This window comes from Bacillus sp. 7894-2 (assembly GCF_002272225.1).
Taxonomy (GTDB): domain Bacteria; phylum Bacillota; class Bacilli; order Bacillales; family Cytobacillaceae; genus Cytobacillus.
Window position 1 is genome coordinate 57,672 of sequence record NZ_NPDG01000019.1, and the last position, 57,671, is coordinate 115,342.

Consider the following 57,671-nt stretch of genomic DNA (forward strand, 5'->3'; position numbering starts at 1 on the left):
GTTTGGTATTCCGGTACAGGCCTTTATGATGAATATTCCTCTGGCAGAAGCTATTAAATTAAGCCTTGTTTATATCCCTGGAGATGTATTGAAAGCAACTCTTGCTTCATTCCTTGTATACAGACTGCTTAAGCACCCGATTATCAATAAGCAATTTTCTAAATCTCTGGAGACACTTTAAAGTGTCTCCTTTTCCATAAGGAGAGGAACACCCTTGACGAATATTACAGCCAACATTAAAAAATTCGCTGAAGAATCTCCCGGCAAATCCGCAATCGTTACGACAGTCGGATCTTTAAATTATAAAGAATGGAACACTCTCCTATGCAAAACCGCCAATTGGCTAAAGTCTTTCTCGTTTGATAATAAGACAGCGGGATTTCTTCTGCCAAATGGGATCCCATTTTTGCAATTATTCACCGGGGCCGCCATGGCTGGATGGACAGCTGTTCCCTACGACTTAAAATGGAAGGCCGAGGAACTTAATGAGCGGATCGGGATATCGCCCCCTTCTATCGTTATCACGGTTAAGGAATATTATAATCAGATTGCCCAGATGCACCCTTACGTTATCATTTTGGAGGATGCACTGGAGTACATAAACCGTCAAAGCTCTTCATTTCACATCGATACAGAAGGAAATAATCCATTTTATATGGGATTCACTTCCGGTACGACCGGCAGTCCAAAGGCATTTATCCGCTCCCATACATCCTGGGCTGCCAGCTTCAAGGTTAATGAGCATGATTTTAAAATGAATGAAAAGGAACATGTCCTGATTCCAGGAGCACTCATTCACTCTCATTTTTTGTATGGCGCGGTTAGTACCCTTTGTACAGGCGGAACAGTTTACCTGCTTGATAAATTCCATGCAGCCATGACCCTCTTTTGTATGGAGGAGCAGCCAATCACTGCACTTTATACGGTTCCGACAATGGTGTCAGCTATATTAAAAGAAAAGAGAATCCTAGAGAAGCCGGTCAAAATTATTTCTTCAGGTGCAAAATGGGACGAAACATCAAAACAAGAAATCAGCAAAATGTTTCCTAAGCTTTCGATGATTGAGTTTTATGGAGCCAGTGAGTTAAGTTATATCACCTTTCATGGGAATGAGCAGAAGGCAGAATCAGTCGGTAGGCCTTGTCATGGTGTTGAAATCGAAATCAAAGGAACAAAGGGTGAAAAGCTAACTCCCTATGAAATCGGTAAAATTTATGTAAGGAGCGACCTTATTTTCGACGGGTACCTATTAAATGACGCCATACATACCATCCAGGATCAAGATGGATGGGCAACTGTTGATGATATGGGCTATGTTGATGAAGAAGGATATCTATATATCAGCGGGCGGGAGAAGAACATGATTTTATATGGTGCCATTAATATCTTCCCGGAAGAAATCGAAAAAGTGATTAGCCAGCATCCTGCTGTCGAGGAGGCTGTTGTAATTGGTCTGAAAGATCCATACTGGGGCGAAATTGCAGTGGCTGTCATCAAAGGCAATACAGATGCCCTTGTGTTAAAACGCCTATGCAAAAATCATCTGGCATCCTATAAAGTGCCGCGCAAATGGATCTTCATAGAAAAAATGCCTTACACAGCAGGCGGGAAAATCGCCAGAGCCCAACTGAAGGATTTTATCGAAAGAAAGGTGATCAGCCATTAAGAGAGCCGTGATTGTACAAGCAAAAAGAACGCCAATTGGAAAAGTAAATGGCATGCTGAAGGACTGCGAGCCTTATGAACTTGCTGCCCCGCTGCTGAAATATCTGGCAGGAGACCTGGAAGAAAAAATTGATGATGTCATTTTAGGCAATGTTGTGGGACCCGGCGGCAATATTGCCCGCTTGTCTGCATTGGAAGCAGGACTCCCTCTGTCCGTCCCGGGCTTGACCCTGGACAGGCAATGCAGTGCCGGTCTCGAGGCCATTCGGTTGGCATGCTTTCTAATCCAGGGCGGAGCTGGTACTTGTTATATAGCGGGAGGTACGGAAAGTGCCAGCACCTCCCCATTTTCCAAAAGGGCCCGCTTCTCCCCAGACAAAGTTGGTGACCCGGATATGGGTACTGCTGCGGAAAATGTTGCCGAAAAGCACGACATAACAAGAGAAGCTCAGGATGCCTATGCTAAATTAAGCTATGAACGGAGCTGGAGGGCTTTTGAAAATGGAATCCTGGCAGACGAGCTGCTTCCCTTTGGAAGCCTTTCACAGGATGAAGAGTTTTTCAAAAAGAGAAAAATGGATACTCTTTTAAAACGAGCCAAGCCAATATTTAAAAAGGATGGCACTGTAACAGCAGCCAACAGCTGCGGCATCCATGACGGGGCAGCTGCTGTTTTGGTGATGGAGGAAGAAACAGCAATTAAAAATGGATACAAACCCATTCTCCGTTTTGCCGATAGTGCCGTTGCTGGTGTACACCCAAACTATCCGGGATTTGCACCTGTTCCAGCCATTCAGGCAATCCTGGAAAGAAATTATTTAACCATTGACGATATTGATTTAATCGAAATTAATGAAGCTTTCGCTTCCAAAATTGCAGCATGCGCCCATGAGCTATCAATCCCCTATGAAAAACTGAATGTTAATGGAGGGGCTCTTACCATTGGCCACCCTTATGGAGCTTCAGGTGCTGTGATGATTTCAAAATTATTTTATGATGTCCAAAGAAGACCTTCTTCCAAATATGTATTAGCTGCCATTGGAAGTGGAGGCGGCGTTGGCGTTGCTATTTTGTTTGAGACAGTTTAATGGAAGTTTGAAGGATAGCCTGGAGAAGTATAATTCCAGGTTATTTTTCTGCTTGAAATTAGACAGAAACCGACCCAATAGCACAAAATTATCAACTGCTAGCAGATTGATAGTCGACAAATATCAACTGATATCACAATGTTATCCATGCATTTTCTCTTTTTTTGCAAAATATGCAGCTTATTCAGCTGCCTGAAGGATCACATAAGCGCCAAGAACCGCACCAATGAATTCCAGCCAGCCTCCTGCAGCCAGCAGAACTCTTTTTTGGATGCTCGTTTCATCTTCTATAAGAATTCCTATAGCGTCCAGAATGGCCGAGATGGAAATTAAAGAGTAGCCCAGCGTTTTGAGATTCCTAAGCATATTGTTTTCTTCATTTCCAACTCCCGAAGCTTCCAATGCGGCTCCCATGGATTGAATGGTACTGCCCAGCGAATTGAATCCCGATACAGAAACAGAGGGATTCTGAATTTCAATATTGTTTGCAGCCGAGTTAATGGAATTCCCGCCTGCCTGCGTAAAGCTCCCAATAATTCCATATAAATTAGCTGGTTCACTTCCTTCAGCCAAGCTTATCCTGCCAAACCCCTGCAGGCTATTGCCAACAGCCTGGACACCGTTACCGTCCCGTATTAATATTTTGTTCACATTGCTTTCGTCCGGCTTCATGGTTTCGCCAATCGCTGAAATAAATGTGCCCGTAACCAAGAAATAAGCTCCGATCGTTAATAAGTCATCGCCCTCCAGATACATGATTACCCCTCTCTAAATAACTTCTTCATTCTCCACAGAAGATTTTGAGCTCGGCTCATCGCTTTTATCACTGCTTCCAGAAGAAGTCTCCTGATTCTCCTCTTGAAGCTGGCCAATTAGTGATAATACAGAACCAACTGCCTGTATCCAGCTTCCTGCGGCAATAATATTATTTGCGCTATCTCCCGATTCTCCCCTCTCTTTTTCTCTGAGATTTATAGTTCTCCCAATTGCCTGCAGAGAATTGCCAATCGCCTGAAGCAGGTTGCCATATATATTAAATAGCTGACCTGCCGCAGTAGGATCTTCAAATTCGTCTCCAAGTGCGGTGGCTCCGCCAAGTGCCTGAATCCAGTTTCCTGCAATCACTAATTTATCTTCATATTTCTCCTCTAAATCCAAAGTTAATCCAGCAATGACGGTAATGTTTCCAATAGCCTGTATCTCATTGCCTGCCTTTTCGAGAGATGGTTCACCCTGTCCATCTGCTTCAAGGGCATTTCCTGTTGCCTGGAGGCTATTCCCCACAATATCAAAGCCATCAAACAGTTTTTCCATTTTTTTTGACTTTGCGGGTATGGTTGAGACAGCTGAAATGATCGTACCAATGGCAGCTAAAGCGGCTCCGACGACCTCTTTTAGTTGATTGTCCATAACATACTCCTTAGCTGACGTATGTTATATTATATTCAAATTTTTTTCATGGGTACGAAGTTAATGAAGAGTTAATGAAGAGTGGCGTTTTCGGTGTCCGGATACTGTAATCTTGATTTGTATCAAAACAGCAAACCATATTGTTTCAAGGGACTCCGCCGTGATTTAGGCATTTACTCCTTCATATGTCCCCTTCTTGCTCAATGTGAGCAACAATTATTATCTGTAATCCTTCCCATTGCCATGGTGCTATAATAGTTCCCATCAGACAGCAGCTTATCCATTTTTAATACCCCTTCAATTTCAAAGCCATACTGCTCGTATAACTTAATCGCTTTCTCATTTGTTTCAAGAACATATAAGGTTATCTTCTTAATATGATTAGCCTCAGCCCATTGAATAGACTGAGCTAAAAGGTTTTTTCCAATTGCAAAGCCCCAGAATTCATTTAGCACACATACTCCAAATTCTACTTTATGCCTGCTTCGTTTCAGTTCGCTGCCTTCACATCTGGAAAAGCCGGCAATTCTTCCATTTACCTCCGCTACCAAAAATATATTACGTTCACTAATGGAATCTTTATTAACTAATTCTCTGAAACCTGTTTCATCTATGTATCCTTCACCTGCTTCCCGATCCATGTTCTCCGTTTCTCCATCAATCTGCGCTCTTACTTCTGACAGTTTCTTAGCATCTTCCTCGACAGCAGATCTTATCGTATAACTCAAATTTTTAACTATGTATTGTTTCGGTTTTATAATCACATCAATCGCCTTCTCTAATGAAATAATTCAAAAAGAGCCATTTCTTCCCTAAAAAGAATGGCTCATTCAGTTAATTAATGCTCACCCTCTGTATAGATTTGAAAATTCACTCCGAATTTGTCGATTACGCTGCCATATGCAGGGCTGAAAAAAGTTTCCTGAAGAGGCATACTGACTTGGCCGCCCTGCTGTAGAGCTTCAAAAAATTTCTTCGATTTTTCAGGATCTGATGCTGAAAGGCAAATGGTCACTTGATTGCCCGTTTGATGATTCTGGCCCGGGAATGTATCGCTAAACATAAGTTCGTTCTCCCCAACCTTTAGAGTGGCATGCATAATGCGGTTCTTTGCTTCTTCAGGGAGTGGATATTCAGGGTTATCGGGACTTTCCCCAAATGTTTGCTTATACAAAACTTCTGCTTCGAGCGCTTCTCTGTAAAATTCAATCGCTTCATTCGCATTTCCGTCCATCACCAAATAAGGAATCACTCTTACTGTCATTTTCATCATCTCCCAAATATTTTCATTTTTCTTAACATTCGATGCAAGTTTATTATACAACCAGGAACAAACGTTCGCAACATTTTTTTAAAAAAACGGTCTATTTTTATCCCTTAGTCTATATTTTATAGAAATGGTGCAGGAACTTGTACCACATTCCATAGACAAAGGTGAGATGAGAATGTTTACGGTGTATTATCTTGATGGGAAAAATGTATTATTAAATCAGCTTCGCAAAAGTGTTCCAAATGAAGGTGAAGAGGTTAGAATCAAGGGACGCAAAGGCAAAGTAACCAGTGTAATGGCAGTAGAGGAAAATAAAATTCATGTACAGGTGGAACTCGAAAGTGTAAACAAAGCGAAGCTTGCAGCAGCAGATGATAAAAAGAAGAAAAAGAAAAGATAAAAGAAACCCGCAGCGAACTGCGGGTTTCTATTTTAATGCAGTGTTGCTCTAATCTCCTGCATTTTTTTCCGGACTAAAGGATAAAAATTATTCTTTGCGCTGTCAGTGGAATTTCCGCCAAAGAACTTTGTTCCGGGACAGGTTTTAACTGCATGGCCTTGGGTGTTATCAAGCACCCTCTCACCTGAGTTAATATCCCACCAATGGTGATAGGTAATGCTGTCAATGGATGGTGTCAGGCCATATTTCAGCATCAGGAGAGCTGTGACAGTCACGATCGTTTCTTTTTGTTCGGCAGTCATTTGATTGGAGTCAAAATCACCGAGATTTTCGATCGCTATCGCATCCGCTTCGATCTTGTGCATCGCTTCTTTATTCTGCAGGCCGAATGATCCTTCAGGGGCCACATCGAACGGCCTTCCCACTGCCACCTTTCCATCTGGGAAAGTGGTCAGCTGCTGGCTGATCATGCTCCATTTCATGCCGCTTACATGATACTCCTCCATCCCCTTCATTATCGCAAATTGATTTGTGCCATTGAACTGTTTGTATGATGGCTGATAAGTGTGATGCTGCTGAACTTTTGCCACTTTCCTCGTAAATTTCTGATTGAAAATCCAATCCCGAAATTCCTCTCTTGTCATGAGGACAAACTTTCCATCCATGGCTAATTTCTTTGGAATAATTTTTATTTTTTGCCCGGTATTTATAGCATTGGAGGATAGTCCATTTGCTGTCTTAAATATACGCACACTTGAATCAAATTTTTCCGCCAGCTTCCAGAGTGTATCTCCGGATGCCACTTTGTACATGATCGGGACACGCACCTTTTGCCCGACCAAAAGCCTGTCTGACTGCAGGCCGTTAAATAGTTTTAAGTCCCCTGCAGTTGATCCGTATTTTTTTGCAATCAATGTCAAGGTATCCCCCTGTTTTACATCATAAATATTGCGGGGATTGTTTTCGGCATGTGCAGCGCTCCAATTCAATTGCCAGAACACTGCGAGACTGAGGAAAAGAAATATACATTTTTTCATACTCAATGTCCTTTCCATTCGATTTTTATTATTTTTGTATAACTAAAGAAAATTATCCTCTCTTTTTGGCATGATAAAGAAATCTGCAGGGTATTTTCTATAGCAGAAAAAAAGAAATGTAAGGTGTGAATCAGCATGAAAAACCAATACTTCTCAGAAATCTGTGTACCGATTCAAACTCCATATGGGTTTAGACCAGCAGAAAAAGAACAATTTGATTTTACCTTCGACCGTAAAGACCGCTTCATTGATTACCAGATAGAAATTAAAGGGCAGGATTATGATATCAGCCTGGATGACAATGGCCAGTGGTATTTTTTCACTTCATTTGTATGTGATTCACTTGATGAGCTTAAGCTTTCCAGACAGATTTTCAGGCCGCCCTATTTAAAAAATGAGGAATTGCGTTTAGTGGATTTAATGGAGAGTGCAGATATCCGGCCACTTTATGAAGGTCATGATAAAGCGTACGGACATGCACTTGCTCTTACTGATAACCTGGCATCTGTCCCCGCATACCGGCAAGCCAAGCTTGCTAATTATGATGGCTCTGATGACCCCACAATAATAAAAAGGATCCATTACATTCAAAATGAATACAAAGGAGAGATCACCCGGTTTATTTCCGGTTTTGAAACCCGCTCTTTTGCAACCTATACAGAAAATGAATACTACGCAAGGGAAATTCACCTGCCGAATAATGCAAGAACTTATTTGAAGCTGTTTGTTTACTTTTCCAGATATGGCACTCTTCCGTCACAGCAGATGATGCCGCGCTTCCTGGCAAATCTGTGGGCGTCTGCACAGAGCTTGAATACGGCAGCCAATCCTTCACTTTATAAAGAAGAAAATATTGAATCATAATAGGGCAGCTGCTCTCAACCGCAGCCGCCCTTCAACTTAACCTGATGTCCCCATTTCTTTTATAGAGACGTTAATACTGAATGTAACCGGTATCTCGCTAAACGTTTCATCCCAATTATTTTTAACCTTATCCCACACTTGAGGGTAGATGATTTGAAGGCTTCTTCCAAATCCCAGCACATCCATTTTATAATCTTCCTGCGTTTTCTCTAATACCGTTTCCGCCAAACGCTCAATTTCTTTTTCTGTAGCTTTCTCCGCTCTTTTCATGTATTTGCTGTCAATTGCCTTTCCGTTAATATCCCATTGCTCACCTATACGCCCTTCAGTTTCAATTGTAACCGTGAAAGAAATCGAATCTCCTTTTACTGAAGGTTTAATTTTACTTTTCATGGACAAACTCTCATAAACGATGTGCTGATTGGCCTCTTCATCGTAGCTCCTTACAAGCCCTCCTTTTCCTTTCCCTTTTATCCAGGTTACTCCTTCAGTTTCCTTATCATTCAAGAATGCGCGGAGGGTTTTCGTATTTCCGTCAATCATTGCAGCACCTGTAAGCTTTCTGCCGTTATTTTCTGTCGCAACGGCCTGTAATAGAAAGCTTTTTCCTGAATTCAGCTGCCCTTCTATTTTAGCCATTGGTGTGGGAGTAAGGATTTTCGTGGTTCGTTCCATACTTTTAATCATTTCGACAAGCTGAATTGCAGGAATTACAGTTGGCTCGTTAGATTCCAGGGTTTTACTTGCACTCCCTTCGGCAATAACAATTAGCGTACTTGGCCGCAACTCCTGTTCTCTTCGAAAAAAATCAAGCACCTGTTCAAGATTATAGCTGCGGGCAAGTTCTTCCCCAATAACAATGATTTTTGCATGTTCTCCAAAAGCACGTTTGTCATTTCGCAGAATCATTTTTCTCACAGCAGGGAGAACCGCATCTCCTGATTCCGTAATATTTTTATATGCGCTCACTTGTGATTCTCCGCCATTTGTTGCATTATTGGCTGTCTCTGCCGTAATAAGCTGATTCGTTAGTTTGAAAACATGACCGCTTTGCTGATCTTCATTTTCCCCTTCATTGTTCAAGTCAATTGCCGTACCTATTATCAGTCCAAGCTCTTCAATTTCTTTGCTGCTCCAGCAGCCAGATAAAGAGATCATTACTAGCGTCAGAGATAAAAAAATTTGAACAACCTGAGTCAGCCTCATGCTTTAACACCCTTTATTTTTGAAATGATAAGCAGGGCGAGGGGCAGAACAACGAATAATAGTGAGGCTGTAACTCCAATCAAATCGCCCATGGCAAAAACTTCATTCATATTTACAGGAATCATGCCTATCAGGTAGATAACAGGCAGCAGGGCAAATTGAATAGGTCCAATATTCTTTTTAAAGACTTGAGAAAGACCCAGCGAAGCTGCATAAAAGGTGATGGTAAAGGTAGTAAAAATTTGCATGATCCAAATGATCAGCAATAAGGACTCAAATCTTTCAAAAATGAGGCCTTGAATTTCAAAACTTCTAATCAGATCAATTGTTGGCCAGGTTTTCGTTAAAACTCCATCCACAGACAGCGCTCCTATAACCATCACCACTGTAATCAAATAGAAGCACATCGAAGTTCCAGTTCCAATTAGCACTACTTTCACTGCCTGTGATGGCTTATCCATTAAAGCGACAATGACAAGCATAATCTCGATTCCCAAGAAAGCGAAAACCGTTGTACCCACACCTTTTATAATAGGTGTTATTCCCGAACCTAAAACCGGACGGAGATTATCCAGTTCAAAGATTCCAATACTCATGCTTATGACAATCAAAAAAATGATGACCGTAATTGGAAGAATCAGCTCAAATAACCGGGCAATTGGATCAATACCACCGGTGATCAGATAAAGACCTATCCACATAAAAGGCATAATGATTGCCCAAATAGGGGTGCCTTCAAGCAAAAATAAACTTGTTACTTCTGAAAGTACCCTTACTTCATAGGCAGCAAGGCTAAAAAAATAAGTGACCATGAGCAAACTGAGGAAACTGCCGGCCCATTTTCCTGCAATTTCCTGACTGTATATAAAAAAAGTTCTCCCCGGATATCTTTGACTAAGCTTTACGATTATTACGCCGGCACACATAGCAAAAAGACCACCCAGAATAACCGTTATCCAAACATCAGGCGACTCCAATTTTTCTGCAGAAGTTCGCGGAAGCGTAAGGATGCCTGCAGCAAGAATATAATTAACCAGGATGATTGTTGCTCGAGCACTTGAAAGCTTTTCCTCAGAACCAATTTTCAAGCGGATGACCTCCAGTGTAATAGTTTATCCTTTCCGAGTGGGATCTTTTGGATGAAGCATACTTGGCCTTTGTTTTAATACCTTTAACGGAAACCGAATGATAAAGTCCGTCCAGTCACTCAGCCGATATGGCACCGCCAGGCTGATATAGGGAACACCAAAGCTTTTGAGCTTGACTAAATGGCTGCTAAGCAAAAGGAAAAACAAAATGACTCCATATAAACCAAACACAGCAGCAAAAAACATACCTGCAAATCGAAGGTAGCGTAGAGAAATCCCCAAGCTGTATTCAGGAATAGCAAAAGATGAAATGGCAGTAACCGCAACTACTATGACCATAATCGGGCTGACAATTCCGGCTGAAACTGCTGCCTCTCCAATAATTAAAGCACCGACAATGCCGATTGCCGGACCAATTGGCTTAGGCAATCTAAGCCCGGCCTCACGAAGAATTTCAATTGCCACTTCCATAATCAGAGCTTCTATTATAGAAGGAAAAGGTACCCCGTCTCTGGTGCCAATAATGGACATAGCTAATTTAGTCGGGATCAGCCCCTGATGGAATGATACAAAAGAGATGTAAAGTGCTGGCCCAAAAAGTGAAATAAAGATGGCAACAAAACGCAATAATCGGATGAGTGAGCCGGAAATCCACCGTTCATAATAATCTTCAGATGCTTGAAGCATCATGCTGAATGTTACAGGAACCAGGAGTGCAAATGGGGTGCCATCCAGCAGTATGGCGACTCTCCCTTCCATTAAAGCAGCATTTACCCTGTCAGGCCGTTCAGTATTTTGCACCTGGGGGAATGGACTAATGTAATTATCCTCAATAAGCTGTTCGACATACCCTGATTCCATCACATTGTCGATGTCAATTTCCCGGATTCTCGATTTAACTTCCTCAACTATTGATGGATTTGCAATATCTTCTATATAAGCAACAATAAGATCTTTTTTGGAGCGCTTTCCGACGATAAACTTTGAGAATGTCAGCTTTTCTGTTCCGCCATTTCTCCTTAAAAGAGCTGTATTATCACTAAGATTTTCCGTGAATCCTTCACGCGGCCCTCTGACAGCCTGCTCGGAAACAGGCTCTTCAATACTTCGTGTTTTCCCGTTTGCTGTACCCAATATAAGCATTTCTTTGGATCCTTCAACCAGAAGCACGGCAGATCCCTTTAAGATTGACGGAACCGCTTCTTTTATAAAAGAGGCAGCATGAATGTCACTGAGGGATAGAATATGACTTTTTATATAATCGACTGTATATTTCTCTTTTTCGTCTTGTCTGCCATCATGCTGCGTATCTGTATAATCCTGCATTAGGGACTTCAAGATATGTTTATCAATCAGTTCTTTATCTGAAAGGCCATCTATAAAGATTAGTGCACCTCGAATTCCCGTAAGCCCAATATTAAATTCCCGAAAATGAACGTCTGAATTATGGCCGATCTCCTTTTTGAACACTTCCAGATCTTTATGAATATCACCCCAAAGGCTGTAAGCAGGTTCATTTTCCTTTATCTTGCTATGTTTAATGGTATTGGTTTTTAATGGTTTCTTATTTATCTGGTAGATCTTCATTGTAAAGAACCATCCTTTGAAGGCCCGATTTTTCTAAACAATGCTGAAATCCCTATAGGGACAATCAGCACTGCAAAACTCTGCACGAAAATCTCCCAGTCAGGCAGATGGGAAACGATGGTATTCCACATTTTATTCACCCTTTAAATTACCTAAAATAAAGCTGCATAATATAGGAATTATAACTGCTGTAATTAGGCTTCCACTTTTTGCATACAAACATCCATTCAAATACCATGTTTAAAGAATTTTTTATAGAGCTCACGATGCAGTCTTAAGATTTTTCAGGTAAGAAAATCAGTTTCGCCATAAAGAGCCATTTTCCGACCTATCAGCGCAAGAATAGTCTAATCCTGCGCTTTCCCGAGAAATATGAAAAGCGGAAAAAGCCTTTCCGAGCCCGACTAGCGGTGATTTGGGGAGGCAGCCATCGCTGGAGGCAAAGAAAAAAAAGCGGGGAATATTTCCCCGCTCATTTGCCGTCCGTTATTTCTTTCAATATTTCATAGGAACGTTTTTGTTTTTCTTCATCGTAAATATAAGAAACCGCCATAATTTCATTTACATTGTACATACTCTGAAACTGCTCCAGCTGTCCTTTGACAGTTTCTTTGCTGCCCATAAGGGTGACGCTTGACATCCCCTCTGCCGCTTCCTTTTCCATTGGGTTCCAGATAGAGTCCAGATCTTCGACCGGAGGGCTCAATTTCATGGAAGTCCCTCTGACCACATTCAGGAAAAACTGTTTCATCGTGGTTGACAGGAATTCAGCTTCCTCATCCGTTTCTGCAGCAATGACATTTAAGCAGACCATCATATATGGTTTATCCAAATACTGCGAAGGCTTAAAGTTGGCACGGTAGATCCGAATGGCATCCTCCATCCACCTTGGAGCAAAGTGTGAAGCAAACACATATGGAAGCCCCAGCTCAGCAGCCAAATACGCTGAATCTGTCGAAGAACCAAGAATATAAATGGGAATGTTCGTTTCAACACCCGGGTGTGCTTTTACATAGCTCTGCTCCTCTAAAGGACCAAAGTATGTCAGCAGCTGCTTCACATCCTCAGGGAATGTGTAAACAGAATCATTTTTTGAACGGCGAAGTGCATTAGCCGTCATCATATCCGTTCCAGGTGCCCTTCCAAGGCCCAAATCGACCCGATCCGGATAAATGGTCGCCATTGTTCCGAATTGCTCGGCAACCACTAATGGTGCATGGTTCGGCAACATAATTCCGCCGGAACCTATGCGAATCGTCTTTGTATGCTCTAATGCATGTTTTATTAAAATAGCCGTGGCGGAACTGACCAGTGTCGGGGTATTATGGTGCTCCGCTATCCAATAGCGTTTGTAGCCCATTTCCTCTGTTGCCTGGGCCAGATCAACAAGATCTTCGATGGCCTGCCTGCTGTCCTTCCCCTCTCGTATCGGGGCAAGGTTTAAAACAGAAACAGGTATTTGTATATTGGTCATTTTTTAATCTCCTTCATGAAGAATTGACTTTATTTTAACAACCGAAATAAATTTAGGAAAATATAATGCTTAGTGTGGGCAAAATTACAGCGGAGAATTTATTAAAATTTGAAATGGCAGTGGTTATGAGCGTTTTTTGTTTTTTATGAGCAAAAAACTTATTTTATGAGCGATTTCCTTCGGTTTATGAGCGAATACCAAATTTCCTCAAAGAAATCATGTCCTGCCGCACCCAAACCTAAGCAAGAAAAAACCAGCCCCTGCGAAAGGGACTGGCTCTCAGCTCACTCTTAATGGTTCTTCATTTTCAGCAGAATCACTGGTTTTTGCCGGTTTTTTCTTACTCATAGCCAGCAGCAGAATCATGCCAAAAATACAGGCAGTACCCGCCCATTGAAATAGGCCGAATGGTTCGTTCAGCCAGATAACCGTCGTAAATACTGCGGCAAGCGGCTCGAGGCTGCTTAAAAGACTGGTTTCGGTCGGAGACAGCGTTTGGAGACTTTCAATGTAGAACCAGAACGCAAGCATCGTTCCAAAAATAATAACGAAAACCAAATACAGGAATGCTTCAGCCGTTAAGCTGCCGAAATCCATTTCCCATGGGGGATGGATGAAACTCAATGCAAATCCGCCAATCACCATCGCCCAGCCAACCACGACAAGGGAATCATACTCCTTCAGCAGCGGGACGGCATACAACGTATAAAACGCCAGTGCCACACCGGATAGAACTCCCCATACAATCGCAGGTGAGGGTACGGACAGCTGAGAAACAGAACCATTGGTCAATAGAAGAAAGCACCCCGCTAAAGCAAGGGACACGGTCACCAAATCCTGTCTTGTAAACACCGATTGCTTACGCAGGACCAGATAAATGATAATCATAGCTGGTGCCAAATATTGAAGCAGCGTGGCAACAGCCGCATTGCCATGGTGAATGGAAGCCATATAGGTATACTGTACGGCCAGCATTCCCGCCAGGCCAAAAATCAAAAGCATGATAGCTGCTTTTTTATTCTTCCACACTCCAAACACCTGTGAGCGATCCTTCAGCAAAAATTGTACGGCTAAGAGTAGCACACCAGCGATCAGAAGCCGGGCTGTGACAAGCCAATCAACTGAGATGCCGAATTCCTGAAAAAGCTTTTGGGCAACAGTTCCGCCAACACCCCAGAATGAAGCTCCAAAAATAACGAGCAATAAACCCGTACTCCTTGAACGTCCTTTCATGTTCGACTCCACCTTAAATATAATAATAGTGTTATAATAAACCAAATTCCGTGATAAAAATAGCTGGATATCATAAAAAAGTATAACAATATTGAGGTGGCTTTTTTGCAGATTAAAGATTTTAAAGTGGATGAAAGCCTGAAGGAATTGACGAGCCACAAGACAGTGGTGATGCCTGTCGCGTGCTACGAGACGAAGATCGCAGATCATATTCAAGGCAAAGTTCCTTTGCATTGGCATGAGGAAATTCAATTTATCCTGACCCTTAAAGGCGAAGCCATGGTTCAAGTCAATGAAGAGAAATTTGCGGTTAAAGAAGGAGACTGCCTGTTCATCAATAGCGGGTGCCTTCATTCAGCCGAGGATATTAGCGGAGATTGCGTGTACATTTGTTTAAATGTCTCCCCTCATTTCCTGCTTCCCCAGGAATTGTTCAGCAGCTATATTTCTCCGTATATTTCAGCAACAAATCTTCCAGGCCTAATTTTGAAGGGTAATGAAGAATGGGAAAACAATATAATAGACAGCATCCTGGAAATCAGGAAATTAATTCATGAGAATTCACCATTTTATGAGATTGATACAGCCAGTCTGCTCACATTCATTTGGCAGCAGTTAATCCGAAACGGATTCCAGCGGGAATACAGCCAGACTGAGGCTGAAAAACACAGTCGGATGAAGGAAATGCTGAATTGGATCCATGAGCATTATGCTGAAAAAGTCACCCTAAGTGATATTGCCAAAGCCGGCAGACTGAGCAATTCTGAATGCTGCAGATACTTTAAAAAGATTCTCAGGACGACACCCATTAATTACCTGATTCAGCACCGCCTGCAAAAAAGCCTCTCCCTGCTTCAGGAGCCGGGTTCGAATGTAACTGAGGTTGCGTATAAAGTAGGCTTTAACAGCAGCAGTTATTTTATTGAAAAATTCCGTAATGCGATGAATATGACACCTTTGGCTTATAAAAAGAAGCGGCATTGAGTGCAGCCATTAGGAAATGGCGAGCGATTGTCCGAACTTTTCCTGGCCATTCGTTGAAATGCAGGTGTTTATTTCTATCGCCCGGCATTCAATAGTAAGAAAATACTCTTTCAGGCTTCCCTGAAAAACAACAATGAAATCTTCCTTTTCCATTAACTCGTGCGGCATAACAAGGGCAGGCGGTTTATTAAATTTGACAATTTCACATCTCTGCAAGACAGTTGCTACAAATTGAGAGCAGAAAAAAGTATTTTTTCTTGAGAGTTGTTTATTAAACATGATGGCAAAAAGGCCCAGCAGATTATAACTGTAATCGTCTTTTTCAGATTCTATCTTATTTATAAGTGCTTTAAGCTTGTTTAGCTGTGCATCTGTAACAGAACAGCTGATGACAGTACACTTTGAGTCAGTAAAAAATTTCCCTCTTAAATTTTCTTTAACAAAACCGCCTATAAACGGATTTTTCGCCGTTTTCCTGCCAAAGCTGTACACATTTTTTAATTCAGGGTCAATTGAAATAGAAGCATGGTTATAAGGCTTTTTTGTGTAAAGCTTAATAAGCCGCGTAAATAACGTTCCGGTATCCGTAAGGAGTATATAGATATTTTGATTAGACATAGCGTATCTCCTTATTAAAAATATGATTATATTCTTATAATATGGAGATACGTCTCTTAGGTTAAGAAGCCTGCGCTGTATATGGTTATAGGACTTGAGACTTAAGGTTATAAATTATACATAGCTCTTCTGGACAAAAAGAAATAAAGCCGTAGGAAAATGAAGTGAAGCCCTAGAACTTTAATGCAATGAGCTTTAATATGGAGGGTGAATTTATTGGAACAGACAATTTTTGATCATATGGAAAAAGTGCGTGGCATTACAGAAAAATCAATCAGACGGATTCCAGAAGAAATGGCTGATATCATACCAGAAGGATTTAACAATAGTATCCGCTGGAACTTCGGGCATATTGCATTTGTCCAGGAAAAGCTTGTCTTTGGAATATCAGGTAAAAAAATGAACGTCCCAGTGAACTATGAACGGTTATTTGGCGCTGGAACTAAGCCTGCCGATTGGTTCGAGGCACCGCCTTCATTCAAGGAAATTGCGTCCGTCTTTACCGAACAAAAACCCAGGATAAAGACATTTCTTCATGGGCGTATGGATCAAAAACTGCCAAGTCCCTTTACAAACCGCGGCGGCATTACCTTTTACACAACCGGAGAGGCTTTTTTATTCGGCTTTTACCATGAAGCCATTCATATGGAGACTATTAAACAGATTTATCGTTCAATTATAAATAAAGGCTGAATTGTTTCAAAAAAGTTCAGCCTTCTTACTCCTGTCTGGTGTTAGAAGATGCTCGGAGTTCGGTCTCCGACTGCCTCTCTTTAGAGATTTCTGTGTCCGAAGCTGCACAGAGTTTTGACTCTGATTCACGGTTTCTGCTTGCTGTGTCCCAAGCTGACCCGGGTTCCGACTCCGTTCCATAGTTCCGCCTTTCTGTGTCCGAAGTTGAACCAGGTTCTGACTCTACCGGCCTCTTTTCTCCTTTCTGCGTCCGAAGTTGCGCCAGGTTCTGACTCTACCGGCCTCTTTTCTCCTTTTTGTGTCCGAAGTTGACCCAGGTTCCGACTCAAATCCATGGTTTCCGCCTTTCTGTGTCCGAAACTGACCCGGGTTCCGACTCTCACATCCTCTTTTCTGCTTTCTTTGTGGCCAATGACCCAATTCCTACAAAAAAGAAATAAGAGGCATGCCACATAGGACATACCTCAATCTCATTCCGGCATATTCAATCGCGGAAAAAAGTTATAAACCATAAAAACACCGAATAAACCAAAGAATAATGCACCGAAGACTGAACCCTCCACCAGGGCTGCAATTCCAAATGCGATGGCAATCAAACCAACCCATGCGGCAAATGACGAAATGGTGTAATGATAAATACCGCCGATAAATGTCAGCGTCCTGCCCAGGAATTGTCCTTCACTGCCTGCTCTCTTAACTTTTATAAGCGTTAAAATAAAGCTCCAAAGCAGCAGCAAGGGTATCCCCCATAAAAAGATAAACCCGAAAACTTCCATGCTTCTCCTCCAAAAAAATTACTCCATAAACCTCATTAAATCCCCATGCACAATATCATCAGAGAACCCGAGCTCTTTCCTGGAGATATCCATTAAAGGTTCACAGCCACTTATATCTGTTTCTGCTTCCGATTTTCTTTTGAAGCATTTACCGGCTTTGTACAAATAGTCTTTCGCTATGAAACTTCCATCCCGGAAGGTAACGGGATGATCGGGATACCTTGTAAACAGGTTTTGCCCGAAGCTGAAGTTATCATCAGCACTCATGCCGAGCAGATGAAGAATCGTTGCCCTGATATCGATTTCCCCGCCAAGGTTCGAAAACGTTTTGCCCTCCACACCCGGCACATGGATAATCAGCGGCACACTCTGCAGCTGCATGCGGTTCACAATCGTATCTTCCTGCCCCAGCAGTTCGAGAACGCCATGCTCATATTTATCAGAGATGCCATAATGGTCGCCATACAATACGAACATCGTATTATCATAGAGTCCCTTCTTTTTTAGGTCCTGGAAGAAGGTTTTTATGGCTTCATCCTGGTATCTGACTGTTGTGACATAGCGATTGACCACCATTTCACTGGTGGTGGCCTCAGGAATAAACTGATCTTCCTCCTCCAGCAAAAACGGAAAATGGTTTGTTAATGTGATAAACCTTGCGTAGAAAGGCTTTTGCAGGTTATCCAGATGCTGAATCGATTGCTGAAAAAATGGAATATCTTTAATCCCGTAGTTCACTGAGTTCTCATCACTCACCATATAATCGGCTTTTGAAAAATAACGATTGTATCCTAAGGAATCATACATGGCCTCCCGATTCCAGAACGAAGCGTCATTCCCGTGGAAAACGGCTGAGTAATAATCCTTTTCAGCTAATATATGCGGCAGGCTCCGATAAGCGTTTTCCGTTTTCCGGACAAACGCTGACCCGCTGGACAAAGGATAAAGGCCCGTATCAACCATGAATTCCGAGTCCGATGTTTTGCCCTGTGCTGTCTGATCATAGACCCGGCTGAAATAAAAGCTGTCTTCAGTCAGTGAATTAAGGAAAGGCGTTATTTCCTGCCCATTCACCTTCTGGTTGATCACAAAATTCTGTGTGGACTCCATGCTGATCAGAACGACATTCATACCTTTTGCGGCGCCAAAGTAGTCTGATGGCTTATCTTCATGTGATTGCACATACTCAGCAGAAGCCTCAGCATCTGTTGCACTGGCAAAAGCGCGGTTGAGCGGGTTTGCTGCAGCGATTCCTATATCATAAAGATGATACTGATACAAGCCTATATGCTTAACAAGCTGCTGGCGATTATAGGATTCCGAAAATAAATGAGGCACTTTTACCAAGCCAAGCGTGATGGTTATTAGAACAAACATCAGACTGACAGAACCATATAGCCTTTTTGATTTATTTGAAAACTGCACTTGTACTGATTTCCGTTTTAAATAGAATAGCCAGAAAACAACCAGATCAGCCAATAACAGAAGATCCCACGTGCTGATCAATTCAAACGTACTCGGTCCAATCCCTCCGACATTTTTAAACTGAAAAAGGATCGGAACGGTAACAAAATCGGTATAGAAACGATAGTAAAGAAGGTCCCCAAAAAGAATGCCGGTCATAACAGCCATCGCTGCAAAAACAACTCCCGGTCTGACCTTTCGCTTAAAATAATAAGGTACGCCAAGAATGACCATTATGGCCCCGATCGGGCTTAATAGCATAAATAAAATATCAGTCCAGGTCTCCGGGTGCAAATTGAATCCGATAAAGGATACAGCAGCCGTCTTGATCCAGATAAAGATAACGGCAGCCCAAATGGGTGGAAGCTTCTTAAATAACTTCATAATCATACCGCTTTTCATAGTGTTTTTCGAAAATACGAGCCATCATTTCAATAGAAGCCATGACCTTCTCTTCTTCCTGCGCCCCCATAAGAGCCACCTGAACCCAATTTCTTTCGAGCAGGTACCCGCTTTCATAGCTTAGAAGAATTCCTTTCTGTTTGCATAAATCGCCGTATTCCCTGCTGGAAATGCCCTCCGGCAAATGGACAGTAATAATGCCTGGCGAGTAATCGTCCCCGCCCAGAATGGAAAAACCCTTGTCTGCAAGCTTTTCCCTTACTTTTAAAGACAATCGGTTTATCTTCTCATAATCTATCAGCTTTATACTCTCTTTTAATGCGTAGACCAGATTGGAAGAATGGGTATAAGGAATGCTTTCATTATCCTCATACATCTTTAAATCCAGGTATCTGGGAACACTGCTGTTCCCTTTAATCCGGTCTCGATGGAACACGATCGCAAGACCCGGGTATGAGCCAAATCCTTTTCCGCTGACGGACGTTGCCAAATAAATATTCTTCAGATTAAGCGAAACGATTCCGGCTGTACTGCATGCATCCACGCAAAGCTCGGCACCATGCTTAGCACATAGCTTCTGAATGCCGCTGATATCAAACAAATAGCCGGTTGAGGTTTCACAATGAACCATCCAGACCCATTTTATAGAAGGATTCTCCGTCAGCATGTAGGCAATTTCCTCATGCAGGATCGGTTCATTCCAGTCTTTTTCAATCGTCTGGAAAGATAACTGAAATCTTCTGGCATGATCAATGAGACGATAGCCGAATTCACCATTGGCCAGGATCAGCCCATTCCCCTCCATGTTTTTCAGCTGGGCAGCCACAAGATCGTTGGAAAGGGTTCCCGTCCCGACAATAATTTGTGCATTGGAGGCACCTGTCATCCTGCATAATTGAGAACGCAATTCCTTTAATCCCTTGATAAAATCATGATTGCGATGAGACACGGCTTCTTTGGCAAAAGCATTTTTCACATTCTCATGAACAGGGACTGGTCCCGGCAAAAAAGAATGCTGCCCGGACTCCTCTGAGCTTCTGGCCATTAAGCGTTTAAAGGCTATTGTGGAACGTTCGAAATTCTCTTTTGTTAAGTACATGGGCTGAAATTGGGCTCCTTCCTCTCCTGTCAGAGGACCAAAAGGCAAAAAGCCAATCCGCTTATATAATTTCAGCTGCCTGACCGTCCCTGAGATCAGCGCCATCGTATAATTTTTTTCAAGGCAAAGCTCCACAAGCTTTTCACAAAGCTGAAAAAAAACACGGGTGCTGCGGTATTCTTTTTTAACTGACAGCAGTCGTACCTCGCAATATTCACCTTTCACAGGCAAGTATTCTTCGAGATTTGGAAGCTTATAATCAAGTGAAAATGGCCTTTTTGCACGAATGGCGATCATTCCTGCCACTTCCTCGCCAGCCTTGGCAATTACATATGTATTTTCTTCATGAAATTTATCGATTAAATGCTGATTTTCATTTTGCTTATGCTGCGGAATCTCTTCCACAAATGTCTGATAGTTCAGCTGATGGATTTGTTCAAATTCATCAGGTTCGGCTGCAATTTTGCAGATAATATTCATAGTTTACCTCCTATGCTTAGGCATGATGAAATTTGTATGGGATATTACGACAATGATAAACATCAGCAGCAGGCCTGCCGCAATAATGAATGAATCCCCAATCACCCAGGCGGTTATGGGTATAGAAGCCATGGAGATAAAACCTGATACGGTATACCTCTTAAGAGCTGCATAGCTGATTCCCATTATAATGGCCATGACCGCGATTGTGATCGGCTCAAGGTACAAAGCAGAAGCCAGATAGACAACCACTCCTTTTCCGCCATGAAAACCCAGCTGAAGTGGAAAAAGATGGCCCAGCAGTACGCAAAGAGCGCTAAGTATGAATACACCTTCCCCTTCAAACAAGAGTCCAGTCACATATAAAGCTCCCCATGTCTTTCCCGCATCAACGGCTATGGTCAGTAAAAACCCGGTCTTCCCGAATGCTCTTCCGGCATTGGTAGCTCCTGCATTCCCGCTCCCTATATACCTTATATCCTCTTTAGCTAAATATTTAACCACATAATAAGCTCCAGTTATGCTCCCCAATGCGTATGAAAAGGCCATAACGATCAGAGCGGACCAAACATCTTCGATCATAAATACCTATCCCGCCTTCTACTAATTAAACGATCAAAAAGGGTAAAAAGTTTCATATTCTTACAAATTTACAATCTATTATCGGATATACTCACCTAATTTTACCATTAAACAATGTGAATGCCAGAGCCTTAAATCATAATTCTCCGATTTTAATGCCAATATTAAACTTTCAGTAAAAATCAATTTTAGTGTTGACATTGTTTAGCATTCGCATATAATTTGCATTAAGGCAAAACTTTTTTATAAATCCATAAAACTTGTCCATACGACGTTAAATTGTATAAAAACAATTAATTTGTATATGTTTAAAATTGGAAAATGAAGGAGGATAAAAAAATGAAGGATCCAGCTATCTCCATACAGGATTTGCATGTTTCCTATTTTGGAAATGAAGCGGTAACAGGGATCAGCCTATCGGTGAATACCGGCAATCTGGTGGGCATTATCGGACCGAATGGTGCAGGCAAATCAACTTTTTTAAAAGCCATGCTTAATCTCATACCAAAGGATAAAGGGGCAGTTAAAGTGCTGGGAAGACCCATCACGGAAGCGCGCAAAAGCATCGCCTATGTCCCGCAGCGGAATGACATAGACTGGGATTTCCCCATCACGGTGCTGGATGCCGTTCTTATTGGGACCTACCCCCATTTAAAACTGTTCCGCCGTCCGAAGAAGAAGGATAAAGAATGGTCTATGGAATGCCTTCAGCGAGTCGGCATGCAGGACTTCAGCAAAAGACAGATCGGCGAACTGTCAGGCGGCCAGCAGCAGAGAGTCTTTCTGGCGAGAGCCCTTGCCCAGAAAGCAGACCTGTTTTTCCTGGATGAGCCGTTTGTCGGGGTGGATGTTTCGAGCGAAGAAACGATTGTGAACATTTTAAAGGAGCTGTGCAGACAGGGAAAAACGGTGATAGTCGTTCACCATGATTTAAGCAAGGCGAACGATTATTTCAATCAGTTAATCCTGCTAAATAAAGAATTGATCAGCTTCGGGACGGTTGAAGAGGTCTTTAAACCGGAAGTAATCGCCAAAGCCTATCAGGGACAATTTGCATTTATGAAAGAGATTGGGGTGACATTATAATGGCTTTTATCGAAGCGGTAATGCAATATGGTTTTCTGCAAAAGGCGCTATTAACCTCGGTTATGGTCGGAATTATCTGCGGTGTGATCGGCTGTTTTATCATTCTGAGAGGAATGGCTCTCATGGGGGATGCCATTTCACATGCCGTCCTTCCAGGTGTCGCGATTTCGTATATGCTGGGTGTTAACTTCTTCTTCGGGGCTGTAATCAGCGGTGTCATAACGGCGATCGCTATCGGGTTCGTCTCGCAAAACAGCAGGATAAAGCATGATACGTCCATTGGCATTATGTTCACTGCCGCATTTGCTTCAGGAATCATCATTATTACGATGCTGAAAAGCAGTACAGATTTGTATCATATTTTATTCGGGAATGTACTTGCGGTAAGGTCATCCGATATGTGGATCACACTGGCCATCAGCCTGATAGTATTGGGGGCTGTTTACCTCTTTTACAAGGAACTGCTGGTTACATCATTTGACCCGACAATGGGCGCAGCTTACGGTCTGCCTGTCCGTTTCATTCATTATTTCCTGATGACTCTTTTAACAATGGTAACTGTTGCATCCCTCCAGACAGTAGGAATAGTGCTCGTGGTTGCAATGCTGATCACCCCTGCGGCGGCGGCTTATCTGTTAACCGAGCGGCTGTGGGTCATGATCTTCCTGGCGTCCGGCATTGGGGTGATCTCGTCCATCACAGGACTTTACTTCAGCTTCACCTACAACTTAGCTTCAGGCGCAACAATAGTCATATCTTCCACCGTTATTTTCATTCTCGTTTTCTTATTCTCCCCTAAACACGGGCTGATCTGGAAAACGCTGAAGGTGAAAAAAAAGAGAGCTTCATTAGTGTGATAAAAAATTCAGGAGGTTAACCCAATGTTTAAAAAAAGCTTTTTACTACTGGCTTCATCCCTTCTTTTCCTGTCATTTTTATCAGCCTGCAGCAGCGAAAAGAGCACCACTGCCGAAAGTGACGGAAAAATCCAGGTTGTCACTACCTATTCGATTGTGTATGACATTGTAAAAAATGTAGGCGGGGATTTGGTTGAGATTCATAGCCTGGCACCAATCGGCTCTAACCCCCATGAATATGACCCGCTTCCTGAGGATGTGCAAAAAACAACAGATGCTGATGCCGTATTTTATAACGGCCTGAATCTCGAAGCCGGAAACTCATGGTTCAACAAGCTGATGGAAACGGCCGGAAAAGATGGTGAAGATGCGCCGGTCTTTATGATGAGCAAAGGCGTTGAAGCGAAGCACTTAACAACAAAGGGCAAAGAAAGTGAAGAAGATCCTCATGCATGGCTCGATATCCGCAATGGAATCAAATATGCGGAAAATGCCAGAGATGGACTGATTAAAGTAGACCCAGACAACAAAGAGGTTTATGAAAAGAATGCGGAAGAATATATCGCAAAGCTTCAGAAACTGCATGATGAAGCGGTCGAACAATTTAAGGAAATTCCCGAAAAAGAACGGGTTCTCGTCACAAGTGAAGGTGCATTTAAATATTTCAGCGAAGCCTATGGATTCCAGGCAGAATACATCTGGGAAATCAATCAGGAAAACCAGGGAACACCAGAACAAATTACAAGAATTGTCGATATCATCAATGATAAAGGCATTACAGGATTGTTCCTGGAAACCAGTATTGACGCAAGAAGCATGGAAGCTGTATCTGATGAAACCAATGTGCCGATCATGGGAAAAGTGTTTACCGACTCCCTGGCAAAACCGGGTGAAGACGGCGATACGTACATCTCGATGATGGAATGGAATATCAAAACCATTAAAGAAGGCTTGACGAAGTAATTCCAGCAAGCAGGTGAAATATGTGATCGCCATTCGGATAAAAAGATATATTCTCGAAATTTATATCTTACAGGAAGCACATGGCCATGCGACCATTTCCGGCATCGCCAAGAAATTGAATGTAACCGCCTCGGCAGCATCTAAAATGGCCGGAAAGCTTAAAGAGGACGGTTACATAGACTTTCAGCCCTATGGAACAGTTACTCTGACAAAACCGGGTGAAGAAATGGGCAAAAAGCTGTTCGAGGATCATCTGGTTTTAATGGATTTTTATCAAATCATTGGGGTTGAAGACAAACTGATCCGGCAGAAAGTCAGAGAAGTGGAAATGCATCTGGGATCGGAAGTTATTTTTAAAATTAAGGGTTTTTTAGAAGAACATAAGAAAAACGCTTGAGATGTTCAACAACACTCAAGCGTTTTTTTCCTATTCTATTTGTCATTCTTTTAACTGTTCAATTAATCAGGCAGTTCTTTTCCACATACTCTCCATGTTCTCAAGGGTCTTCCCTTTCGTTTCAGGTACGAACTTCCAGACAAAAATGGCTGAAAGGACACTCATCAATCCATAGAAGCCGTAAGTTAAGCCGCCGCTGAATTCCATCATCATCGGATAGGTCGATGAAATGAAATAGTTTGCGGCCCATTGTGCTGCAACAGCAACTGCAACGGCCTGTCCACGGATTTTGTTCGGGAAAATTTCTGAGATCAGTACCCAGCAAATCGGTCCCCATGACATCATGAAAGAAGCTGTATAAACGATAATAAAAATTAACGTACCCATGCCGATTATATTGGAAAAAGCCATTCCGGCAACACCAAACATCCCGATTGCCATTCCAATGGATCCTGTAATTAATAATGGCTTGCGTCCCCACTTATCCACCGTTAAAATGGCCACCACTGTAAAGATGACATTTATAACACCCATAACAATCGTCTGCAGCATTGAGGCATCCTTTGCTGCTCCCATGCTTTCAAAGATACGCGGTGCATAGTAGAGAGCCACATTAATTCCGACAAACTGCTGGAATACAGACAGCAGAATTCCTATAACAATCACTAATTTTCCATACGCAAACAGCTTTTCTGCTGGAACATTTGCTGAGGCGGTTACCGACTTTTTGATTTCACCCAGGATCGTTTTTGCCTCGCTTGCACCATTAATTTTCGTAAGGACTGCTAAAGCCTTATCATCGTGATTTTTAATGGCCAGGTAGCGTGGTGTTTCCGGAACCAGGAGCAGCAGCAGACCAAAAGCAAGGGCCGGGATAGCTTCTGATGCAAACATGTACCTCCAGCCAACCTCATTGATCCATTCCAATGGACGGCCGCTGGCAATGCCCCAGTTGACAAAGTACACGACAAGCATTCCGAAAATGATCATAAACTGATTGAATGAAACCAGGCGTCCGCGGATATCGGCAGGTGCAATTTCACCGATATACATCGGAACAATGGCTGACGCAAGACCAACCCCAATTCCGCCAATAATGCGGTAAAGATTAAACGTCAGCAATAACGAGATGGTCGGTTCCCCTTTTGTGAAAAATAAAAATTCAGGAAAAGCAGACCCTAAAGCAGATAAGAAGAATAGGACAGCCGCAGCAATCAGCGAATTTTTCCGGCCAAACTTCGACGCAAAATAACCGGATATCAAACCGCCAATAATACAGCCAATTAAGGCACTGGAGGTTGTCGCTCCATGGGCCAGCGACCCTAATCCCAGACTTTCGATCAAATAGATTTCCAGTGACTTTTCAGCTCCTGAAATAACAGCCGTATCATACCCAAAAAGCAAACCGCCTATCGCAGCAACCAATGTAAGTGAACCAATATAAAGAGAGTTCCGATTCTGTTTCATAGTTTGTTAAAGACAGATTTGAACCAGGTATAGCGCTTACAATTTACTATTTTCAAATCTATCTTTACTCCTTTCTATTCGAAATGATTAAACAACGAGAAACTTGAAACTGGTACTTGTTTTATAGACCTCATTTTTCTCAAGGATAATAGAAGGAAAATGTTCATGATGAACAGCATCAGGCGGACATTGAGTTTCGAGACACAGCCCCAAATGCCTTTTTGACTGAACACCCCTGATTTTAAAATCGTTTCCAAGCATGTTTGCTGTATATAAAACAACACTCGGCCTGTCCGTTTCCACAGCCAGTTTTCGTCCGCTTGCAGAATCCGTTACAGTCATTTCACCTGTATTTAATAGAAATGGATGGTCATAGCCTCCGCCCGCAAGCAGGTTCTGCTGATGTCCGGACCTTACGCCTTCTTTGATTTTCTTCCCGGCTCTGAAATCAAACGGGGTATTTTCCACATGTATGAATTCCCCGGTAGGAATCAATGTTTCATCAAGCTTCAGAAAGTGATCACTTTTTATTGTCACCTCGTGCTCAAGAATGTCCCGCTTTAAATCCCCGCTCAGGTTAAAATAAGTATGGTTTGTCAGATTGATGATCGTTTTTTTATCAGTTGTCGCTTCATAACTAATGATTAGTTCATTCTCATTGTTCAGTGTATAGTTTACTGTTGCCTCAAGTGTCCCGGGATACCCTTCTTCTCCATCCGGACTTATATAGGAGAACCTGATATTTGCCTCATTCAAGCCCTTTTCGGCGGACGAGTCCCAAAGCACCTGGTGAAAACCTGCTCCTCCATGAAGATGGTGTTCCCCATCATTTTTAGGCAGACTGTACACAGTTCCATCAAGAGTGAAGCTTGAGCCTGCTATCCTTCCGGCCACCCTTCCGATAATAGCGCCGAAGAATGGTGAATGATTTACATACTCTTCAAGTGTGTCAAAACCCAGGACCACATTCTCTATATTCCCTTCACGATCAGGTACAGATATCCCGGTAATGATTCCCCCGTAGTCGATACACGATACGCTCATTCCATGATCATTGCTGATTGTATAAGATTTAACACTGTGTCCATTCAACTCGCCATAGATACTTTCTGTTATGTTCATGACCTTCTCCCCCAAGGCAGCTTACTTTTTCCTGAAACCGGCCAATCCCTCATTCAGTTTCCTGGTTTGTGCATAAACCTCTTTATATAATTGGTAAAGCTCCTGATATATTTTAACGTTTTCAGGTATCGGCACATACGATTTTTCATATAAAATGAAGTCATCCGCACACGCTACCAGAGATTCATACCAGTTGCATCCGTATGCCGCTAGCATAGCCGCACCTACAGCAGGGCCTTGCTCACTTGAAAGCTTTACAATGGTGCTGTTAAAGATATCTGCCTGTATTTGCAGCCACGCATCACTTTTGGCTCCGCCGCCAATTGAAATGACGGTATCTATCTGCTTGCCGCTTTCCCTGAATATTTCAATCGATTCATGTAATGAAAAGGTGATTCCTTCAATGACCGATCGAACAAAGTCGTTCCGGTTATGTGAAGTGTCCATGCCGATAAAGCTTCCCCGAATCTGCGAATCTGCATGTGGCGTGCGCTCCCCCGCGAGATATGGTGTAAACAAGAGACCGTTCGAGCCAATCGGAACCTCACTTATTTCACTCAGCAGAGTGTCAAATGATTCCATTTCTGCAAACGTTTCTTTAAACCAGCTCAAACTATGTCCCGCTGACAGGGTTACCCCCATTGTGTAGTAGGCATTTTCTTCACCATGATTAAAATAATGGACCTTTCCCTGAAAATCCTTGTCATTTTGTTCTTCATAGGATAAAACGACTCCGGATGTGCCAATGCTGCATAATGTTTTGCCTTCTGACAGAATTCCTGAACCGATCGCACCGCAGGCATTGTCTGCTCCTCCGGCAAATACCTTTGTTGAAAAAGATAATCCCGTCTCCTCCGCAATCTCTTGCTTTAACGTCCCTACACATTCACGGGATTCAACTAAAGGCGGACATATATTCACATCAATCCCGGTTAGCCTGCACATCTCTTCACTCCACATTTTCCCGCCAACATCCAGCAGCAAAGTGCCCGCTGCATCACTGTATTCACTATGAATCTTTCCAGTCAGTTTAAAACGCAGATAATCTTTAGGGAGCATAAAGACAGCTGCTTTTTCAAATACTTCCGGCTCGTGCTGCTTCACCCAAAGCAGCTTCGGTAAAGTGAAGCCTTCCAGAGCCGGATTTTTAGCAATTTCAAGGAGACGCTCCTCTCCAGCCATCTCATAGATCTGCTTACATTGCTCTGTCGTCCGGGTATCATTCCACAGGATCGCATTGCGCAGTACCCTATTCTCTTCATCCAGAAGGACCAGTCCGTGCATTTGTCCTGAAAAACTGATTCCCTGTATGTCTTCCTCATCTCCATCGAAATGTTCTGTAAGTTCTTTAAGAGCATCGACTGTTTTATTAACCCATTCGGCCGGATCCTGTTCACTGTAACCGGACTTTTCATGAATGAGCGGATAAGATCTGGAGACTTCGCTGCACACTTCTCCGTTTTGATTCATTAGTAATACTTTTACCGAGCTCGTGCCAAGGTCAACCCCGATTACATATTTCATGATTGATCATCCTTTAGATAGTGAAATGTATGCTTAGCTTTGTTTTTAAAAATGTACTGGGGCCATTTAGGGTTCCCAGTACATTTACACTTTTCTATTAAACTCTTAAGCTTTTACACTCGCATAGGCTTCGAGAATGTATTTATTTAAAACAGCCTTTAACTGTTCCTGTCTTCCGGATTTGTTTTCAATCTTTTCAAGCCCAAGAGCATATTTCTCAAGCTTATGGAAGTCAGTTTTTCCTTCAACGATCTCCAGGCCGATGCCTTCTGTATAGCTGCTATATCTGTCAGCAATGAAGTTGTCCAATACTCTATCTTCAATTAAACGCTGAGCCACTTTCGCACCAACCGCAAATGTGTCCATACCTGCAATATGAGCATAGAACAGATCTTCAGGGTCAAATGAACCTCTTCTCACCTTCGCGTCAAAGTTTAAGCCGCCTGTTCCAAGACCGCCATTTTTAAGAATTTCAACCATGGCAAGTGATGTGGAATAGATGTCTGTCGGGAATTCGTCCGTATCCCATCCGAGCAGGGTATCTCCCTGGTTGGCATCCACAGAACCAAGCATTCCATTTATGCGTGCTGTATGCAGTTCATGCTCAAATGTATGGCCGGCAAGGGTTGCGTGGTTTGCTTCAATATTGAATTTGAAGTAGTCTTTTAAGCCGTAAGATTGCAGGAATGATAAACTGGTTGCCACATCAAAATCATATTGATGTTTGGTAGGCTCCTTCGGCTTAGGCTCGATTAGGAATTGGGCATCAAATCCAATTTCATTTGCATAATCGATTGCCATATGGAAGAAGCGCGCAAGATTGTCCTGTTCAAGCTTCATGTCCGTATTCAGCAGTGTTTCGTACCCTTCGCGGCCGCCCCAGAAAACATAGTTCTCAGCACCAAGCTCCTTGCCAATTTCAAGTCCCTTTTTCACCTTTGCAGCAGCATAAGCGAATACATCAGCATTTGGAGCTGTCGCCGCCCCGTGCAGCCAGCGCGGATGTGAAAACATATTAGCGGTATTCCATAATAGCTTCGTTTTGCTTGATTTCATATATTCTTTAATCATGCTCGTAATCTCATCTAAGTTCTTAAACGTTTCGCTTAATGAATCCCCTTCAGGTGCAATATCCGCATCATGGAAACAGAAGAATGGTACATTCAGTTTTTCATAGAATTCAAAGGATGCTTCTACACGTGCCTTCGCCAGATCCATTCCGGAAAACCTATCATATGAACGAATCATCGTGCCCTCTCCGAAAGGGTCATTTCCCCCCGCCGTAAACGTATGCCAGTATGAAACTGCAAAACGCATTAGGTCTTCCATTTTTTTGCCGTTGATCATTTCTTCAGGATTATAATATTTAAAAGACAATGGATTAGTAGAATCTGGACCTTCGTATTTTACTCCACTCACATTTTTGAAATAGTTCATTTTCATTCCTCCATTTTTTACAGATTTTTCTGTGTGTTATCGCTTTCATTTGATCACAAATTGATTTTAACACCATAAACTTAGTTTGTCTATTGAATGAACTAAGTTTTATTTTTAATTTTAATTATGGTATAAATGGAATATGATTGTAATAGACAAAGAAATTGAGAATTTGAGGAGAAAAATAATGACTTGGAATCAGCAGCTGGTAAAAATAAAAAACAAATCACGTGTTCTGCAGACGATCATCGACCAATCCCCTATTTCACGGGCAGATATCGCACAGCATTTGGGACTGACTAAAGGTACAGTTTCCTCGTTGGTCAACGAGCTGATAGAAGAAAAAATCTGTTCCGAAACAGGGCCAGGCAAATCGAGCGGCGGACGGCGCCCTGTGATGCTGCTCTTTAATGAAAAAGCTGGGTATGCGATTGGAATTGATTTAGGGGTTAACTATATTTTAGGTGTCATGACTGATTTATCCGGTAATATTGTGAGCGAACATTTGAAGCATATGAATAGCATGAGGTACGAAGAAACCATTCTTGTTATAAAAGAAATCATTCAATCCCTATTGGACTCTACCCCTGAGAGCCCCTATGGTGTGATCGGAATCGGTATTGGCGTACCGGGAATCGTTAATAAAGAAGGCAGCAACATCCTGCTTGCCCCTAATCTGGGCTGGACAGATATCAATTTAAAGGATGAAATTGAAACAGAGTTTCACCTTCCTGTCATTATCGACAACGAAGCGAACGCCGGAGCATATGGGGAAAAGCGTTTCGGAGCAGGGAAAAACTTCGAAAATCTCATATATGTAAGCGCTGGAATCGGCATCGGCGTCGGCTTTATTTTACAAAACAGCCTTTACCGGGGAGCTGAAGGATTTTCCGGTGAAATGGGCCATATGGTGATTGATATCGATGGAAAAGAATGCAGATGCGGCAGCAAAGGCTGCTGGGAATTGTATGCTTCTGAACAGGCATTGCTGAACCAGGCAAACTCAAAACATGAGGATCTGAACCTGGAGTCATTAGTTGACATGGCGGAAGAAGATGAGGAAGTAAAGGATTTATTCCGTCAAATCGGCCGTGGCCTCGGCATTGGCATAAACAATATCATCAATACCTTCAACCCCGAGCAAATCATCATTGGCAATCGCTTAGCCATTGCAAAAGAATTATTGCACGAATCGATTATAGAAGTTGTCGAAAATCGTTCCTTAAGATTTAACCAGCAAAACCTAAATATTACATTTGCTGATTTATCGATTTATTCAGCAGCACTTGGGGCTTCTGCTTATGCTACTGAGAACTTTTTGAACTCGGATTTGCGGGAAAACTTGAATAAATAGACTGCCGGATCGGTCTTTATGTAAATATATAAAAAGAATGTCCTGGATGTGTAAGGGACATTCTTTCTTTGTATGACCCCTCTTTAGGGCCTGTACCCGTATGCAAACGAAAATAAAATAAGGAAAAACATAAACAGCAAAGCAGATGGAATCAAACTAATAAGAATTAGAATTTTAGCCTTCCTGCTATGCGATTTGGTAAACCACTTATAATAGACGAATATCAAAATAGCTGCTAAGGGCAAAAACAGGTAATTCGCGATAGTATCAACCCATCCGGAATTCTGGTCCCAATAAGCATCAGGCACTGGGGATATTCCTTCGAATTCCTTATCAATCCTATTTTTTACGGTTATAAAATAATAGGAAACGACTATATAGTAAGCGACAATGACGCTTTTTACCCACCAGACAATATACTTGCTGAAAACGACAATGATACAGATAAGAAGCAGTGTAATGAAAAAGCCAGTGTATTGTTCTATTTTGAAAAACCCCCTAAAAAGGATCTGCCTCATCTCAAATACCCGATAAAGAAAATGGCCATTGAAAAAGTTCATGGCCATTTGATCTATTATGCTTCTTCCTTACAGATGCTGTGCCGTAACCGAACGCTCACATTCCAATATTCCTGCCGGCGGTCCCTCGTACAGGATTTCACCGCCCCCTGCACCTCCATCCGGACCTAGATCCACGATCCAGTCACTTTTCCGGATGACATCCAGGTTATGTTCAATGACGATAACGGTATTGCCCTTTTCCACCAATTTATAAATTATTTCCAAAATATTGGCGACATCGGACATATGCAATCCCGTTGTCGGTTCATCCAGTATATAAATATTGCCTTTTGTATTCAATTCCTTTGCCAGCTTAAGTCTTTGACATTCGCCTCCTGACAAAGTGGTCAGCGGCTGTCCGAGTGACAAATAGCCCAGACCGACTGTGTTAAGTGCTTTGAGTTTTCTCTGGATGTCTTTTGCATCAAAAAGCTCCACAGCGTCCGCTACAGACATTTCCATAATCTCAACAATATTTTTATCCTTATATAGATACTGCAGCACGTCCTGCTTAAATCGGCTTCCGTGGCATTCACTGCATTCGACTTCCATTGTATCCATAAAGGATAAGTTGATCTCAACAGTCCCGGTGCCTCCGCATGTTGGGCATCCACCGATTGAATTGTAGCTGAATAATCCGCTCTCCACTCCATTTGCATCAGAGAATGACTTGCGGATAGAATTCATAATGCCGGTAAAAGTGGCCGGATTGGACCGGATGTTGGCATGGACCGGACTTTGGTCAATACGGATAGCGTCCGGGAAATCTTTTGCAAACACTTCATTCACCAGTGTACTTTTTCCGGAACCTGCTACCCCGGTAATCACCGTAAATACCCCTTTTGGAACAGAAAGACTCACATTCTTTAAATTGTGCAGCGTGCTTTTCCTGCTTTCCATAAAATCAGAGACCGGGCGCGGATTTGTGTTCAGCTCTGCACTGCGGTTTAAATAATTGGCAGTCAATGTATCAGAAGATAAGAATTCCCCGTAACTGCCTGTATACATGATCTCTCCCCCGTTTGTCCCCGCATGTGGCCCCACATCAACGATATGGTCAGCAATATGGATGACATCCGGATCATGCTCTACAACTAACACGGTATTGCCTCTGTCCCTTAAGCGGACCAGCAATTCATTTAACCGGTGGACATCTCGCGGATGCAGGCCGGTGCTTGGTTCATCAAATATGTACATAAGGCCTGTTAAGTTGCTGGATAAATATTTAACCATTTTCACCCTTTGGGATTCACCGCCCGATAAGGTTGGCGTTTCCCTCGTCAGATCCATATAGCCCAAACCAATATCACACAGATTTTGCAGACGTTCCATGACCCCGTCAGCGATTGGCTTTGCTTCAGGTGAAATGATTTTTGGAAGAGTATGAATAAGCTGATCCAGTTGCATGGATGTCAGATCATAAATGGAATAGCCTTTGATCTGGGATGAAAGCACCTTTTCGTTGTACCGCTTTCCTCCGCAGGAAGGGCAAACAGTCATCGTGCTGAAGGTCTTCAGGAGCTTCTCACCCGTTTTAGACGTCTCTTTGTCCCTCTTCACATGCTGGCGCATAAATTTGACGGCCAGACCCTCATAGGTGGCATTCATATCATTATTCATATAACTGACAGTCACTTTTTCCGGTTCAGCAAAGACAAGCTTATTAAACTCATCTTCCGTATAATCCTTAATTTTCTTATCAGTATCGAAAAATCCAGATTCCGCATATGCCTTCCATTGCCATGTTCCAGGTCCAAAGCCCGGAAGCAGAATAGCACCTTCATTTAAGCTTTTTTCTTTATCAAGAGCAGCATCCAAGTTGAGTGTAATAATTCTCCCAATCCCTTCACATGTCGGGCACATGCCGCTGGGATCATTGAAAGAATAGGCGTTGCTGTACCCTATATGAGGTTCTGCAAACCGGGAGTATAACAGTCGAAGAAGAGGATTAATATCTGTAGCGGTTCCAAGTGTGGATCGGGCATTTCCCCCGAGCCGTTTTTGATCAACAACAACGGCAGTAGAAAGATTGTTGATTTCATCTGCTTCCGGGCGGCTATATCTCGGAAGAAAAAGCCGCTGAAAACTGCTGTACGTCTCATTCAACTGCCGGCCTGCCTCCTGGGCAATCGTATCAAACACGATGGATGATTTACCGGAACCGGAGACACCTGTAAAAATCGTGATTTTTCCTTTTGGAATCTGCAGATTAATATTCTTCAGGTTGTTTACTCTGGCATTCATAATTTCGATGAATTCCTGCTTCACACAATCAGCTCCTTTTCATTTCATTTTTCGTATGTATGTCATTTGCGCGGAGGATTATCATACCAATAGTGGGAAGCAAATTGCAATAATATTCTTTAATTATTTTTGATTTTTTAGGAAAACGCGGTCTTCCCCTGGGACTCAGTTTGTTGCTCCAGAGTGTTTGATAGATTATTAAAGTTCTTTAATTAAACTCTAAGTTTTTAAAAATAAAAACGGTTCCCCTATCTAAAAGGAACCGTTTTCCTGCCTACTTTACCTCAATTACATATGGGAAGACAAAAACCTCTCCATCAAACTGGAATTCTGCCCAGATTTTATAGATTCCCGGATTTGTAAACTCTGTTTCAAACAATGGTTCGTTACCCTCAAGCGGGTGAACATGAATATAGTTTTCCGCCTTTTCATCAAGAATGACCACATGTCCCAATGCACCAAGATATTGTTCAGGAACTTCCCCATTTAAATTAAATTTCAGCTCAATTTTTTCATTTACCTTGAATGAAGAAAGAGCTAATGATGCAGAATGGCCACCAATTTGCTTGGATAGATTGCTATCAGGCTGAAGGGAATTGTGCTCGTGATCTCCGTGATCTTCTCCTATTTTAAAAGGAACAGGCTTTACATTATAAGCCAAGTCTTTTGGCTTTATATCAATAAAAGCCTTATATTCACCTGGTTTTAGGTTGTGCTTCACCTTAAAAATACCAGGCTCATTCGTTTCAGGATGTAAATGTTTGTACTCCTTCAAGTCTGAACTGACAACGATTAAATGAAGGAGCTTTTCATGGTTTACTTCTAAATCGGAAACAATTTCTCCTTTATTATTTTTTAAGGTGATAATGATTTCTTCATTTTCGAGTTGGATTAGTGGCTGAACATCACCTTCCACACTGGTTTCTGATTCATGTTCATTGTGGCTATCATCGTGTCCGCTATCTTCTTCACTTGCTGCATCTTTAGTTTTTTCATCATTATTATGTGCCTCATCGGTATGACTCACTTCTTCTGCACCTGTTTCCGAAAAAGAGCTGTACGCATAATATGCCCCCATAACAACAAGCAGATAGGCAATTGCTGAAACCACCCATTTTTTCAAATTAAATCACCTCTCTAATTTTACTCTTTGCAGGCGAAGTGCATTAAGCACGACAGAAACTGAACTGAATGCCATTGCTGCCCCTGCAAGCCAAGGAGCTAGGAATCCTACTGCTGCAATCGGAATGCCAAGTGAATTATACGCCAATGCCCAGAATAAATTTTGCTTAATATTGCGGATTGTCTTTTTACTCATTAAGATGGCATCAGCGATACTATTGAGATCCCCTCTAATGAGCGTAATATCCGCAGCCTCCATCGCAACATCCGTTCCGGTTCCAATCGCCATGCCAATATCGGCTACTGCCAAAGCCGGTGCGTCATTAATTCCATCACCAACCATCGCCACCTGTTTCCCTTGAGCCTGCAGTTTTTTCACTTCATCAGCTTTGCCTTCAGGAAGCACTTCCGCAATTGCCATGTCAATTCCTACTTGATTTGCAATCGATTGTGCGGTACGTTTGTTGTCACCTGTAATCATAATCACTTCAAGACCAGCATCCTTCAAACGTTTAATCGCTGCTTTTGACGTTTCCTTTACTGTATCAGCCACAGCTATGATTCCAATAAATCCTCCGTCAACTGCGACAAGCATGGCAGTCTTTCCGTTATCCTCGAGATTTTCCATCTTTCCTATCATGGAATCAATAGAAATATTAAATTTATTCATTAGCCTTCTTGTTCCAATTAGCAATTCACGTCCATTCACACTCGCTTTGATTCCGTACCCCGGAATCGCTTCAAATTCTTGTGCGTCCTGCAAAGAGATATTCTTTTCTTTAATCCCCTGCACAATTGCTTCTGCCAATGGATGTTCAGACTGTCTTTCCGCTGAACCTACTAATGTAAGAAATGTTTCTTCATCCATATTTCCTTCAATTAAAATATCAGTTAATACGGGCTTGCCGTTTGTCACTGTACCCGTTTTATCTAAAATGACAGTAGTAATTTTATGTGTTCCTTCAAGGTGTTCGCCGCCTTTAAACAACACTCCATATTCTGCCGCACGTCCAGACCCTGCCATGATAGATGTTGGGGTTGCTAGACCAAGCGCACACGGACAAGCAATAACAAGGACGGCAATAAGTTTTTCAAGGGCTTCACCAAATTCACCGGGACTGACCCATAAATACCAGATTAAGAAAGTAACAACTGCAATTCCAACAACAATTGGGACGAATATACCCGAGATTTGGTCCGCTACCCGTTGAATAGGGGCTTTAGATCCTTGAGCTTCTTCAACGACTTTTATTATCTGGGCTAAGGCTGTATCTCTTCCGACCTTCGTTGCTTTCACTTTTAAGAACCCGTTTTTATTGAGTGTTGAGCCTATTACCGAATCTCCGATTGATTTACTGACAGGGACACTTTCACCCGTTAACATCGATTCATCCATTGCGGAGCGGCCTTCTACAATTTCACCGTCAACGGGTACTTTCTCACCCGGTTTAACATAGACGATATCCCCAACAACTACTTCCTCGAGGGGGATTTCCATTTCACTTCCATTCCGTAACACTGTAGCTGTTTTTGCCTGAAGGCCCATTAGCTTTTTAATTGCTTCTGAAGAGCGGCCCTTGGCCCGAGCTTCAAATAATTTACCTAAAATAATTAAAGTGATTAAGACAGCACTGGTTTCGTAATACAGCTCCACCATATGTGCATTAGACCCAATTGATTGAATGGATTGATATAAGCTGTAGAAAAAGGCAGCTGATGTTCCTAAAGCCACCAGCACATCCATATTGGCACTTTTATTCCGAAGGGCCTTATAAGCACCTACATAAAATTGCTTACCTACAATAAATTGTACCGGTGAAGCAAGAGCCAGCTGTACCCAGGGATTCATAAACATAACCGGGACATAAATAAAGGACGTAAATTCAAAATGCCCGACCATCGACCATAATAATGGAAGGGATAGAATCAATGAAAAAATAAATTTCCCTTTTTGTTTCTCCACTTTCAATGCCCGGTAATCAGCAGTATCTTCACTATCCTTCTTTAATTTTGCTTCATAGCCAATTTTTTCAACCTTGTTGATCATGTCCTGAATGCTGACTTCTGAAGGATTATATTCTACAGTTCCTGTTTCGAGCGCCAGGTTTACCGTCGCGCTTTTAACACCATCCAGTTTGTTTAACCCTTTTTCAATGCGGGTGGCACAGGCTGCACATGTCATTCCGATTAAATCAAATTCGGCTTTTTCTTTCACAACATCATATCCAAGGTCATGAACCTTCTTTTCAAAATTCGCAACTTCCGTGACCTCCGGATTATACAAGATTGATGCTTTCTCTAATGCTAAATTAACATTTGCACTCTCGACGCCTTCCATTTTATTTAAGCCCTTTTCGATGCGGGTGGCACAGGCTGCACATGTCATCCCAGAAATGGGTAATTGAACTTCTTTCAAGGCTGCACTACTCATCATTTCACTCCTTTACCTTGTCGGGGATAGATAGAAATAAATTCCTTTATACTCATATACTATACCCCTCTACCCTATATGTCAATCGTTTTTACTCAGATAACGAAAATTTTAGTTGGTTATTTTCTTTTATGTAGAATCACCATTCTAATAGCACAAGAATAATTAGCTAAGCTGATAGTATAGTCAGATTTATAAAAACAGAACGTGTTCTATATACACGTTCTGTTTTAACAAGCATTATAAAAAAGTTTACTTCACGTCATATCCTTGATCATCAATGGCTTCTTTAATTTTCTCAATAGTTACTTCCGCTGAACTAAACTCTACATCAACGGTACCATTTTCAAGGTGGACATTTACTTGTGAGACACCTGCTAATTCTCCAACGCTGCCTTCGATTGCTTTCACGCAGTGTCCGCATGACATACCTTCTACATTTAGTGTCACTTTTTCCATGTTTAACAACTCCTTATTTTTTCATTAATTTTTGAATCGTTACAAGAACCTCGTCTAACACTTCCGTGTCTCCTTCTTGAAGCCGGTCTGCCACGCAACCCTTAAGATGTCCTTCTAAGAGTATTTTTGCTACGCTATTTAATGCAGACTGAGTAGCAGAAATTTGAGTAATCACGTCATCACAATAAGTGTCTTTTTCGATTAATCCTTTTATTCCGCGGATCTGTCCTTCAATACGATTTAAACGTGTAACCAGGTTATTCTTTACCTTATCGGAATGATGACTTTTTCTGTCAGTTCCATTAGCACAGCAGTTCTCTTCTTCAAGTAACATAGGATTATTTTTTGTCTCGGATACCATTTGATTTCCCTCCTTGCATTACTATTATATTATACCCCCGTATAGTATGTAAAGCGGGAAGCATTTAAAAATAAAAAAGGAATAGTTAACGTAAAAGTACATTATATGCCCAATAAAACTAAACTTTAATATTCTCCAGAATGAATTCCCGTCCAATTCTGTTCACAAATTTATGAAACCCTTCCCTTTTCTTGCCATTTTTTTGATAGATATCAATCACTTTTTCAATGGCAGAATACAATTCATCTGGTGTGAGTTTATTTAGGAGGAGTGTTCCTGCTTCGGCATCCCTCCCTTTTGATTTACCGCCAATATACAGATCGTAATGATCCTGCATTTTCATGATGCCAATATCATTCATAAGTGGTTCACCGCAGCCTACCGGACAGCCTGTATAAGCAGCTTTTAATGTAAAAGGAACTGGCTTGCCCGAAATACGACGATTTAATTCCTTAGCTACCGGCATACCTTCTTCTTCTGCTCCTTTACAAAAATTGCATGTTCTCAAACTTTTGACAAAACTCCCCACAGGGTAACAATGCAGCCCTGCTTTTTCAAATTCTCCGATAATACTATCTTTATCATCCTCAAAAACTTCAATATAAATCTGTTGAAATGTGGTTAATTCAAGTTGGTCATGATCACCCATATGCTTTGCGATAAGGAGCAATTGTTTCGCAGACAGTTTCGCCCCAAAATCAATACCGCCGTTTACTGCAATCTTTATTTTCTTTCTCTTGTTGTCCATCTTTCCATATCCTTTCTTTTATGATGTTTTTTCCAATAAATCAGTATGACAATGGCAGGATACTAAATGGCCGCTATTCACTGCTTCGAGTTCAGGAATATGAGTATGACAAACACTTTCTTTATGAGGACATCTCGATACAAAAGGACAGCCCTTTTCATCCCTTGTGGCATCGACTTCTCCGTCAAGTATCAGCTTTTCTCTATTCTGGATGAAGTTATTCAGGTCCTTTACAACCGCCACAAGTGCTTTTGTATAAGGGTGAGAAGGATGCTGGATAATTTTTTTCGTCGGTCCTATTTCAACGATTTTCCCTTGGTACATAACAGCAATCCGGTCACACATATAACTGGCTGTAGATAAATCATGTGTAATAAACATCATCGTCAGACCCATCTTTTTTCTTAAATCCAGCAATAAGTTTAAAATGCCGGCTCTCACGGAGACATCAAGCATAGATGTTGGTTCATCTGCAGCTATAAAGGATGGTTTTAAAATGATGGCTCTCGCAATGGCAATTCTTTGCCTTTGTCCTCCGCTTAACTGATGAGGATATCTGTGAATAAAATCTTCAGCAGGTTTTAACTCGATTGCTTCGATAGCTTCAGTAACTTTTTTAACTTTTTGTTCGTATGGCAATTCTTTTTCATGAGCATTTATTGGTTCCATTAATATATCAAGTATTCTCATTCCAGGATTTAGGGTATCATAAGGATCCTGAAAAATCATTTGCATTTTTTTTCTGAATTGATATGTTTCAGATTCTTTTAATTTGCAAAGGTTAACTCCATCAAAGTTTATTTCTCCGCTTGTTTCTTTCATCAAACGCATGACCATTCTTGCAGTTGTAGTTTTACCGCACCCGCTTTCACCAATAATGCCCAGAATTTCGCCCCGCTTTATTTCAAGATTTACGTTATTGACTGCATAAACATCTACTTTCTTTCTTTTTAAGAACGTTCCAGATTTTTTTATAAAGGTTTTTTTCAGATTATTGACTTTTAAAAGAATTGAATTATCCATTTTGTCCTTCCTCCTCTAAAAAGCAGGCTGTGTAGTGGCCATGCCTAACCTCTTTCAAGTCTGGACTTTCTTGACGACATTTTTCGAAAGCGTAAGGACACCTTGTATGAAAACGGCAGGAATTAGGGAAATTCACTAGATTTGGCACACTTCCAGGTATAGACACTACTTCCTTCTCTGGTTCACTTAGATCAGGCGTAGCGTTTAGAAGCGCCCGGGAGTATGGATGTCTGGCATTGTTCAAAATAGTATCAGTCGCTGCCCATTCCACAATTTTCCCCGCGTACATAATGGCAATTTTTTCGCATATAGCTGTTACCATAGGTAAATCATGGGATATAAGAATAACGGCAAGATTCATTTTCTTTTGAAGGTTTTTAATAAGGGCAATTACCTGTGCTTGCGTTAAAACATCCAGTCCTGTCGTGGACTCATCTGAAATGACCAGCTTCGGATTGCATGCCAATGCCATTGCAATGGCGACTCTTTGTTTCATCCCTCCACTGAATTCATGGGGATAGCTCTTCCATCGATCACCATCAATCCCCACCAATTCAAGGAGAGTTTTTGTCCTCTCCAGAGCTTCGGTTCTATTAACATCCTCGTGAAGGAGGATCGACTCCATTATCTGATCTCCCACTGTAAAAATAGGATTCAATGCATTCATGGCACTTTGCGGAATCACAGAAATCTCTTTCCATCTTAGTGAATAAAGCTCCTTCTCAGAAGCCTTTAAAAGGTCTTTTCCATTTAATAAGACACTTCCAGAAACCACTTTTCCCGGGTATTCTATTAATCTTAATATAGATTGAGCAACTGTTGTTTTGCCGCAGCCGGATTCACCAATTAATCCTAGCATTTCACCTTCATCTAACGTAAAGGACACATTCTCTACTGCTTTAGCTATCCCTTTATCCGTTTTAAAGTACGTAGAAAGGCTCTCTACAGATAACACGGTGCTCATGATTTATCGCTCCTTTCGTAATCGTGGATTCAGGACCTCTTCAAGCGAATAGCCTGTAAACGCAAACCCAATGACCAATGTGGTAATCAGCACACCTGGCGGTATTACCCACCAAATCCATGCATCTGTTAAAAAAGCTCCTCTAGCCTGAGCATAATATAGAATGGTTCCCCAGCTTTTTGTAAATGGATCCCCAAGACCGAGAAAACTCAGTGAAGCCTCTGTTAAGATGGAGTTGCTTGCTGCCAAAACAAATTGGGAAAGAGCAATCGGTATGACACCCGGTAAAATGTGGCGGGAAAGGATGACTCGAATATCGGTGCCAATTGATTTTGCAGCCTCCACGTACCCTTTTGTTTTTAAAGTTAGTACCTGTGACCTTACTACCCTGGCTGGACTAGCCCAGGAAAGCAGACTAATAACAAGTATAATATTCCAGAAACTTGGGCCTATAAAAGCTGCTAATAAAATCATCAGTGGCAGAAACGGGATAACAAGCACTAAGTCTACCAATCTCATGCAAAATGCATCAACCTTTCCGCCATAGTAGCCTGAAATCACTCCAACAAGGCACCCAATAAGGATGGATATAAAAGCAGCAATAACTCCTATTAAGAGTGAAATCCTTGTTCCATATAAAAGTTCACTTAAAATGTCTTGTCCTACATCATTTGTGCCCAATAAAAATTTTGTGTTCGGTTCGGTGAAGGGGGCTCCCACTCTTTCAGTCGGGTCAAACGGTGCAATGATTGGTGCAAGGAGTGCAATCAGCAAAAAGATAATTAATAGCCATAACCCAAAAACACCAAGACTATTAGAGGTAAGTACTTGCCAATAACTTTTCCATTTTTGATTAACCATTGCCGCTTCCCACCTTTGGATCCAATAAAGGATAAATTAAATCGGCTAGAAAATTAGCAATAACTACACTGAAAGTGATAATTAAGAATGTCGCCTGGATCAGAGGATAATCTCTGCTTAAAACCGATTCAAACATTAACCGCCCTACACCGGGGTAGGCAAATACAGTTTCAATCACTGTAGCACCGCCCAATGTGAAACCTAAACTCAGCATGAATACTGTAGCAACGGGAAGAAGTGCATTTCTCATCGCATGTTTATATTTAATAACCTTATCCTTTACTCCCTTTGCTTTTGCCATCATAATATAATCTTCGCCAAGTACATTTAACATTGAATAGCGCATAATCATGAACGTACTTGTTACAGATATTAAAATAAGAGTTGTCAGCGGCAGGATGAGATGTTCACCAATGTCAATCAATCTATCAATACCAGAGAGATTAGACCAAGCACTTTCCGCTCCGAAAACTGGAAGCCAGCCTAATTGAGATGCAAAAACGGACACTAAGATCATCCCAACCCAGAAAGAAGGCATTGCACTTAAAAACATGAAAACTGTTAGAAGGTTAGCATCCGTTTTTGTCCCCCTGCGCCAGGCAGAAATGGCCCCAAACATTACACCGATAATTGTAGAAATTACAAGTCCCAGTCCTGTAAGCAGCATTGTCCAGGGAAGACGCTCCATTAACAGTTCAGAGATTTGCCTTTTTTGTTGATACGAATATCCAAAATCACCGGTTAAAATATTTTTTATATAAGTGCCATATTGCTCCAGGAGGGAGTCATTGAGTCCGTGTTTATCTAATATGGCCTCTTTTTCAGCACTCGACATAAACCCTACATCTTCCCCTGCTAAAAACACTAATGGATTTCCCGGCATAAGCCGTGGCAATAAAAAGTTAAGCGTCAGCATTAAAAGTATCACGATTAAATATTGCAATAGCTTGTTAGCAATAAATTTCCCCAACTCATTCACCTCCAATTATTTCATTCATTGAAAAAGGATTTCCCGTAAAATTTGTTTTTACGGGAAAATATTCTGTTTAAAAATCAAAGTCATCATTGTTTTTGTCGCTTTTCTTCTTTTTTCTTAAAAAGAAAAACGCAATGATTCCCAATAAGAGTATTGCACCAAATACATATAAGGTTGTGTTGTTTCCACTTTCAGAGTCTTCATTATTGCTTACTTTATTATCTGCAGATTTAGCATCTTTTCCATTTTGATTCTCTGTAGTGAGATCTGTTTTTTCTCCTGAAACAAAGGACAATTTATTAATTATTCCCTTACCTACTTGAAAAACATATTGATCATACTTCGCTGGATTAAAGGCATTCACAATTTCTTGATAGTAAAGAGTAACAAATGGAGCATCATCAGCAACAAATGCCTGCATTTCTTTTATCAAATTCAGCCGTTCTGTTTCGTCGTACGTTACTTTTAATTTTTCACCCAGCTGATCAAACCCTTCATTCTTATATCCCCCGATATTAACGGATCCGATTGTTGGATCTGAATGGAATAGATCATTCAGTCTGTCTGGAAACAATTGCATCGTATTTGACCAGCTCCAAACCCCCAGATCATAATCTCTTCCTTTACTTACATCGAAATCCGGCCACATTAATGAGTCAACTGTCGTGGAATCCATGGCTTTCACTGTATTTTTAATGCCCACCTCGTTCAATGCTTCTGAAACTAATTCAGCCGTCCTGATTCTAATTGGGTTTCCTGCATAGACGAGCGTAGTTAAATTAATTTTTTTCCCTTCCTGATCTTCTCTAAATCCATCTCCATCCTTATCTATAAAGCCTGCTGCTTCTAATATTTGCTTGGCTTTTTCCTGATCATAAACCGGTTTAAGATCTTCATTATAATAAGAAGAAGAAGGATGAATAAACCCTGGACTTCCAACTTCTGCAAATCCAAGCAGTACTGTATTCACTATGTTTTCTTTATCAATGGCATAATCAATCGCCTGGCGAAACGGTGTTTCAGTCATTGGATATTTCTCTGCATTTATTTGGAATAGACTTGTACTATATCCAGGACCTCTTACAACCTTTAATGATGAATTTGATTCAAATTGTTCAACAAGTTCGGGAGAGATACTGGTTGAAATTACGTCTAATTCTCCAGCCTGAAGAGCATTGTACATGGCAGTCGTATCTTCAATAATTGGGAAAATCAATTCATTAATCGGCGGAGTACCTTTAAAATATTCTTCGTTCGATTTCATTTTGTAGTATTGTCCTGATTTATGCTCTTCCAGTATATAAGGACCACTCCCAAGCGCATTTGTTTCTTCATCTGGGTTTGTCACATTAGACCATATATGCTGAGGTAAAATGGGCAAGTCGGACAGAGGCTGGATCATGAAGTTTGGATCAGCTTGGGATAATACTAGCTTTATACTTGTCTCACTTAAAACCTCAATTGAACTGATTGCTTTTAACGGATTAGTAAATCGGGATTTTGGATATTCAATAAAATAATCCATGGTAAACTTCACATCTTCTGCAGTTAGCGGCTCACCATCATGCCATTTAACATTTTCATGCAAATTTAATTCATACGTTTTTCCGTCTTCACTTACTGTATAATCTTTTACGAGCCAAGGCTGAGGCTTGTTATTTTCATCCAAGTTAAAAAGAGTATCATAGAGTAAATTCACCAAATCCAGTCCCGGATAACCCGTTATATACGTATAAGGATTTAAACCATTTTCATCTTTCGTTATGCCCACTTTTAAGGATTTGACAGCCTCTTCAGCATGGACCGGCTGAAAGCCCGAAAATAATAGCATAAGTATTAAGCCGAGACTAAGAAAAGACTTTTTCATCTTCACTCCCCCTAATTGGTTATTTTCTTTATTTAATTAACTCGTCCAGATGAAAGTTACCTTCCCTTCTGTATGCTTCTGCAAGTGCAAAATGACCGTGAGTAGCAAGGCCATGATAGACATGGACTGCTTTATCCAGCACCTTATGGATCGCCCTGCCTTTTTCATGGAAATTGTTTAGTTGAGAGAATCCAGGAGATAAGATTTCCGCTGCTTTGAAATCGAGCATGTCATCAAAATGCATTCCGCTAAACTCCATTTGGCTCTCAAGCATATCCATAGCCGCTTCTTTTTTATCCCATACATCTGATATATCAATGACAGTATTAGGGTGGTGCGGGGTCATATAATAGATTGTTGGAATGGGGTGCGGATTTAATCCTGGTGTTTCATCCAGTGCAAAGTCTCTGCTAGCCAGTGCAATTGACTCAAGTAATAATGTCATGGCTGGACGGCGATCCGGATCTAAGTCATGGAAAGAGTGTTCGGGATCTTGTGTAATGATAATGTCAGGCTTCACTTCCCTTATTACCTTGATTAATTTCACTTTCGACTCCTTACTTAAATCAACCGTTCCATATTGAAAATTTAAAAATGACACATTGACACCTAATGTCTGTGCTGCATTTCTAACTTGAGGCTGGCTTGATTCTCGACAAAGCATGATCGTTGCATATGACTCGCCCCCGCTTAAAACATTTTTTGCCAGAGCTCCTCCGCATTCAACAACTTCCATACCATAGACACCTAGGAATAAAACCTTTTGACCTTTCGACATCTCTTAAAACCTCCTCATAATGTACAGTACCCCTCTATCGTATAGCCGGGTATTAAATCACATGATAATACCAAACTAATAATTTGTAAATACTGAATCGTTAGAAAATTTTAAATTTTTATACTTCTAATTTCCCAATTTGTGAATACTGCCTGATCCTCACGAGAATAAAATTATTAGCATGGCATGTCTTTCTTGTACATATCATTTAGCAATACAAGGGGGGTTGATCATTGTGAGTTTATTTCACTATTTTGTGCTTGCAACATTATCAGGGATTGCCATATTAGTATCTTTAATCGCTCATAAATTAAGAGAGCGATTGACAAATATGCATGCTATGGTCATTGCGATGATGATGGGAATGAATATAGGGTTAACCGCTGGGGTTCTGTTCGGATCACTTTATCAGGGAGATTTATATTCTTCCACTTTAATCTCTATCGGAGTCGGTGCTGTTGGAGGCTTAGTCTGCGGATTAAGTTTGGGTACATTGTCCTCTATCGAAGGTTTTATGTCTGGTCTTATGGGTGGAATGATGGGAGCAATGCTAGGGGAGATGATTACGCATGAGCAAGCTGCTGTCTTATTGAATATTATGCTTACACTAACCACAAGTTCATTACTTTTATTTTATATTTTACCTGTTTCAAAAGAGGATGAGAATGAAGTTAACAACAAGAGCTGGCTTTTAAAACCATTTTTAACATTTGTTCTCCTCTTATCTTTTCTGCTTTTTGGAAATCAATTGGACAAAAACATTGCTTTTTCAGACTCGAATTCATCAGGTCAGCATCAACATGGCATTCAAGATAATTCCGAAATAGAAAATCAAAAGATTATATTAAATGTTCACCCATCAGATTTTAGTTATTCACCTTCAGAAATTATTGTGGAAAAGAATCAAGCTGCTTCTATTACATTAAATAATCATGATCAAGTTGATCATGATATTGAAATAAAGAACTTAAGTTTCCAAGAAGGTTCAGTTAGTCAGCATACTGAGCACACTTCCGGTGGAGCAGATTTTCATTTGCATGCTTCAGCCAACAGTTCCGCAGCTATTACTTTTACACCTACCAAAACGGGAGTCTATGAGTTTTATTGTACTATTCCTGGTCATAAGGAAAGCGGCATGACGGGGAAGTTAATTGTAAAATAAAAAAGAGTCAGTTCCCCGCAGCCTTTGCTGAAGGAACTGACTCTTCTTTTTTCCACTTTCCATTTCGGAAATTCTTTAAAAGGAAGGCCGCTCTATAGAGATTATCCAATCCAATAGCAATCCAAATTCCTGCTATGCCTAACCCAAGAGTTATTCCGAGAAAGTAAACCCCGCCAGTTCTGATAACCCAAATACCAACTAAAGTTAAGTAAAAAGGATATTTAGTATTTTCTGCACCCTGGTATATTCCAGTTAAGATCAATACAATGGCCAAAATAGGCTGTATGAAAGCATCAATTTGCAAGGCTGTTTTTATTTGATTTATTACTGCAGCATCAGATGTGAAGAACCCTCCGATCCATTCACCGCCAATGAATAAAAGAATCCCAAATAAGCTCATGACTGCAGTTCCTATCCACAGCGAATACCTTGCATATTCCTTGGCCTTCTCAACCTCTCCAGATCCAATGCATTTACTTACAAGAGTAGTAGCTGCAGTTGCAAAACCATAACCAATCATATAGGCAAACACTTCAATGTTTCCGGCAATTTGGTGGGCAGCAAAAGTGTTAATTCCAATACTGACAATAAGGCCAAAATAGAGCACTTGACCGACTCTCATTGCTAACCTTTCTGCAGCAGCAGGACTGCTCAGTGAAATTATTTCCAGCAGCATCTTTTTATTTATCCACCAAAAGTCACTTCTCCACTCAATCATATTTGCTTTTCTAATATAAATAAATAATCCAATTGAACCTATCAGACGGGAGATAAGAGTAGCATAAGCTGCCCCTTCAATACCTAAAGCAGGAATAAATAAAAACCCAAAAATCAGAATATAGTCTAACAATATATTTATTAAATTAATGAATATACTAATCTTCATTGGTGATTTTGTATCACCATTACCTCTTAACACACTGCTTAATACGAACATGAGTGAAATAAAAATGGAAGGAATCGCTACTATTCTAAAATAAGAATTAGCTGCAGAAAGTACACCCTTTTCCACTCCCATTAAACGCAGTAATTCTTCTGAGAAAAACAGGGTTAATAAACCAAAAAACACCCCAACAAAACTCGCTAAGAGAATCGATTGAGCTGTTACTTCTTTGACTTTTTCCTGTCTCCCTGCCCCTATGTACTTTGCAACGTAAACATTAGCTGAAATTCCAATCCCCATAAAAACAGCAAAGTAAATAGCAAGGATCGCATTCGTTACTCCAACTGCACTAACTTCAATTAGGCCCAGCTTCGAGACAAACAGAGTGTCTACAAAACCGAGGATCATCTGAAAAAAGTTCTCAATGACTACTGGTATTGCTAATAAGAGAATGGTTTTAATAATACTTGAGCGGGTTTGTTCTTTAGCATCCTCCATAACAGCACCCCTTATTTAATGAATTTATCAATAGAGTCATTAAGCTGCTTTAACATTTCTGCTTCTTTTCCGCTTTTTACAGCTTCGATAAGGCATCCCTCTAAATGATCCTTTAGAATAAGCTTTCCACAGCTATCTACAGCTGAACGGACAGCAGCTAGCTGTATCAGCAAATCGTTGCAATCTCTCCCCTCTGCGGTCATTTTCTTTACTGCCCGAACATGCCCTTCAATTTTAGCTAAACGATTTACAATACTTTTTCTGTGTTTATGATGATTATCCACATACCCACCCCTTACCCCCCATAGGGGTTATTACTAAATTAATATTAACACATTTTTTAAATATTCAAAATCTTTTTCGATAATTCAAGTTAATCAAGCTGTTAAAAAATGCATTGGAAGAATATCCCCTAATGATTTAACTTATGCGCTTTCAGTAACCCGTTCACAAATCTGTCACACCATTCCCAAAACCACCCTGTCCAAATCCCCCCTTGATTTATATATAGAAGGTAAAAGGGTGGTGCAGTTTAATGAATTTAAAATCAGGCAGTGTGGACCAGTTTGAACAATTTTCTCAGTTTAAAGATCTTCAGGAGTTTAATGCCCATTTGGAGATGTGGCTATCGGTACATAAGGACAAGTTTTCAAAGAGTGAGCTGGCCGGTTTAAAGAGGCTGGTTCGTTTTGCTGCAAAAATCCCGGGGGTATCTAATGCCAAAATTGGCACTGTATTAAAAGCGATTCACGAAGAATATAACGGCAATGGTATTTCCCGCTCCACTTTTAAAAGAATGATTGCCAAGGCAGCAGAGATCGGTATTTTTACTGTTCATGAAACAGAGAGAAAAAACGGCTCACAGTCCAGTAACTTATATGTTTTTAATCGTTTTCCTAAGAGTGAACCACCTAAGAAAGATAAATTGGACCACCCTAATAAAACTATCAATCTTTCTAAAACTAATAAAAATCAAAAGATTACTAAACGTAACGAAACCGTCCTCGATCACACTTTTACTAGTGACCGTGTACCACAATCATTTATCAGTACAGTAAAATACTTTTTTTCAGAAGCCAAGCAGATTGAGGAGTTTTGGAGAATGGCCTCACTTGCAGCCTATAAAAATAATTGTGAGTTGAGCTCAGAAACTGCCATCCATTCCTTTAAGCAGCTGATCCGGAAAATGAAAACCAGCACTATTGCTAAGCCCGTTGCTTATTTCTACGGAATCCTGAATAAGAAATTTGAAGAAAAATACTTTGAAGAATTGCATGAAATGGGATTTGCAGCTGAAGACAATGCCTTTTCGCTAAATTTCTTTTACAAAAAGTAGCTAACTTCCCCATTGCTGGGAGTTAGACCCCCTAACTTTAGACTTAGACCCCTTTACTACGGACTGTCTGTCAGGGAAATTGCTGAAAAAGAACGGGTCTCCCTGTCTGCAGTCAAAAACTGGCGGCATGGTGCGCGTGAGAAGCTGAAGAAAATAATGCAGCAAAAATAAAAATCACCCTGTCCTTTTCCCCTTCCAAAGTATATATAGAAGGTGAAAGGAGGTGACCCAAGATGGCACAAGCAATTATCACTGATTCCAAACTTCGCCTGGTATTTGAAACAGGCCTTAATGAGCAGGGCAAGCCGGTTCACAAATCAAAAACTTACAGCGGCGTAAAGCAATCGGCCACAGCAGACCAGCTTTTCACAGTTGGACAGGCGATCGCCGGCTTAAGCAGTTACCCAATGACTGAGATTAATAGAAATGACAGCTTCGATATTTTAGGCTAAACACAATCTATTAAAAAACCAAAATCATAAGGAGGGAATACTAAATGGCTAAATCATTAGAAATGACTTTCATCTCTGAACTGGGCAAGCCAACGAAACTATCCGTTGATAACCCGATTGAACCGATTGATCCTGCTGCGGTAAAAGCAGCCATGGAGCAAATCATTGCTGCCAATGCATTTGAAGGCAATGGCGGAGATTTGGTTTTAGCGGAAAGTGCAAGATTAGTTGAACGGAATGTAACTGAATATGAATTAGTATAATATCATTGGCCGGATTCCTTGGAACCCGGCCATTTTTACATCGTCCATTCAGGGATTGCCTGATCGGCTTAAAGAATAGACTATTTAATCCCTTCCTCCTATGAATGGCTTCAGCTCATTCACGATAAAGTCAGCATAATCACTCCCTTTTCCTCAGGTAAATCCGGATTTTTCTCTCCTGATTGAAAATAGCTACCGTAAACACTTCAAGCATGGCTGCCACCTCATTCTGATTGTTCTAAAAGTGCTTTCAAAACAAAATTTTCTCTTCTTATCCATCCATTGACGCTATTCAGTTTAGCTGCTGCCTCATTCCTTGCGATTGCTTCTTCAATAGGCACCCACTCCGGTGAAAATTCCTCTGTGATCTCATAGCCTTCAAGCTGCTGGTCTATTTGCTGATGATCCATTAATTCACAAAGATAATAATGAGAATTCATTTGAAACAGCACAGTATCATCAAACACATCGATTTTCCGTTCAACAACGGTACCCAGTTTTTTCTTCACGGCTGTATGTATGTATCCCGTTTCTTCTGCAATTTCGCGTAATAGCGCATCATGCCAATGTTCATTCTCTTTAACTCCTCCTCCCGGGAATTTATATTCACCCCGATTCGAGCGAACCAGCAAAATCCCATTCTCACCCAGAATAACGGCTCTGACAGCTTCCCTCGTTGTCACAGAATGATACTTCAGATCTTCTTCTTCAAACACTTCAGTAAATTTCATAAATACACCTCACTTGTAAAATATTTTACAATGGTCCCAGGAAAAAAGCTCCAAAAAAATAAGACTGCCGAACATTCTCAGCAGTCTTCATTCCTTTTATTTATTCAAAACTTCATATCGCTTCAGTATTTCTCCTGCAAGCTCGCTTGATTCTTCAAGTCCGCATACTTCTTTCAGCACATAAACCACTCCGTTTTCCTGAATCATCTCCTGCAGCTTAACCGCTTCGTCATCTTCCCTGTTGTCAAACAATAGGGCTGCAGCAATGGCTTTTGCCAGGTTTGTGTAAGATAAGCCTGCTTTCTGTGCCTGCAGTGCCGGGCGGACCAGTCTGTCTTCGGGTCCGAGCTTCCTTATTGGTGACCGGCCGACTCGTGAAACACCGTCATTCAGGCGTGCATTCTCAAAACGGCCGATAATTTTATCGATATATTTCTGATGTTCTTCCGGATTCAGATCATATCGATCTATTAAATAGGCACCTGTTTCGCCCAGTGTCGCCTGCACTTGCTTGTAAATGTCGCCGTCAGCAAGTGTCTGGTCGATGGTTTCTTTCCCTGCCAGGTAACCGAAGTACGCAATAACCGCATGTCCTGTGTTAACCGTGAACAGCTTTCTTTCGATAAACGGTGCAAGCTCCGGAACAATCTTCATTCCCTCAATATGCGGAATGTCATCAGTCGTTTCGACAACCCATTCATGGTACGGTTCAACCAATACATCGAGTGATCCCTGGTTGTTCTGAATTGGAACAATCCGGTCTACAGCGGAGTTTAAGAAAGATACATTCTCAAGATTCATACCGCTCTCCAGATTCTCCAAGATATAGCCCTTTAATAAGTCAGTTGCCGAGATCTGATTTTCACATGCAATGACATAAAGCTTATCCGTGATTCCTGCTTCCGCTCTGGCAGCCAGGCCTTTCGCCATTAACGGAGCAATCCGCGGAAGAATATTAGGCCCAATGGCTGTCGTTAAGAAATCAGCCTGTTTAATGGCCTCAATCACTTCAGCCTCCTGCGTCAGATTGTTCAATCCTGACACATTTTCAATGGTCAGGCTTTCCTGTTTATCTGCAGCCAATATCACTTTATATTGTTTTTCTTCGTTTAATTGATTGATAATTCCTTCAGCAATGTCCACAAACGTCACATGGTAGCCTGACTGTGAAAATAATGCTCCGATAAATCCTCTTCCTATGTTCCCTGCACCAAAATGCACTGCCTGTTTCATCGAATCATTCCTTTACCGGTTTATTTTAAAATGAGACTGGAGGTATTCAGTAAAAATCGATTCCAGCTTCCTGTAGATCATTTCTTCGTTTCCGGAAGAAAATAGTAAAATCGCTTCCTCTGTCCCAATGATATTCGTGCTGATTAAGCTTACTATTTCCTGCTCTCTTCTGCTTAGCTCGTCTGGTGCAAGCATGAGCAGGAGGTTTTTCATTGCCACTTCTTTTCCGTCCATTCCCTTTACCAGGCAAGGGTTGGGCAGATGGGCAATTTGAAAAATAAGTTTACGGACGTTTATACTGCGCGCGTGAAAGAGAGCCATATTCGTTTCAGGAATGCCCAGGCCGCCTTTTTGTTCCCGCTCCCTTAATGATTGAAGCACATCTTCAGGATTTGTCAGCAGCTGATCTCCTTCTGCATTCGCAAGCATCTTTGCGAGAATCTGCTCCTGGGCTGCTTTCCCATTCATCCGGTAAAACCGGAAGTTTTGAATAAGGGACTGGATGCTCTCCTGAATATCTCTTATTTCCCCAAGCATGGAGTCTAAAGAGACATTACTCTGCTCAGTCTGCCGTTGCCCATGATCCGCCAATTCCTGATACTGCTTCCCTTTTGTAAGGCTTTCAAGGTTGTTCTTCAGGTAGTTTTTTATCGAGAGAATATTTTCTTCACTTAAGAGCGGGTTCACCAATATATACTCTGCTTGTATAAAAGGAAGTCTCACAGTAGTAAGAATTAAATCATATTCCTTCAGATCGGCATCCTCTGACATTTCCTTAATCGATTTGATTTCGATGACATCAATTTCAGCCACCTCTTTTTTCAGCCTGCTTCTCAGCATCTTGGAAGTGCCGATGCCTGTCGGACAAATGAGCAGCGCCTTTATGGAAAGATTCTCTTCCTGCATGACAAGGGCCGAGCCGAAATGAAGAACGATAAACGCAATTTCGTCATCGGAAAATTGATCAATATCCGTAAACTCCTCTTCAAGACTATTTTTCACAGCCATGAACAGAACCGGATATTTACGCTTGATTTCCTCTCTAAGAGGGTTATAGGACTCCATATTCTGCTTGATCCGGTATATGGATGGCTCCATATGGGCGAGCAGTCCCTGAAATAAGGAAAAATCCTTGTTCAAATCCACATGGAGCTGTTCCGAAACTGATTTAATCACGTTCCTGATCATTTGGGCGAGTACAATGCTGTCGTACGGAAAAGCCTCCGTCCCGCTCCATTTGGTGCCTTTAAGTAAACGAGCCAGGTAAAGGATATCCCCCTCTGAAAAATCACAGTCAAATGTCTGTCCGAGCCTGCTTGTGACCTCCTGAATCAATCCGTATTCCACGGTAACCTCTGTCTCCGGAAGATTCTTCCGTTCCACCGGGAACCCGGTGAGTGTTCTTTTCAGCGTTATGCACGTATGCAGCACGATCTCCAGATATCCGCTATCCGCAAACCGGGCAGGTGCGCCAGTGAACACAGTCTGAACGATACTGTTCACATGGCGGAGCTCATCCGCTTCAAAGTAATGCAGAATGCTGTCTTCACCAAGCTTCCCTTTTTCAAGCAAAAATAATTTCTCAATTAATTCTTCATGAAAGTATTGCAGGAGAAAATGGGCAAGCGCCCTTCGTTTATTTGCTTCCGTTCCGTGTAGCTCTACACCGACTCCACGCTTTCTCGTCAAGTCCACCTGGAAAAGGGATAGCCATTCAGCAAGCTCGTCGAGATATGCTGTCAAAGTTGCCGTGCTGATGCCGAGGTAGCCGGCAAGCACCTGGGTCTTATATACGTCTTCTTCAAGAATAGCCAATAGCAGGCGCAGCTTCTTTTCCTGAGGGAGCTCATCGATCGGTTCACTGCTGGTCAAATGCTGGATCAGCCTGAAAATCTGTTCATTTTTCCCTTCAATGACAAGTCCCTGATTTACATTTCGGGTTAAGGTCAGTCCGAACTCACTGATAATTTTCTCAACTGCCTTTAAGTCCCTCTGGATTGTTCTCGCACTGACGTTTAATGAAGAAGCAATCGACAATGCCGTGTGTTTACCCGATGTTTTTATAATCAATTCAATAATGGCTTTTTCCCTCGATGTAATATACATGAGATCAGCTCATTTCTACTTTTAGTGGCATAAACAATGAATAGAAAAGCGCATTAAGACGCTTTTCTATTCGTAAAAATTATTTCTTGCCGATAATATCCATGATAGTCTGTACTGATTCAGCAGAAGCCAGTTTCTCGATATTATCCATGTCAGAACATGTTACCGCGATGCCTGATAAGATTTCAAGATGTGTGCCGTCTTTTCCTGCAATTCCGAAGATCAGACGGACCTTTTGGCCATCAAAATCAACGCCATTTGGCACCTGGATAACCGTAAAGCCGGATTTGATGACAGCCTTTTTGGCCTCTTCCGTTCCATGAGGGATCGCTACATCATTCCCCATATAAGTGGAAGTGATGTTATCACGTTCAATCATCGCTTCAATATAGCTCTCTTCCACATAGCCTGCATCCACAAGCACTCTTCCGGCAAAGCGGATTGCTTCATCCTTATCAGCAAACTCTTTGTTCAGGAAAATATTTTCCGGACGCAATAAATCGTCTTCATGTGCCATTTCCTCATCCGTCGCATCAGGCACATTTTCTTCAGCTTCTTCAACGATTTCGTGCAGCTCCGAATTAGCAGGGAACTGCAGTGCGTCTATCAGCTTGTCATATTCCGGACTTGAAAGGAAATTATCAACCGATACATGGAATGCATTCGGCACCTTCTGGCGTGCCCTCGGTGTCAATTCTTCCTGTGTAATGACAATTTCAGCATCTGCAGGAAGATTGGAAATGGCTGTATTCGTAACTGCAACGTCCATGCCTGCTTCCTTCACCTTTTTGCGCAGCAATGATGCACCCATGGCACTTGAGCCCATTCCCGCATCACACGCAAAATAAATTTTAGATACGTTATCAGGCAATGCAGCCTTTTCACCTTCTAATACGTTAGAAACAGAGCTTTTCTTGCCTTTCATTTCCTGCATCTTTTTCGCAGCTTCTTCAATATCTTCTTCACCCTGCTTGCCTGTTTTCATGATGAATGCAGAGACAAGGAATGAAACGACTGCAGCCACAAGCACACCTGCAAAGTTTGCAATATACGCACTTGCATGATGAGGTGTTACAGCCGTGATGGCGATGATGCTTCCCGGTGATGAAGGAGCGAACAATCCACCGCCTAAAAGAACCAGTGTGAACACACCGCTCATTCCGCCAAGGATAACCGCAATAATGAGCATAGGGCGCATTAAAATGTACGGGAAGTAAATTTCATGAATCCCGCCGAAGAAGTGAATGATTCCGGCACCTGGAGCGGATTTCTTTGCATTTCCTTTTCCAAAGAACATGTAAGCAAGCAAAACACCAAGACCAGGTCCTGGGTTCGCTTCAAGCAGGAACAGGATGGATTGTCCTGTTTCTTTTACCTGCTCAACGCCAATTGGCGACAGAACACCGTGATTGATGGCATTGTTCAGGAATAATACCTTTGCCGGTTCAATCAGGATGCTTGTCAGCGGAAGCAGCCCTGTGCCAATCAGCCAGTCCACACCTGCTACAAGCCAGCCTGTGAATTCATCAACTGCAGGCCCTATACCAAGGAACGCTAGGATGGCCAGAATGGCACCAAGAATTCCTGCTGAGAAGTTGTTCACGAGCATTTCAAAGCCTGCACGCACTCGGCCTTCGACCAATTGATCAAATTTCTTAATAACATATCCGCCAAGAGGACCAATTACCATGGCGCCAAGGAACATTGGAATTTCTGCCCCGGCAATTACCCCCATTGTCGCGATGGCACCAACAACGGCACCGCGCTGATCATGAACAAGCTTACCGCCGGTGTATCCGATTAACAGCGGAAGCAAGTATGTCACCATTGGCCCTACCATTTTGGCAAGGCTTTCATTTGGAATGAAACCAGTAGGTATAAATAAAGCTGTAATAAGACCCCATGCGATAAAAGCTGAGATATTCGGCATCACCATGGAGCTAAGGAAGTTACCGAACTTCTGTACAGCAACTTTAAGATTAGATTGAGCCATTTACACTCATCCTTTCAAAATAAGTACTTTATTACTAATGGTAAAGTACTTAACCGCCGGACTCAACAAAGGAGAAACCTAACTTTGTCGCATGACTGATGACAAAACTATGGTTTCTCCTATATCAGGTTGAGTTCTCCGTTATTTCCCTACTGATTCAGTTCAATGACCTCTGTTGCCTGCACGGGTTTTCCCCCAGCCATTAATGCTCCGTGATTGTTCGAATTAAGGGTTATGGTTATTTCATTTCTGCCTTCCTTCAGTTTGCCTAAATGATAGTACTCCCCGTACAGGCGGCTGATTTTTTTGCCGTTTATGTATAAGTGGGCATGTCCCTCGTTATAGCTTGGCTGCCTCTCGCCCACCTTCTCAGGGGCAAAGGTAAAATGGACGAGATCCAGCTTCAAAAGCCAGGTATCCGGACCGTCCGGGGATACGGTTACATCTACAGACGGAATCTCATTTTCTTTCGGAATTTCCACATATCCATGGGACATGTGACCCGCTGCCCCGGTCTGATTATGCGGATTCTGACTGGTGTAAAAATAAAAAAAGCCTAAGAAGATAACGATAAAACTGATCAAGCTTCTTACTTTTTTCATCATGCTTCCTTCTCCATCCTCTTAATCATAAACCCAATTATGACAAGCACTAATCCAATTGCCAGAAAGGCCAGATCATAGAATAAAGGGTTTTCTGCCAGTGGCCTGACACGGTGCACCTGCAGGATATGATGGTCCACAATTCCTTCGACAAGATTAAAAGCGCCTCCCCCAATGAATATACCGCCAGTGAAGATCTTCCAGCTGGTACCCAATTCATTTTTGCGGGCATCCTGAAAAATCTTCATCCCGCCCCAAAGCAGCTTCGCCGAAAATAAAGCAGTAAATAAACCATCTGTAAAAATTTCGAGCTTGATATTCGGGCTGAGAATCATATGATGCCATTGCAGCAGCTGATGAAATACGATGCCATCAATCGCCCCAACAAGAC

Annotated in this window: 58 protein-coding genes (2 of these 58 cut by a window edge); 17 read left to right on the forward strand and 41 right to left on the reverse strand. The window is 41.7% G+C overall.

Features of this window, described 5'->3' with window-relative positions:
* The 3 genes in view from CHI10_RS04120 to CHI10_RS04130 are tightly spaced (at most 33 nt apart) and all read left to right on the forward strand, a layout consistent with a single transcriptional unit that may run on beyond the window.
* Nucleotides 1-181, forward strand: the end of a protein-coding gene (locus tag CHI10_RS04120) for a biotin transporter BioY (RefSeq protein WP_076257922.1). It extends 383 nt beyond the left edge of the window; the window shows 181 of its 564 coding nt (coding positions 384-564); its start codon lies off the left edge, out of view; it ends in the stop codon at nt 179-181.
* A gap of 33 nt (nt 182-214) precedes the next feature.
* The gene (locus tag CHI10_RS04125; protein ID WP_095243062.1) at nt 215-1,666 is read left to right on the forward strand and encodes an AMP-binding protein; all 1,452 of its coding nucleotides are present in this window, start codon (nt 215-217) and stop codon (nt 1,664-1,666) included.
* Nucleotides 1,662-2,753, forward strand: a complete 1,092-nt coding sequence (locus CHI10_RS04130; RefSeq protein WP_179288952.1) for an acetyl-CoA C-acyltransferase — start codon at nt 1,662-1,664, stop codon at nt 2,751-2,753. Before CHI10_RS04125 ends, CHI10_RS04130 begins: the two co-directional genes overlap by 5 nt.
* Before the next feature lie 180 nt (nt 2,754-2,933).
* Here CHI10_RS04130 and CHI10_RS04135 read toward each other — a convergent pair whose 3' ends face one another.
* The 4 genes from CHI10_RS04135 to CHI10_RS04150 all read right to left on the reverse strand — a co-directional run bounded on the left by CHI10_RS04135 (nt 2,934) and on the right by CHI10_RS04150 (nt 5,427).
* Nucleotides 2,934-3,509: a DUF6944 family repetitive protein gene (locus tag CHI10_RS04135; RefSeq protein ID WP_095243064.1), complete on the reverse strand. Its 576-nt coding sequence runs from the start codon at nt 3,507-3,509 to the stop codon at nt 2,934-2,936.
* Nucleotides 3,510-3,521: 12 nt separating this feature from the next.
* The gene (locus tag CHI10_RS04140) at nt 3,522-4,163 is read right to left on the reverse strand and encodes a DUF6944 family repetitive protein (RefSeq protein ID WP_095243065.1); all 642 of its coding nucleotides are present in this window, start codon (nt 4,161-4,163) and stop codon (nt 3,522-3,524) included.
* Between the two features lie 200 nt (nt 4,164-4,363).
* On the reverse strand, nt 4,364-4,927 hold the full coding sequence (locus CHI10_RS04145) for a GNAT family N-acetyltransferase (protein WP_095243066.1): 564 nt from the start codon (nt 4,925-4,927) through the stop codon (nt 4,364-4,366).
* A 74-nt stretch (nt 4,928-5,001) separates the two neighbouring features.
* On the reverse strand, nt 5,002-5,427 hold the full coding sequence (locus CHI10_RS04150; RefSeq protein WP_095243067.1) for a VOC family protein: 426 nt from the start codon (nt 5,425-5,427) through the stop codon (nt 5,002-5,004).
* 181 nt (nt 5,428-5,608) lie between these two features.
* Here CHI10_RS04150 and CHI10_RS04155 point away from each other — a divergent pair, with 181 nt between their 5' ends.
* Nucleotides 5,609-5,833, forward strand: coding sequence for a hypothetical protein (locus CHI10_RS04155; protein WP_095243068.1), 225 nt, complete (start codon nt 5,609-5,611; stop codon nt 5,831-5,833).
* A 32-nt stretch (nt 5,834-5,865) separates the two neighbouring features.
* Here CHI10_RS04155 and CHI10_RS04160 read toward each other — a convergent pair whose 3' ends face one another.
* Nucleotides 5,866-6,747: a LysM peptidoglycan-binding domain-containing protein gene (locus CHI10_RS04160; protein ID WP_483294947.1), complete on the reverse strand. Its 882-nt coding sequence runs from the start codon at nt 6,745-6,747 to the stop codon at nt 5,866-5,868.
* A gap of 258 nt (nt 6,748-7,005) precedes the next feature.
* Here CHI10_RS04160 and CHI10_RS04165 point away from each other — a divergent pair, with 258 nt between their 5' ends.
* Complete coding sequence (locus CHI10_RS04165; RefSeq protein ID WP_286137113.1) at nt 7,006-7,734, forward strand: hypothetical protein; 729 nt, start codon at nt 7,006-7,008, stop codon at nt 7,732-7,734.
* Nucleotides 7,735-7,770: 36 nt separating this feature from the next.
* Here CHI10_RS04165 and CHI10_RS04170 read toward each other — a convergent pair whose 3' ends face one another.
* From CHI10_RS04170 to CHI10_RS04195, 6 genes are all read right to left on the reverse strand, one after another.
* Complete coding sequence (locus CHI10_RS04170) at nt 7,771-8,940, reverse strand: Ger(x)C family spore germination protein (RefSeq protein ID WP_095243070.1); 1,170 nt, start codon at nt 8,938-8,940, stop codon at nt 7,771-7,773.
* Nucleotides 8,937-10,028: a spore germination protein gene (locus tag CHI10_RS04175; protein ID WP_095243071.1), complete on the reverse strand. Its 1,092-nt coding sequence runs from the start codon at nt 10,026-10,028 to the stop codon at nt 8,937-8,939. Before CHI10_RS04175 ends, CHI10_RS04170 begins: the two co-directional genes overlap by 4 nt.
* 24 nt (nt 10,029-10,052) lie before the next feature.
* Complete coding sequence (locus CHI10_RS04180; RefSeq protein ID WP_095243072.1) at nt 10,053-11,615, reverse strand: spore germination protein; 1,563 nt, start codon at nt 11,613-11,615, stop codon at nt 10,053-10,055.
* The gene (locus CHI10_RS22590; RefSeq protein WP_095243073.1) at nt 11,612-11,746 is read right to left on the reverse strand and encodes a hypothetical protein; all 135 of its coding nucleotides are present in this window, start codon (nt 11,744-11,746) and stop codon (nt 11,612-11,614) included. The genes CHI10_RS04180 and CHI10_RS22590 overlap by 4 nt, the downstream gene beginning before the upstream one ends.
* Before the next feature lie 341 nt (nt 11,747-12,087).
* On the reverse strand, nt 12,088-13,089 hold the full coding sequence (locus CHI10_RS04190; RefSeq protein ID WP_095243074.1) for an LLM class flavin-dependent oxidoreductase: 1,002 nt from the start codon (nt 13,087-13,089) through the stop codon (nt 12,088-12,090).
* Between the two features lie 279 nt (nt 13,090-13,368).
* Nucleotides 13,369-14,322 (reverse strand): EamA family transporter, encoded by a 954-nt coding sequence (locus tag CHI10_RS04195; RefSeq protein ID WP_095243075.1) that lies wholly within the window; start codon nt 14,320-14,322, stop codon nt 13,369-13,371.
* A gap of 105 nt (nt 14,323-14,427) precedes the next feature.
* Here CHI10_RS04195 and CHI10_RS04200 point away from each other — a divergent pair, with 105 nt between their 5' ends.
* A complete protein-coding gene (locus CHI10_RS04200) occupies nt 14,428-15,306 on the forward strand; it encodes an AraC family transcriptional regulator (RefSeq protein ID WP_095243076.1) in 879 nt (292 codons plus the stop codon).
* A 9-nt stretch (nt 15,307-15,315) separates the two neighbouring features.
* On the opposite strand, the gene CHI10_RS04205 is transcribed toward CHI10_RS04200, so the two are convergent.
* Nucleotides 15,316-15,924 (reverse strand): hypothetical protein, encoded by a 609-nt coding sequence (locus tag CHI10_RS04205; protein WP_095243077.1) that lies wholly within the window; start codon nt 15,922-15,924, stop codon nt 15,316-15,318.
* 216 nt (nt 15,925-16,140) lie between these two features.
* On the opposite strand from CHI10_RS04205, the gene CHI10_RS04210 reads away from it, so the two are divergent.
* The gene (locus CHI10_RS04210; protein ID WP_095243078.1) at nt 16,141-16,617 is read left to right on the forward strand and encodes a DinB family protein; all 477 of its coding nucleotides are present in this window, start codon (nt 16,141-16,143) and stop codon (nt 16,615-16,617) included.
* 470 nt (nt 16,618-17,087) lie between these two features.
* Here the strand turns inward: CHI10_RS04210 and CHI10_RS04220 are convergent, their stop codons facing one another.
* Genes CHI10_RS04220 through CHI10_RS04235 form a run of 4 tightly spaced genes read right to left on the reverse strand, consistent with a single transcriptional unit; the run spans nt 17,088 to nt 21,420 of the window.
* A complete protein-coding gene (locus CHI10_RS04220; protein WP_095243080.1) occupies nt 17,088-17,393 on the reverse strand; it encodes a hypothetical protein in 306 nt (101 codons plus the stop codon).
* A gap of 18 nt (nt 17,394-17,411) precedes the next feature.
* Nucleotides 17,412-19,241, reverse strand: coding sequence for an LTA synthase family protein (locus tag CHI10_RS04225; protein WP_095243081.1), 1,830 nt, complete (start codon nt 19,239-19,241; stop codon nt 17,412-17,414).
* Nucleotides 19,228-20,838, reverse strand: coding sequence for an aminotransferase class V-fold PLP-dependent enzyme (locus CHI10_RS04230; RefSeq protein WP_095243082.1), 1,611 nt, complete (start codon nt 20,836-20,838; stop codon nt 19,228-19,230). The genes CHI10_RS04225 and CHI10_RS04230 overlap by 14 nt, the downstream gene beginning before the upstream one ends.
* A 3-nt stretch (nt 20,839-20,841) precedes the next feature.
* Entirely contained in the window at nt 20,842-21,420 is a 579-nt protein-coding gene (locus CHI10_RS04235; protein WP_095243083.1) for a glycerol-3-phosphate acyltransferase, read from the reverse strand.
* Nucleotides 21,421-21,759: 339 nt separating this feature from the next.
* Here CHI10_RS04235 and CHI10_RS04240 point away from each other — a divergent pair, with 339 nt between their 5' ends.
* From CHI10_RS04240 to CHI10_RS04255, 4 genes are read left to right on the forward strand one after another with little or no spacing between them, the layout of a single operon-like run.
* Nucleotides 21,760-22,506, forward strand: coding sequence for a metal ABC transporter ATP-binding protein (locus CHI10_RS04240; RefSeq protein ID WP_095243084.1), 747 nt, complete (start codon nt 21,760-21,762; stop codon nt 22,504-22,506).
* The gene (locus CHI10_RS04245; RefSeq protein WP_095243085.1) at nt 22,506-23,363 is read left to right on the forward strand and encodes a metal ABC transporter permease; all 858 of its coding nucleotides are present in this window, start codon (nt 22,506-22,508) and stop codon (nt 23,361-23,363) included. The genes CHI10_RS04240 and CHI10_RS04245 overlap by 1 nt, the downstream gene beginning before the upstream one ends.
* Before the next feature lie 24 nt (nt 23,364-23,387).
* Nucleotides 23,388-24,326 (forward strand): metal ABC transporter solute-binding protein, Zn/Mn family, encoded by a 939-nt coding sequence (locus tag CHI10_RS04250; protein ID WP_095243086.1) that lies wholly within the window; start codon nt 23,388-23,390, stop codon nt 24,324-24,326.
* Nucleotides 24,327-24,348: 22 nt separating this feature from the next.
* The gene (locus tag CHI10_RS04255) at nt 24,349-24,723 is read left to right on the forward strand and encodes a metal-dependent transcriptional regulator (RefSeq protein ID WP_095243087.1); all 375 of its coding nucleotides are present in this window, start codon (nt 24,349-24,351) and stop codon (nt 24,721-24,723) included.
* 66 nt (nt 24,724-24,789) lie between these two features.
* Here the strand turns inward: CHI10_RS04255 and xylE are convergent, their stop codons facing one another.
* From xylE to xylA, 4 genes are all read right to left on the reverse strand, one after another.
* Nucleotides 24,790-26,190 (reverse strand): D-xylose transporter XylE, encoded by a 1,401-nt coding sequence (xylE, locus tag CHI10_RS04260; RefSeq protein WP_095243088.1) that lies wholly within the window; start codon nt 26,188-26,190, stop codon nt 24,790-24,792.
* 87 nt (nt 26,191-26,277) lie between these two features.
* Nucleotides 26,278-27,312, reverse strand: a complete 1,035-nt coding sequence (locus CHI10_RS04265; protein ID WP_095243089.1) for an aldose epimerase family protein — start codon at nt 27,310-27,312, stop codon at nt 26,278-26,280.
* Nucleotides 27,313-27,333: 21 nt separating this feature from the next.
* Nucleotides 27,334-28,836 (reverse strand): xylulokinase, encoded by a 1,503-nt coding sequence (xylB, locus tag CHI10_RS04270; RefSeq protein WP_095243090.1) that lies wholly within the window; start codon nt 28,834-28,836, stop codon nt 27,334-27,336.
* A 105-nt stretch (nt 28,837-28,941) separates the two neighbouring features.
* Nucleotides 28,942-30,273 (reverse strand): xylose isomerase, encoded by a 1,332-nt coding sequence (xylA, locus tag CHI10_RS04275; protein ID WP_095243091.1) that lies wholly within the window; start codon nt 30,271-30,273, stop codon nt 28,942-28,944.
* Nucleotides 30,274-30,460: 187 nt separating this feature from the next.
* Between xylA and CHI10_RS04280 the strand changes: the two genes are divergently transcribed.
* Complete coding sequence (locus CHI10_RS04280; RefSeq protein WP_095243092.1) at nt 30,461-31,627, forward strand: ROK family transcriptional regulator; 1,167 nt, start codon at nt 30,461-30,463, stop codon at nt 31,625-31,627.
* 83 nt (nt 31,628-31,710) lie between these two features.
* On the opposite strand, the gene CHI10_RS04285 is transcribed toward CHI10_RS04280, so the two are convergent.
* From CHI10_RS04285 to CHI10_RS04345, 13 genes are all read right to left on the reverse strand, one after another.
* Nucleotides 31,711-32,193 (reverse strand): hypothetical protein, encoded by a 483-nt coding sequence (locus CHI10_RS04285; RefSeq protein ID WP_095243093.1) that lies wholly within the window; start codon nt 32,191-32,193, stop codon nt 31,711-31,713.
* A 21-nt stretch (nt 32,194-32,214) separates the two neighbouring features.
* Complete coding sequence (locus tag CHI10_RS04290; protein WP_095243094.1) at nt 32,215-34,455, reverse strand: ATP-binding cassette domain-containing protein; 2,241 nt, start codon at nt 34,453-34,455, stop codon at nt 32,215-32,217.
* Nucleotides 34,456-34,705: 250 nt separating this feature from the next.
* Complete coding sequence (locus CHI10_RS04295) at nt 34,706-35,554, reverse strand: hypothetical protein (RefSeq protein ID WP_095243095.1); 849 nt, start codon at nt 35,552-35,554, stop codon at nt 34,706-34,708.
* Between the two features lie 6 nt (nt 35,555-35,560).
* Nucleotides 35,561-37,984 (reverse strand): heavy metal translocating P-type ATPase, encoded by a 2,424-nt coding sequence (locus CHI10_RS04300; RefSeq protein ID WP_095243096.1) that lies wholly within the window; start codon nt 37,982-37,984, stop codon nt 35,561-35,563.
* A gap of 252 nt (nt 37,985-38,236) precedes the next feature.
* Nucleotides 38,237-38,443 carry a copper chaperone CopZ gene (copZ, locus tag CHI10_RS04305; protein ID WP_095243097.1) on the reverse strand — a complete coding sequence of 69 codons (207 nt, stop codon included), beginning with the start codon at nt 38,441-38,443 and terminating at the stop codon, nt 38,237-38,239.
* A gap of 13 nt (nt 38,444-38,456) precedes the next feature.
* Nucleotides 38,457-38,804, reverse strand: a complete 348-nt coding sequence (locus CHI10_RS04310; protein ID WP_095243098.1) for a metal-sensitive transcriptional regulator — start codon at nt 38,802-38,804, stop codon at nt 38,457-38,459.
* A gap of 118 nt (nt 38,805-38,922) precedes the next feature.
* Nucleotides 38,923-39,552, reverse strand: a complete 630-nt coding sequence (locus CHI10_RS04315; protein WP_095243099.1) for an NAD(P)/FAD-dependent oxidoreductase — start codon at nt 39,550-39,552, stop codon at nt 38,923-38,925.
* 18 nt (nt 39,553-39,570) lie between these two features.
* The gene (locus tag CHI10_RS04320) at nt 39,571-40,575 is read right to left on the reverse strand and encodes an ABC transporter ATP-binding protein (protein WP_095243100.1); all 1,005 of its coding nucleotides are present in this window, start codon (nt 40,573-40,575) and stop codon (nt 39,571-39,573) included.
* Nucleotides 40,568-41,539, reverse strand: a complete 972-nt coding sequence (locus CHI10_RS04325; protein ID WP_095243101.1) for an ABC transporter ATP-binding protein — start codon at nt 41,537-41,539, stop codon at nt 40,568-40,570. Before CHI10_RS04325 ends, CHI10_RS04320 begins: the two co-directional genes overlap by 8 nt.
* A gap of 3 nt (nt 41,540-41,542) precedes the next feature.
* Complete coding sequence (locus CHI10_RS04330) at nt 41,543-42,400, reverse strand: ABC transporter permease (protein WP_095243102.1); 858 nt, start codon at nt 42,398-42,400, stop codon at nt 41,543-41,545.
* Complete coding sequence (locus CHI10_RS04335) at nt 42,393-43,370, reverse strand: ABC transporter permease (RefSeq protein WP_095243103.1); 978 nt, start codon at nt 43,368-43,370, stop codon at nt 42,393-42,395. The genes CHI10_RS04330 and CHI10_RS04335 overlap by 8 nt, the downstream gene beginning before the upstream one ends.
* Before the next feature lie 76 nt (nt 43,371-43,446).
* Nucleotides 43,447-45,243 carry an ABC transporter substrate-binding protein gene (locus tag CHI10_RS04340; RefSeq protein WP_095243104.1) on the reverse strand — a complete coding sequence of 599 codons (1,797 nt, stop codon included), beginning with the start codon at nt 45,241-45,243 and terminating at the stop codon, nt 43,447-43,449.
* 28 nt (nt 45,244-45,271) lie between these two features.
* Nucleotides 45,272-46,021 (reverse strand): PIG-L deacetylase family protein, encoded by a 750-nt coding sequence (locus CHI10_RS04345; protein ID WP_095243105.1) that lies wholly within the window; start codon nt 46,019-46,021, stop codon nt 45,272-45,274.
* 235 nt (nt 46,022-46,256) lie between these two features.
* Here CHI10_RS04345 and CHI10_RS04350 point away from each other — a divergent pair, with 235 nt between their 5' ends.
* On the forward strand, nt 46,257-47,183 hold the full coding sequence (locus tag CHI10_RS04350; RefSeq protein WP_286137133.1) for a cupredoxin domain-containing protein: 927 nt from the start codon (nt 46,257-46,259) through the stop codon (nt 47,181-47,183).
* 7 nt (nt 47,184-47,190) lie between these two features.
* Here CHI10_RS04350 and CHI10_RS04355 read toward each other — a convergent pair whose 3' ends face one another.
* Both CHI10_RS04355 and CHI10_RS04360 read right to left on the reverse strand, forming a co-directional pair.
* On the reverse strand, nt 47,191-48,564 hold the full coding sequence (locus CHI10_RS04355) for an MATE family efflux transporter (RefSeq protein ID WP_095243106.1): 1,374 nt from the start codon (nt 48,562-48,564) through the stop codon (nt 47,191-47,193).
* 11 nt (nt 48,565-48,575) lie between these two features.
* Complete coding sequence (locus CHI10_RS04360) at nt 48,576-48,848, reverse strand: metal-sensing transcriptional repressor (RefSeq protein WP_095243107.1); 273 nt, start codon at nt 48,846-48,848, stop codon at nt 48,576-48,578.
* Nucleotides 48,849-49,099: 251 nt separating this feature from the next.
* Here CHI10_RS04360 and CHI10_RS04365 point away from each other — a divergent pair, with 251 nt between their 5' ends.
* From CHI10_RS04365 to CHI10_RS04380, 4 genes are all read left to right on the forward strand, one after another.
* Nucleotides 49,100-49,900 carry a hypothetical protein gene (locus CHI10_RS04365; protein ID WP_095243108.1) on the forward strand — a complete coding sequence of 267 codons (801 nt, stop codon included), beginning with the start codon at nt 49,100-49,102 and terminating at the stop codon, nt 49,898-49,900.
* A 12-nt stretch (nt 49,901-49,912) separates the two neighbouring features.
* Entirely contained in the window at nt 49,913-50,071 is a 159-nt protein-coding gene (locus tag CHI10_RS22595; protein WP_396106266.1) for a sigma factor-like helix-turn-helix DNA-binding protein, read from the forward strand.
* 62 nt (nt 50,072-50,133) lie between these two features.
* Entirely contained in the window at nt 50,134-50,352 is a 219-nt protein-coding gene (locus CHI10_RS04375; RefSeq protein ID WP_095243109.1) for a DUF1659 domain-containing protein, read from the forward strand.
* Between the two features lie 44 nt (nt 50,353-50,396).
* The gene (locus CHI10_RS04380; protein WP_048009200.1) at nt 50,397-50,615 is read left to right on the forward strand and encodes a DUF2922 domain-containing protein; all 219 of its coding nucleotides are present in this window, start codon (nt 50,397-50,399) and stop codon (nt 50,613-50,615) included.
* 224 nt (nt 50,616-50,839) lie between these two features.
* Here the strand turns inward: CHI10_RS04380 and CHI10_RS04385 are convergent, their stop codons facing one another.
* From CHI10_RS04385 to CHI10_RS04410, 6 genes are all read right to left on the reverse strand, one after another.
* Nucleotides 50,840-51,346 carry an NUDIX hydrolase gene (locus tag CHI10_RS04385; protein WP_095243110.1) on the reverse strand — a complete coding sequence of 169 codons (507 nt, stop codon included), beginning with the start codon at nt 51,344-51,346 and terminating at the stop codon, nt 50,840-50,842.
* Between the two features lie 96 nt (nt 51,347-51,442).
* Nucleotides 51,443-52,579: a mannitol-1-phosphate 5-dehydrogenase gene (locus CHI10_RS04390; protein ID WP_095243111.1), complete on the reverse strand. Its 1,137-nt coding sequence runs from the start codon at nt 52,577-52,579 to the stop codon at nt 51,443-51,445.
* Nucleotides 52,580-52,591: 12 nt separating this feature from the next.
* Nucleotides 52,592-54,685, reverse strand: coding sequence for a BglG family transcription antiterminator (locus CHI10_RS04395; RefSeq protein ID WP_095243112.1), 2,094 nt, complete (start codon nt 54,683-54,685; stop codon nt 52,592-52,594).
* A gap of 79 nt (nt 54,686-54,764) precedes the next feature.
* Nucleotides 54,765-56,678 carry a PTS mannitol transporter subunit IICBA gene (locus tag CHI10_RS04400; RefSeq protein ID WP_095243113.1) on the reverse strand — a complete coding sequence of 638 codons (1,914 nt, stop codon included), beginning with the start codon at nt 56,676-56,678 and terminating at the stop codon, nt 54,765-54,767.
* Between the two features lie 149 nt (nt 56,679-56,827).
* On the reverse strand, nt 56,828-57,283 hold the full coding sequence (locus CHI10_RS04405; RefSeq protein ID WP_095243114.1) for a hypothetical protein: 456 nt from the start codon (nt 57,281-57,283) through the stop codon (nt 56,828-56,830).
* On the reverse strand, nt 57,280-57,671 hold the 3' portion of the coding sequence (locus CHI10_RS04410) for a DUF2243 domain-containing protein (protein ID WP_179288949.1). Its footprint extends 52 nt past the window's final position; the window shows 392 of its 444 coding nt (coding positions 53-444); its start codon lies beyond the right edge, outside the window; it ends in the stop codon at nt 57,280-57,282. Before CHI10_RS04410 ends, CHI10_RS04405 begins: the two co-directional genes overlap by 4 nt.

Coding starts and splice junctions, on each gene's coding strand:
- CHI10_RS04285 (WP_095243093.1), bottom strand. CDS start 32,193: ATGGCCATGAACTTTTTCAATGGCCATTTTCTTTATCGGGTATTTGAG.
- CHI10_RS04390 (WP_095243111.1), bottom strand. CDS start 52,579: ATGAAACAGGCAGTGCATTTTGGTGCAGGGAACATAGGAAGAGGATTT.
- CHI10_RS04220 (WP_095243080.1), bottom strand. CDS start 17,393: ATGGAAGTTTTCGGGTTTATCTTTTTATGGGGGATACCCTTGCTGCTG.
- CHI10_RS04150 (WP_095243067.1), bottom strand. CDS start 5,427: ATGACAGTAAGAGTGATTCCTTATTTGGTGATGGACGGAAATGCGAAT.
- CHI10_RS04195 (WP_095243075.1), bottom strand. CDS start 14,322: ATGAAAGGACGTTCAAGGAGTACGGGTTTATTGCTCGTTATTTTTGGA.
- CHI10_RS04400 (WP_095243113.1), bottom strand. CDS start 56,678: ATGGCTCAATCTAATCTTAAAGTTGCTGTACAGAAGTTCGGTAACTTC.
- CHI10_RS04340 (WP_095243104.1), bottom strand. CDS start 45,243: ATGAAAAAGTCTTTTCTTAGTCTCGGCTTAATACTTATGCTATTATTT.
- CHI10_RS04165 (WP_286137113.1), top strand. CDS start 7,006: ATGAAAAACCAATACTTCTCAGAAATCTGTGTACCGATTCAAACTCCA.
- CHI10_RS04205 (WP_095243077.1), bottom strand. CDS start 15,924: ATGTCTAATCAAAATATCTATATACTCCTTACGGATACCGGAACGTTA.
- CHI10_RS04170 (WP_095243070.1), bottom strand. CDS start 8,940: ATGAGGCTGACTCAGGTTGTTCAAATTTTTTTATCTCTGACGCTAGTA.
- xylA (WP_095243091.1), bottom strand. CDS start 30,273: ATGAACTATTTCAAAAATGTGAGTGGAGTAAAATACGAAGGTCCAGAT.
- xylE (WP_095243088.1), bottom strand. CDS start 26,190: ATGAAACAGAATCGGAACTCTCTTTATATTGGTTCACTTACATTGGTT.
- CHI10_RS04405 (WP_095243114.1), bottom strand. CDS start 57,283: ATGATGAAAAAAGTAAGAAGCTTGATCAGTTTTATCGTTATCTTCTTA.
- CHI10_RS04395 (WP_095243112.1), bottom strand. CDS start 54,685: ATGTATATTACATCGAGGGAAAAAGCCATTATTGAATTGATTATAAAA.
- CHI10_RS04235 (WP_095243083.1), bottom strand. CDS start 21,420: ATGATCGAAGATGTTTGGTCCGCTCTGATCGTTATGGCCTTTTCATAC.
- CHI10_RS04155 (WP_095243068.1), top strand. CDS start 5,609: ATGTTTACGGTGTATTATCTTGATGGGAAAAATGTATTATTAAATCAG.
- CHI10_RS04230 (WP_095243082.1), bottom strand. CDS start 20,838: ATGAATATTATCTGCAAAATTGCAGCCGAACCTGATGAATTTGAACAA.
- CHI10_RS04300 (WP_095243096.1), bottom strand. CDS start 37,984: ATGAGTAGTGCAGCCTTGAAAGAAGTTCAATTACCCATTTCTGGGATG.
- CHI10_RS04245 (WP_095243085.1), top strand. CDS start 22,506: ATGGCTTTTATCGAAGCGGTAATGCAATATGGTTTTCTGCAAAAGGCG.
- CHI10_RS04320 (WP_095243100.1), bottom strand. CDS start 40,575: ATGGATAATTCAATTCTTTTAAAAGTCAATAATCTGAAAAAAACCTTT.
- CHI10_RS04345 (WP_095243105.1), bottom strand. CDS start 46,021: ATGTCGAAAGGTCAAAAGGTTTTATTCCTAGGTGTCTATGGTATGGAA.
- xylB (WP_095243090.1), bottom strand. CDS start 28,836: ATGAAATATGTAATCGGGGTTGACCTTGGCACGAGCTCGGTAAAAGTA.
- copZ (WP_095243097.1), bottom strand. CDS start 38,443: ATGGAAAAAGTGACACTAAATGTAGAAGGTATGTCATGCGGACACTGC.
- CHI10_RS04325 (WP_095243101.1), bottom strand. CDS start 41,539: ATGAGCACCGTGTTATCTGTAGAGAGCCTTTCTACGTACTTTAAAACG.
- CHI10_RS04250 (WP_095243086.1), top strand. CDS start 23,388: ATGTTTAAAAAAAGCTTTTTACTACTGGCTTCATCCCTTCTTTTCCTG.
- CHI10_RS04190 (WP_095243074.1), bottom strand. CDS start 13,089: ATGACCAATATACAAATACCTGTTTCTGTTTTAAACCTTGCCCCGATA.
- CHI10_RS04315 (WP_095243099.1), bottom strand. CDS start 39,552: ATGGACAACAAGAGAAAGAAAATAAAGATTGCAGTAAACGGCGGTATT.
- CHI10_RS22590 (WP_095243073.1), bottom strand. CDS start 11,746: ATGTGGAATACCATCGTTTCCCATCTGCCTGACTGGGAGATTTTCGTG.
- CHI10_RS04140 (WP_095243065.1), bottom strand. CDS start 4,163: ATGGACAATCAACTAAAAGAGGTCGTCGGAGCCGCTTTAGCTGCCATT.
- CHI10_RS04280 (WP_095243092.1), top strand. CDS start 30,461: ATGACTTGGAATCAGCAGCTGGTAAAAATAAAAAACAAATCACGTGTT.
- CHI10_RS04330 (WP_095243102.1), bottom strand. CDS start 42,400: ATGGTTAATCAAAAATGGAAAAGTTATTGGCAAGTACTTACCTCTAAT.
- CHI10_RS04385 (WP_095243110.1), bottom strand. CDS start 51,346: ATGAAATTTACTGAAGTGTTTGAAGAAGAAGATCTGAAGTATCATTCT.
- CHI10_RS04365 (WP_095243108.1), top strand. CDS start 49,100: ATGAATTTAAAATCAGGCAGTGTGGACCAGTTTGAACAATTTTCTCAG.
- CHI10_RS04265 (WP_095243089.1), bottom strand. CDS start 27,312: ATGAACATAACAGAAAGTATCTATGGCGAGTTGAATGGACACAGTGTT.
- CHI10_RS04355 (WP_095243106.1), bottom strand. CDS start 48,564: ATGGAGGATGCTAAAGAACAAACCCGCTCAAGTATTATTAAAACCATT.
- CHI10_RS04375 (WP_095243109.1), top strand. CDS start 50,134: ATGGCACAAGCAATTATCACTGATTCCAAACTTCGCCTGGTATTTGAA.
- CHI10_RS04240 (WP_095243084.1), top strand. CDS start 21,760: ATGAAGGATCCAGCTATCTCCATACAGGATTTGCATGTTTCCTATTTT.
- CHI10_RS04310 (WP_095243098.1), bottom strand. CDS start 38,804: ATGGTATCCGAGACAAAAAATAATCCTATGTTACTTGAAGAAGAGAAC.
- CHI10_RS04135 (WP_095243064.1), bottom strand. CDS start 3,509: ATGTATCTGGAGGGCGATGACTTATTAACGATCGGAGCTTATTTCTTG.
- CHI10_RS04380 (WP_048009200.1), top strand. CDS start 50,397: ATGGCTAAATCATTAGAAATGACTTTCATCTCTGAACTGGGCAAGCCA.
- CHI10_RS04225 (WP_095243081.1), bottom strand. CDS start 19,241: ATGAAGTTATTTAAGAAGCTTCCACCCATTTGGGCTGCCGTTATCTTT.
- CHI10_RS04180 (WP_095243072.1), bottom strand. CDS start 11,615: ATGAAGATCTACCAGATAAATAAGAAACCATTAAAAACCAATACCATT.